Below are 57,671 nucleotides of genomic sequence, written 5' to 3' on the forward strand. Positions count from 1 at the left end.
TCATAGATGTGGATACTTATAATATTTCATCAGGAAGCTATATTATAACAGTTAAAGTAGCCGATGATATGTTCTCAAAACAACTGATAATTAAATAAAATACACAAAGATAAAAGTCCAGAAATTCAATATTTTTTGATTTTCTGGACTATCATATCTACTCGAAACGGAGTAAGGTTTTATTACCAAAATAAAAATCGTTACTTTAAAATGAGATATAAGCTAATACTGTTTACACCCCTAATTAGAGGGAATAACCCTTAATGGAAAATTGGTGAATTAATGATACAGATAGATCTTAATAAAAATAGTTACCGACGAATCTGACAATTCATTAATTTTAGATGATAACCAAACTAAATTGACAATTGAAAAATACCCTTGGTAAAATAAGCAAAAGGGTCTTTCAAAAGCTCTCCTTAGTACTCAGTGTTCTGCTGTTGTCCAGCTTTGTGCTCATTGTTGGCAATCTGGACTCAAGAAAAGGAGTTATTCCCAAAATCACGTTTTCAGAGCAAGAGGTAGGTACTATTATTAGTCCTCAAATGGGAGTTCGCCATATGAACCAACCCAGTGTGTTTAACGGTTATGTAATTCTTGCCGGAAATGCAGAACACGAGGTATGGGATATATCAAACCCTTACGCTCCTGTTAAGCTTGCCGAGATGATAAGTTCTCACAAAAACGGAGAAGCAGAGTCACATCAGGTAACTTATGGCAAGGATATTAATGGTAAGTATTATTTAGCTACGATTTCTGGTAGGGGTTTTGATATTTGGGATGTATCTCAAACAACAAATCCTTTATATGTAAAAGCGGTAGAGATAGAAGGCGTTAATTATGGTGACGTAGATAACGCTATCTGGGGGCTGAGCTGGCAAGGCAACTATTTGTATATAGGTGCCACCAACCAAGGATTGTTGATTTTTGACGTTAGCAATGTGACCAACCCAGTCCTTGTAAGCAGTTTATCACGTTCTGAACTTGGAGGGGTATATGCAGGTCCTTTATTTGCTGTTGGAAATCTTTTGACAATCACAACACCAAAAGAGTACGCTGGTATAGCCACAGTGGATATCAGCAATCCTGAAAATCCAATTTTATTGGATTCAAAAACCTTTAATGAGAAAAGCTATATAGGGGGCTTTTACGGAAAACATGCGTATTTAATAAATCCATTCCGAAAAATAGATGTAACCAGTAATCCCAATGAAATTCAATTGGTTTCTTCTTTATCGAATCCCATTGCGGAATACATGAGTTTTGCTGAAAATCATTTATTTCTTGGAGGATTACGTGGTGGTACCCAAGGTCTTTACAAGTATGATATTTCAAACGAAAATCAACTGCAACTAAAAACAAGAATTCAAGGTCGGAATTCTGGTTTTGACGACCAATTTTCAGTACCAATTGGAAATATGGTCGTAATGGCTGACGATCAATTCTATAATAACTCTTACGTGAGTGCAGTAATGGCGGTACATGATACTCAGCCAGATAATAATGGACCTTCAGTGTTGTATTTTAACCCTGGGAGTGATTTACAGAATGCCTCGGTCTCAACGAATATTGGGATATCTTTTGATGATTGGATAGAATTGACCTCAGTTGATGCTAATAGTTTTCAAGTTATAGATGATTCTGGGAATCAAGTTCAAGGCCGTTGGGGGCTTACCTACACAACTTTGAATTTTTCTCCGGCTCAGCCACTAAAAGAGGCCACTGAATATCGGGTATTTTTGCCACAAGGAGGAGTAAAAGACTTATCTGGGAATGGTTTAAAAAATGCTTTTGAATTCAGTTTTACTACAGAAGGTGAACAGACGTTACCAGATGAGAATATCGAGCTTTATGAAACCCCTCCAACCGAATTAGGAAATCCAACAGTTTTTAGGATTTTAAATCCTAAACCGGAACTAAGATATCAATGGGATTTGGGAGATGGGGCGCAAAATGTTGGTGCTGAAATAAGTCACACATATCAAGATCCAGGTAGATACCCAGTATTGGTAACCGCTTATCGGAACCCAGACGAAGATGGTGTTTTTGATGTTGTAAACGCCGACTTATCTGGTGGGGTTATTTTGTCCTCAATCCATTCTGGGGCAAATAGAAATACATATGCCGATTTTCCCTCCGAACAAGGTGATAATGTCTCTATTACTTGGTCGTTGAACCAAGCTACTTCTAGAAATGTGAAAATTGATTTTCGTTATGCTTCACTCGGTAATTCTAGGGCCTTAAATCTATATATGAATGGCTTATTCATTCAAAGATTGGATTTTCCTAATACAAATAGTTGGGAAATATGGAATGCAGTAAGCACCACAACCTTGAATTTGCCCGCTGGAACAAATACAATTGAATTAAGGGCAAATGCAGGAACTTCTGGCCCAAACATAGATTATTTGTTCATATCCGATGGCTCAGAAAATACTGGTGACGAATATTCAGTTGTGGACACTTTTGCGTTTACACAAATAGTGTTTGAACCAGTTCCTGTGCTTAAACCACAACAAAGCAGCGCGCTTCATTTGTTGGAAAATAAACTATGGGTTGCCAACGCTGACGCAAATAGTGTAACAGTAATTGACTTAGAAAGTTTGGAAAGAATGGCTGAAGTCTCAGTTGGAATGAGACCGATAGCAATAGCCTCTGACAATCAGAATAGGTTATGGGTTTTAAATAAGGATTCTTGGAACATTACCCTCTTAGATGAGACTTCGGGAGAACTTATGAACGAAGTTACACTGCCATACGCCTCTCGCCCAACTGCTATTTTACTTTCCCCTGAAAAGGATTATGCTTATGTTGTTCTTTCATCCCTAGCACAAGTTTTAAAAATTAACACCCAGACCTTATCAACAGAAAAAACTCTTTCAATTCCGAAAGACGATAACGGAATTTTGCCAGAGTTAGGTAGTATGGCCATGACTGCGGAAGGCGATAAAATATATGTGCTAAGGTTTATTTCATCTGATATCTATGGGCAAGTTTTTGCAATAAACACGGCTGATTTGAGTATGGTGAAGCAAATTCCCTTAGAATATTCCGAAGGTTTGGATAGCTCTGGTTTTTCTAGAGGTTTGCCTAACTATTTAGCAAGTATAGCAATTAGTCCAGATGGGAAATTGGCTTGCATTCCATCCAAGAAAGACAATGTTTTAAGAGGCACTTCGCGAGACGGGAATCCTTTGACCCATGATTTAACGGTTCGGGCAATAAATTCATTCATTAATCTTGAAAATGACGAGGAATTAGGCAATAAAAGAATCGATATGGATAATATTGATAGGGGCCACACAGCAGTATTCAATGAATTGGGAGATTTGGTCTATGTAAGTCAACCTGGCAATAATCAGATCTGGGTAATTGAAACTTCAACGGGAAATAAAATAAACGAAATTGATACGAATAAAACACCACAGGCAATGCTTATAGATGACGAAAATGAGTATTTGCTTGTTCACAATTTCTTATCAAGAAGTATTTCTGTTTTTCAATTAGATACAAATGGTGTGAACTGGAATTTTTTAATTGAAATACCATTGTTGAATTCTGAACCATTGGCCCCAGAAGTTTTAAAAGGAAAACAGCTTTTTTACGATGCCACTTCCACGAAATTGAATATGGAAGGCTATATGAGTTGTGTTTCCTGTCATATGGATGGTGGCCATGATGGCAGAGTTTGGGATTTCACAAATCTGGGTGAAGGTCTAAGAAATACAATTGACCTGAGAGGTAAGGCTGGTACTCGAGAAGGTGCATTGCATTGGTCTGCTAATTTTGATGAAGTACACGATTTTGAAAATCAAATAAGAATTCTTGGAAGCGGCACTGGTTTAATGGATGATTCGGATTTTTCTTCAGGCACTATAGAGGAGCCCTTGGGAGATTCAAAAGCAGGTTATTCTGAAGAATTGGATGCCTTGAACGCCTACGTTAGTTCGCTAGGTATTCATCTTCCAAGCCCTTATAGAAATCAAGATGGTTCCATGACATCCGATGGTCAGTTGGGTAAGCAACTATTTAATGATTTGAGATGTTTTCAGTGTCACGGTGACAATCACTTTACCGATAGTCCAGTAGGAATCACCCATGACATCGGAACAATAGGTGGATCAAGCGGAAATAGTGATGGAAAAGAATTGTTAGGAATCGATACACCAGGTTTGCGGGGAATTTGGAATACAGCGCCTTATTTACATGATGGTTCAGCTCCAACCTTGAAAAGCATATTCACCGAAAAAAATCAATTGGAAGCTCATGCATCAACTTCTAATTTATCGACCGATGAGCTAAACCAATTAATTTCATATCTGAACCAATTAGATGATAGTTCCGATGTTGCCCAAAATAATACCATTGAGGTTTCATTGAATACTACAGAAACCAACAATGAAATCTATGTTGGCAATGCTGTAGAATTATCCGTAACCTCAAATATTGAGAACATAAACGCTGTCCATTACTATTTGAATGGTGACCTAATAAATACTAGTTCTGATTACCCCTTTACCATTACGTGGATTCCAGAGAACTCTGGCAATATCCCTTTAAAGGCAAAAGTCTTTTATGGTGATACTGGTCGAGCAGTCGTAACTAATGTGAAGCGATTAATGGTGCAAGAGTCAACAAGGGTCACTTCTGTTTTGACAAACCCAGAAAGTGTTGACCTGAATTTAGGTGAAACTGTAAAACTGAATGTCACGGTTAACCCAGAAAACGCCACAAATAGACAAGTAATTTGGTCGAGTTCAGATGAAAGTATAGCTCAGGTAGACCAAAGCGGTACGGTCATAGCTGTGAAAGAGGGGAATGCAAACATAACCGCTACATCAGTAGATGGAGGTCATACAGCGCTTACCGAAGTAACCGTGATTAATTCCTTTATTTCTGTAACTGGAATAAATCTGGAATCATCCGAAGTAGAATTATTTGAAGGTGAGACATTTCTATTATCGGCAGTTGTTAGTCCATCCAATGCAACAGATGCCAGCCTTACTTGGAATTCAGAAAATAACGAAGTTGTAACTGTTGATTCCAGCGGACAGCTAAATGCCATTTCTGAAGGTACAACAGTCGTTACAGTAACAACTAATGACGGAGGTTATTCTGCGAGCGCAAATATTTCGGTAAGAAAAATAGAAGTATCAGTATCAGGTATTGAGGTTCAACCTGAGACCATAGAATTGATTGTTGGGGAATCATTTGATATTACAGTTGAAGTAATACCAAGTGATGCTTCAAACAAATCTGTTTTGTGGTTTTCCGAAGATAATTCAATAGCATCGGTAGACCAGAATGGTAGTGTTATGGCCAAGTCTGAAGGTGAAACACAAATTACCATTGAATCGGTCGATGGAGGATATACTGCTTTCGTTGTCGTAAACGTAACTGAGAATACCACCCAGTCGATTGCTTTGGAAGGAATTGAGTTAAACCCCAAAAGAGTTGCTCTAGAAGTAGGTCAAAAAGCAAAGTTATTTCCATTATTTTTTCCTTCAAATGCCACGAACCAAAAACTGTTTTGGGAAACAAGTAATCCTCTAATTGCAATGATAAGTGCCGACGGTGAAATAACTGGTGTATCAAATGGTAACACAAAGATTAGGGCAACGTCGGAAGATGGAGGTTTTACTTCGGAGGCTAATATTGTGGTAATTACACCTGCTGGTACAAAGGAAGATTTAACTAGTCTTACAATTGTGCCAAATCCGGCTAGTGAAGTTCTTGAAATAAGTCTTAAGGATTTTGACAACGGAACAATCGCAATTAGAAGAATATCTTTTTTTCAAATTAACGGTAAAGAAGTCTTACGCCTTGATGGAAGATTTTTAGATATGAACAACACAAAATTAGAATTGGATATTTCAAGTTTAGCCCAGGGAAATTATGTAATATCAATTTTTACGCAACGACATGGTGTTATTTCTAAACGCCTAATTGTTAATTGAAAAATTTTAAAGTCCTTTAAAGGTTGTTGTTTGACAAATAGCCGAAATCACGTATTATAAGAATTATTAAAAGGTTTAAAATCTAATATACTAGAAGTACACATCGCATCGATATTTTAAAACATCTGCATAAAAAAATCCCGGGTATAACCCGGGATTTTTCCGTTAAATGATTGATGTGTTCCGATAAAATCGGAGTCGTTTTTTGATTGGTTAATAGGTTTTAATAGCTCGATATGTCTCCAGAACCTGAACTTTTAGTATCTATTTTTGTTGGATTACCCTTGTAGGTAATATCACCAGACCCAGAAACTCTTGCAACCAATTCCTTATTTGCAGTCACTTTAATATCTGCTGAACCTGAAACCTTGGCATTGACATAATCTGCTTCTAAATCGAAAGCTTTGATATCGCCAGAACCTGCAACCGATACTTCAAAGTTGTTGGCGCTTCCTTCTAAATCGATATCGCCCGACCCTGAAAGATTTGACTTCAGATTGTTCGCTTCTACTGTTAGTGAAACATCTCCAGAACCCGCAACAGATGCCTTGAAATTATCTGCTTTAAGTGTTGTTTTAGAGACGACGTCTCCTGATCCTGACAGACTTACTGCTTCAATTTGTTCAACTGGCACTGTTATTAGTATACCGGAGTTCCAATTAGATGGCTTTAGATTAACCCCTTTGGTTGTTTTGATAACTAATCTGCCATCTTTGACTTCAGTTTTTATGAATTCCAATAAATTGGATTCCCCTTTTAAGGTTAATTCGCCTTCATTTCCTGCAACAAGCTCTACATCGAACCAGCCTGCAGAACTTACGGCATTGTATTCCCCAACCGACCTTTCAATGGTAACCACATTGCCATTTCCTTTAACTCTTTTTCCCCATTGGGCACTAGCCGCAATGGTAATTAGTGCTAGACTTAGTGTCAATACTTTTTTCATGATCTGTTCTTTAATTTGATTATTTAGTTTTTATAAAAAGATATTCCTCCGTATTCGCTATTGATGTTGATAACGTTACCTGAATTTTGACTTCCTCTGTATCCTTTATAGTATTTGTCACTTGATTTTTCTCGACTAATACTAATTTCGAAATCGTCTTTTCCGCTCACACCGGCATACTCTGTGCTTATTTCAAAATCAAAGTTATATCCAGAATCATAACCAATTTTAATGCCTGTGTAGTCTGAATTGATATCAATATTACCTTCTAGCATTCGTGCAATTTTCACAGAGCCATAATCAGAGCGTATATTGAGATTGCCATTAACATCTCCTAATTTTACCCCTATATAGTCACCAACGCCGGTTACATTACCAACCTTACCGACTTCCATTGACCCATAATCAGAGGAGTAGTCTAAATTACCCATTTCTTCTACTACTGCATTGGTGTAATCCGCTTTGATTACCAAATTACCAGCCTTTTCAATTGTAAAACCAGAATAATCAGCTACAATTTCAGCACTATTTATGTATTCAAATGAACTTCTAGAGGTATAATCAAATCGCAGTTCATTATTTCTGCCGTGTAGTTCACCAATCTCCATCTTTCCGTAATCGCAATTGATTTTTGCATGTCCGTCGATGCGATCTAAGTAAATATTCCCATAATCGTTATTAAGATGAACACTGTTTTTAACGGGAAGTTTAATCGTGTAATTGACCTTTACATTAACACTATTTCGCTTGCCCCAGTTCCAGCCCCAATTTTTGTTTCTTTCACCAAATCGGGTAATTGCTGAGACCAAACTTGCAGAATTTTCAAAATCAACATCGATTTCATTTAGTCTATCTTGAACCTTATCCTCGCTGTTACCGTTGGTTTTAATATGGACTTCGATCATTACTTTGTCCTGGTCCCATGAAGTAATGTTAAGATTGCCATAGCTGTTTTTAACTTTGAATAAAGCATCTGAATTAACATTGAATTCCTTTTTAATGGTTTTCTCTTTGGTGTACTTTCCACCCCATCCACCTGTTTCGAGCGGATTGGCTATTGCTACGATAGGCAGCAATAGAAGTATATATAGATATTTAAATAGTAAAGTTCGCATCATCTTGTGGTTTTAAATTTTTAATAGTTTGGATATTGGCCAGTACTTCTTTCAACAAATCAATTCTAGTTTGAAAATTGATTATCATGGCATTAAGTAATAATTCTTTATCGCCACCTTGTACCAAATTGGTCTCCAGTTTTTGATAATCAGCATCTAAAAGCTCCAATTGTGTAAGTGTGTCGTCTACTAACTTGGCAGTTTCTGGACTTCGTTCACTGCGTAATTCTTGAACTTGTTCTTCAATCAAACTCGCAAAGTAGAACTCGGTTTGTGAAACCTCAGGAGCAATTTCAACGACTTGTTCCTTAATACTATCACTTCTGTTTAGTTGACTCAATCCTAAACCAAGCAGCAATACAATGGATGCTGCTATTGAAAGTGGTTTCCACCAATTTTTCTTTTTGGTCAATGAAACAATTCCTTTTTGATTGTTCAATTTCTCAAGAAATCGATCTTGATGACCCATTGTTGGCTCTGCAGTATCAAACTCACCCTTGAACTGTAGAAATAATTTATCTAATTCATCTTTCTTCATAACAATCAGGCATTAATGGTGATTTTTTTTCTCAGGCTATCTTTTGCCCTTGAAATCATAGTTCTGCAATTGGCATAACTAATGTTCATAATTTCACTTATCTCTTCATAATCATACCCTTCGACCAAATGTAAGGTCAAAGAAACTCTGTAATTGTCCTTTAAGTTGTTCATGGCCTCCATCACTTTTTGAGCCTTCAGTTCCGTTTGACCATGGTCTACAGGAGCAACTTCATCATTATCTTCGACCTTATACAATACTCCATCCAACTCAACAGCGTGACTTTTCTGCTGTTTCCTGTAATGGTAAATACTGTTATTTATCACAATTTTCTTTAGCCATGCCCCGAAGGTTACATCGCCTTTAAACGTATGCAGCTTCGTAAACGCGTTCAAAAACGATTCCTGCATTACATCTTCGGCTTCGGCAGTGTGCTTTACAATTCTCAAAGCTGTATTGTACATGGCTTTGTAATACTGATTGTAAATTTTCATTTGCGCACTCTGATTGCCTTCACGACACCCTTGCAATAATTGGTCAGTATGTTCATTTTGGTGGCTCAAAAAATGAATGGTTTGACTTAGAGATGTATCTAAATTCTATTTGTTACAGTTTTCTCTAAAAAAATAATCATTTGCTGGCATAACAATTGCTTTATGGGGATAAGAAAAGGTTTGTTTTGTTGCCGTATGCCTCTTTTATTGGCCTTTTTGCAGTTCGAGAAAAAATTTAAATGGATTTTTTTTCATGTACTGGTGACATAATGACCGAATTTGATCATATGAAAGATTTGAAAATAGGAGATTTTGACAGTTTGTCGTTACAGGGAATAGAGCAGGATGCAGAATTGATTCCGTTGTTGACTCCAGAGGATGAAGAGGAAATGAATCGTGAGATACTGCCTGAAACTTTGCCCATATTACCACTAAGAAATACGGTATTGTTTCCAGGGGTCGTGATTCCCATTACTGCCGGTAGGGATAAATCAATCAATCTGATAAAAGACGCGAATAACGGATCTAAGGTAATAGGTGTTGTATCACAAAAAGATGAAAGTATTGAAAACCCTGAGGTAAAGGATATCAATACTTTAGGTACGGTTGCAAGAATATTGAGGGTTTTACAAATGCCCGATGGCAATACTACGGTTATCATTCAGGGAAAAAAGAGATTTGAAATTGCAGAGGTTATCACCAAAGAACCTTACATGACAGCCACTATTCGAGAAGCTAAAGAAGAAAGACCCTTAAACGATGACTCCGAATTTTTAGCAATTATTGAATCCATAAAAGATTTGGCCTTCAGAATTATTCGTGATAATCCGAGCATCCCCAGTGAAGCTTCTTTTGCGATTAAAAATATTCAGAGCAATAGTTTCTTGATAAATTTTGTTTCCTCGAATCTGAATTTAGAGGTAGCTGAAAAACAAAAATTATTGGAGATTCCCAATCTGCAAGAAAGGGCATTGGCAACTTTAAAGTACATGAACGTTGAATTACAGCGATTGGAATTGAAAAATGACATTCAATCCAAGGTTCGCAGTGATATGGATCAACAACAACGTGAGTACTTTCTACATCAACAAATGAAGACCATTCAAGAAGAATTGGGCGGTCTTTCTTATGAGGAAGAGGTAGATGAGATGGCTGAAAAGGCCAAAAAGAAAAAGTGGAGTACAAAGGTTAAGGAACATTTCGAAAAAGAATTGGCTAAAATGCAACGTATGAACCCTCAAGTTGCAGAATACTCAATTCAAAGAAATTATTTGGATTTATTCTTGGATTTACCTTGGAACCACTTTTCAAAAGATAAATTTGACTTAAAACGAGCGCAAAAGATTTTAGATCGAGATCATTATGGGCTAGAGGATGTCAAGAGAAGAATAATAGAGTATCTAGCGGTTTTGAAGCTTAGAAACGACATGAAATCCCCCATTTTATGTCTATATGGACCTCCAGGTGTAGGAAAAACTTCCTTGGGGAAATCAGTTGCTGAAGCTTTAGGCCGTGAATACGTACGTATGAGCCTAGGTGGTCTTCGAGACGAAGCTGAAATTCGTGGGCATCGAAAAACTTACATTGGAGCGATGCCTGGTAGAATTGTTCAAAGTATCAAGAAAGCTGGCACATCAAACCCAGTTTTTATCTTGGACGAAATTGATAAATTGAGCAATAGTCACCAAGGTGATCCATCTTCTGCGATGTTAGAAGTTCTTGATCCAGAGCAGAATGGTGAATTTTATGATAATTTCCTAGAAATGGGTTATGACTTGTCGAAGGTAATGTTCATTGCAACTGCAAATAACCTTGGCAGTATACAACCGGCATTACGGGATCGTATGGAAATCATTAATGTTACTGGTTATACAATTGAGGAAAAAGTTGAGATTGCCAAAAAACATCTGTTACCCAAACAGCTGAAAGAGCATGGATTGACAGCTAAAGATTTGAAAATCGGAAAGACGCAATTAGAAAAGATAGTTGAAGGGTATACCCGTGAGTCCGGAGTCCGTACGTTGGAGAAACAATTGGCAAAAATGGTCCGTTATGCCGCTAAAAATATTGCTACTGAAGAGGAATATGATATAAAAGTTTCGAACGAAGTTATAGAAGAGGTCTTGGGACCACCTCGCCTTGAGCGAGATAAATACGAAAACAACGAAGTCGCAGGCGTCGTTACTGGTTTGGCATGGACCAGCGTTGGTGGAGATATATTATTCATTGAATCCATTCTTTCAAAAGGTAAGGGTACCCTTAACATTACAGGTAACCTAGGTAAGGTAATGAAAGAATCCGCTACCATTGCCATGGAATATATCAAATCAAATGCGGAAGAGTTTGGAATCAACCCTGAAGTTTTCGAGAAATATAACGTTCATATTCATGTGCCAGAAGGAGCTACACCGAAGGATGGGCCAAGTGCAGGAATAACAATGTTGACCTCGTTGGTTTCATTATTTACGCAACGCAAGGTTAAAAAGAGCTTGGCAATGACCGGTGAAATAACCTTGAGAGGGAAGGTGCTACCTGTAGGTGGAATAAAGGAGAAAATTTTGGCTGCAAAACGCGCTAGGATTAAAGAAATTATTTTGTCTGAAGACAATCGAAAAGACATAAAAGAAATTAAGGAAGACTATCTGAAAGGTCTTACTTTTCATTTTGTAACTGAAATGAGTGAAGTTGTAGAATTGGCCGTTACAAAACAAAAAGTGAAAAACGCGAAAAAACTATAATCGATAAAAAACGAGGTTAGAATCAAGAAACCGAAATAATTGTAGGGATGTATTGATTTATTTTTGTCACAATGAAAAAGGTTACCATAGCTCTTGACGGTTTTTCTTCAACAGGTAAAAGTACTGTTGCCAAACGTTTAGCACGTGAATTGGGTTATGTTTATGTGGATACCGGTGCAATGTACCGAGCGGTAACTTTATATGCTTTAAGGAAAGGCTATATTGGTGAAACGGAAAAAAATGTGAAAGCGTTGATTGATGATTTACCTCAATTAAAGCTTTCGTTTCAGGTTAATTTTGACAGTAACCAATCAGAGATTCACTTGAATGGTGAAAATGTAGAAGGAGAAATAAGGAATCTGAGAGTTTCAAATAAGGTAAGCAAGATAGCCGCAATTCAAGAAGTTCGACAAAAATTGGTTGAACAACAGCAAAAAATGGGACTTGAAAAAGGAATTGTCATGGATGGTCGTGATATTGGAACCGTTGTTTTTCCAGAAGCTGAACTTAAGGTTTTTATGACTGCCTCTCCAGAACATCGGGCTCAAAGGCGATACAAGGAACTATTGGAAAGAGGTGAAGATATAACTTACGAGGCGGTTCTTAAGAACGTGCAAGAGCGCGATTACATTGACTCTAACCGCGAAATTTCACCTTTGCGAAAAGCTGAGGATGCTATTGAGTTTGATAATAGTAACCTCAGTTTAGAGGAGCAATTTCAGGCAATCTACAAGTTAGCCTTAGAAAAAATTGAAGCATAAAAAAACGCCTTGAAAAGGCGTTTAAATTGAGTAGTGTTTTCCTTATAAGTTTGGAATTACCAAGACTTGGTCAGGATGAATAATATCCGGATTCTTTAATTGATCTGTGTTGGCTTCAAAAATTTTATTGTACTTCATTGCGTCACCGTAGTAGTGTTTTGCAATTAAGCTCAATGACTCTCCGCTTTTTACTGTATGACGATGGTATACTGATTCATCTGCTACAGATATGTTCGCTTTTATATCAGAAGGGCTTTCACCGCCTACTTCTTTGATTCTATCCCAAATGGCATTTTTTACGTAAGGAGTAGCAGCTTCACCTTTTACTTTCAAGACCCCTCCTTCTTCAGAAACATCTCCTCCTTGAATTCCTAATTCTTGGCCTAGGTCTAATACTGATTGATATTTTGCTTTTACGCTCATAGTGTTCTTTAAATTTATAGGTTACACAATTGTTAGACACAAGTATAGCTATAAAAGTCACAATTAGGATTAAAAATTCATTAATTGTTAAAGCAACTTACTTTTGTTTCCTTATTAGTTTGTGAATCAGGCAATTTAACGTACTTTTGCACTCCTTTTTTAGCGCATTCAAGAGAATAAAGGGAAAACTAAAAAAGTAAAATCACTTCTACATTAAGCGCTTAACTCTTGTAAAGATGTAGGATACAAATATTAATCAGCGCATGGCTGAAGATAAAAAAGTTGCCGATACAGCTGAAGACACTGTAAAAGCACAAACAGAAGCTAACGAAACAAATGCAGAAGTTAGTGAAGCCGTAGAAACGGTTAAAGAAGAAACCCCTAAAGTAGACCCAAAAGAATTCCTTGCAAATTTTGATTGGGACAAGTACGAAGAAGGTATTGAAAAAGTTGAGGACAGTAAATTAAACGAGTTTGAAAAGCTAGTCGCTGAGAATTTCGTTGATACTGCCGATGAAGAGGTTGTAACGGGTAAGGTTGTGCACATGACCGACCGTGAAGCAATCATTGATATTAATGCCAAATCAGAAGGGGTAATTTCATTAAATGAATTTCGGTACAATCCTGATTTAAAGGTAGGAGACCAGGTAGAAGTGTTAATTGACATTAGAGAGGATAAGACCGGTCAATTAGTGCTTTCCCATAGAAAGGCTAGAACAATAATGGCTTGGGATCGTGTAAACGAAGCCCACGATAAAGAAGAAATCGTTACTGGTTTTGTTAAGTGCAGAACTAAAGGTGGTATGATTGTAGATGTTTTTGGTATCGAAGCTTTTTTACCTGGTTCGCAAATTGATGTAAAACCAATTCGTGATTACGACCAATACGTTGGAAAAAACATGGAGTTCAAGGTTGTTAAAATCAACCATGAATTTAAAAATGTTGTTGTTTCGCATAAAGCCCTTATTGAAGCTGATATTGAAGAGCAGAAGAAGGAAATTATCGGTCAATTGGAAAAAGGACAGGTATTGGAAGGTGTAGTCAAAAACGTTACCTCTTACGGGGTATTTATTGACCTTGGTGGCGTAGACGGATTGATTCACATTACCGACCTTTCTTGGAGCCGTATCAATCATCCGAACGAAGTTGTTGAGCTTGACCAGAAACTTAATGTTGTAATCCTTGATTTTGACGATAACAAATCAAGAATTCAACTTGGTCTTAAACAATTGGAGAAACATCCATGGGATGCTTTAGGTGATGAAATCAATGTAGGCGACAAGGTGAAAGGTAAAGTTGTTGTAATCGCTGATTACGGTGCCTTTATTGAAGTTGCAGAAGGTGTGGAAGGTTTGATTCACGTTTCTGAAATGTCTTGGTCAACACACTTGCGTTCGGCTCAAGATTTTGTAAAAGTAGGGGATGAGGTTGAAGCCCAGGTCTTGACACTTGATCGAGAAGATAGAAAAATGTCTTTAGGAATGAAGCAATTGGCTCCAGACCCATGGACAGATATTACATCCAAGTACCCTGTTGGTTCAAGACATAAGGGAATTGTTAGAAACTTCACCAACTTCGGTGTGTTTGTAGAATTGGAAGAAGGTATAGATGGTCTTATTTACATTTCAGACCTATCTTGGACCAAGAAAATCAAGCATCCATCTGAATTTGTAAATGTTGGTGACACCTTGGAAGTTGAGGTATTGGAACTTGATGTTGACGGAAGAAAGCTAAGTCTTGGACATAAGCAGACTACTGAGAATCCATGGGATAAATACGAAACAGAATTTGCTGAAGGTAGTACCCACAAAGCAGCGGTAACTGATATCGTTGATAAAGGTGCAACAATAGTTCTTAATGATGATATTACGGCATTCGTTCCTTCAAGACATATGGAGAAGGAAGACGGTAATAAAATTAAGAAAGGAGAAGAAATTGAATTTAAGATAATTGAATTCAATAAAGACTTCAAGCGTGTTGTTGCTAGTCATACTGCAATTTTTAGAGAGCAGGAAGAGCGAAACATCCGAGCTGCCAAAAAACGTCAAACTGCACAAGCTGAAGAGGCTGCCACTACTCTTGGTGATGCCAACGCTCAGTTGCAGGCTTTGAAAGATAAGATGGAAGCCGACGCTAAGAAGAAGTAATACTTCTTAAACTTTTTTACAAACCCTTGTCCTGGTTACTTTAGGACAAGGGTTTTTTGTTTTCCCTTCATTTTGAAGAATTGCTTACTTTTGTCGTCCAAACGATTTTTAGGTTTTAATGGGCCAAAAAATTCTACTTACTGCAAAGGAAATCAATATCATACTTCATCGTTTGGCCTGCCAATTGCTTGAAAACCATTTAGACTTTTCAAATACCGTTCTAGTTGGAGTACAACCAAGGGGTATCTATTTGGCCAAACGGCTAACCAAAATTCTTACAGAGAGTTATAAGATTAAGGACATAAAATTAGGTTCACTCGATATTACCTTTTACAGGGATGATTTTAGACGCTCAGAAAAGATATTGCAGGCTAACAAAACGAAAATAGATTTTTTGGTTGAGGATAAAAATGTGGTTTTTATCGATGATGTTCTGTACACCGGGCGCAGCATAAGGGCTGCATTAACTGCTATACAGTCTTTTGGTAGACCTGATAATATTGAACTTTTAACTTTAATAGACAGAAGGTTTAGTAGGCATTTACCGATTCAACCAAATTATCGAGGTCGTCAGGTAGATGCCATAAACGAAGAAAAGGTTAAGGTAATGTGGGAAGAAAATGATGGTGAAGATGCTGTTTATTTGGTAAGTAAATGAGTATGTCGGAATTAAGCACAAAACACTTACTGGGAATTAAATACCTTAACAAGAAGGATATAGACCTAATTTTTGAAACAGCAGATCATTTCAAAGAGGTCATAAACAGGCCTATTAAAAAGGTACCCACACTTCGTGATATTACAATAGCCAATATTTTTTTCGAAAATAGTACACGGACTAAACTATCATTTGAGTTAGCTGAAAAGCGACTTTCTGCTGACGTTATAAATTTTTCTGCATCGCAATCATCTGTCAAGAAGGGTGAAACTTTGATTGACACGGTGAACAATATTCTTTCAATGAAAGTTGATATGGTTGTCATGCGACATCCAAATCCCGGAGCTGGAATATTTCTTTCAAAACATGTGAACGCTGCGATTATAAATGCAGGAGACGGAGCGCACGAACATCCAACCCAGGCCTTACTTGATTCCTATTCAATTCGAGAGAAACTAGGAAGGGTTAAAGGAAAAAATGTTGTAATTGTTGGTGACATTTTACATTCTCGTGTCGCCCTTTCAAACATCTTTGCATTGAAACTTCAAGGTGCTAATGTCAAGGTTTGTGGACCCAAAAGTTTACTTCCAAAGCACATTGAATCTTTGGGGGTAGAGGTAGAACTTGATTTGGTTAAGGCTTTAGAATGGTGCGATGTGGCTAATATGTTACGTGTGCAAAACGAAAGAATGGAAGTTAGTTATTTTCCAACTGCCCGTGAATATTCCCAACAATATGGGTTAACCAAAGCAATTTTAGATGGTCTTAGTAAAGAAATTGTGATTATGCATCCTGGCCCTATAAATCGTGGGGTGGAAATTACAAGCGATGTGGCAGATTCAAAACAATCGATTATTTTAGAGCAAGTAGAAAATGGTGTTGCCATTAGAATGGCAGTCATCTATTTATTGGCCTCTAAAATTAAGTGATATGATTTTCGATAAAGAAGGAAATACTACAATAGTATTTCAAGAAAAAACTTCGCTACAGACTTTTTTAACCAATCTTAACGGTGCCTATCCAAAGTTAAAAAATGAGAACATCATCGTTAACCTATTCTCTTTTTCAAACCTAACATCAAATGATGTTCTGGAGTTCTTAGATATATCGAACACCCACCAAATAAATAAAAAGTCTTTTGTTTTAGTAACAGATAAAGTTTCTTATGAAGATGTGCCAGATGAAATAAATTTGGTGCCTACAATTCAAGAAGCTAAGGACCTGATAGAAATGGAAGAAATCGAAAGAGACCTCGATTTATGAGGTTGACTATTCTTGGCTGCTATTCAGCTACACCTCGTTCACTGACCAATCCAACTTCACAGGTTCTTGAAATCAAAAACCACATATTTTTAATTGATTGCGGAGAAGGAACACAAGTACAATTGCGAAAAAGCAAAGTGAAATTCTCTCGAATCAAACATATTTTTATATCGCACCTACATGGTGATCATTTTTTTGGCTTACCTGGACTTATATCTACATTTCGATTACTGGGAAGGGAAAAAGAGTTACATGTATATGGCCCAAAAGGAATTAAAGAAGCAATTACCCTACTTCTAAAACTTGGCGATTCATGGACGAACTATCCACTTCATTTTCACGAGTTGAATTCAAAAGAGACCGAGCTTGTCTTTGAAGATGAAAGTGTTACTGTGAGTACTATACCATTGGATCACCGGGTTTATACAAATGGTTTTCTTTTTCGTGAGAAATTGGCGCAACGAAATTTGGACATTAATGCTGTTAAGCAATATAAAATTGACAAAAGCCAATTCAATAATATCAAGGCTGGTAAAGACATTGTTCTTGAAGATGGGGAAATCGTTAAGAACGAACTGCTAACATTCGATCCCCCTAAACCTAAGAGCTATGCTTTTTGTAGTGATACTGCGTATAAGGAATCAATAATACCACTAATTAAAAATGCAGACTTGTTATATCATGAATCTACTTTTTTAGAAAGTGAAAAGCATTTGGCCCCAAAAACCAAGCATTCAACGGCACTAGAAGCCGCCTCAATAGCCAAAAAGGCAAACGTGGGTCAACTGATACTGGGGCATTATTCAACTCGCTACAAAAGCATTGAACTATTTAAAGAAGAAGCTAAAGCGGTTTTTGAAAATGTAGATTTGGCAGATGATGGAGCTATATTCGATTTTTAATTCATCATTAATCAAAAAATTTAGGGGCCAAAGATTCTTCGATGAACCGTTTTAGTTGACTTTTCTTTTAAAGAAAAAAGCCAAAATCACCGAAATCAATATTTTGATTGGTGATTTTAACCTTTAAGCCTAAAAAAGAAACTTGTTTCTAGTTTCTTTTGAAAATCTAACTCTTTCTCCTAGAAATTGGGGACCTTCTAATTATCACACGAAAAAGTGGTCTCAGTAGAATTCCAAGAATTTAGTCTATTGTAATTGGACTCAACAAAGGTGTTATCAGAGGCAATTACAATGTTTGATAAATTTGGAAAAAAGACAGGTCCTTGCTCGTAAATTATACTTCCAGCTCCGAATTGATTATTACATACGTAAATATTCCTTGGGTTCTGTTGAAATTGAAGGTCCGCACCATTATTCAAAACATTGTTTTTGAACGTCAGTTCATCACTTCTAGTAAGAATAACCTGTGTGTCGTATGACGATCCATTGAAAGTACATTTTTCAATTAGACCACCCCATGCAATGCCATAATTTCCTCTTGAATCAGCACCTGCGGGAAAGTAAGTATGTCCCATGGCAATTATTCCTGATGGACCAAGTCGGGATGAACTGGGTAAATTGGGATTTGATGCTTCAGCAGGTTCAAACACTATACTCCGCAGAATATAACCACCACCAGTTCCTTTGACTCCTCTTCTGCCCCAATTTGAAACAGTTCCGTTTTCGATAATCAATGGTGAATAGGTTTGACCAATATCGCTTCCGGTATCTTCAAAAAGAGTATCTAATATTTCAATTACATCACCATCTTCAGACCAAACCTCCCCAAAATCGAAATTTGAGACGGTGAAAGTAGATTGAGAGCTTGGTATGCCACTTACGTAAAAACCAAAACATCTTGTGGCACCGATAGCATCACCTATAACATTGTTGTTAAGAGCATTCAAACCTGTACAGTCACAATTAGTCATGCTACTGTTTTGAGTAAAGTTATTATCAAAAAAGATGGCAAACGCCTGTGGGGCATTGGTTGCGCTGTATAGATTTTGTATGTCAACATTATCAAAAGCTATAGGGCTATGTATCTGAAAACCGTCTTGAGCTATTTCGTTACCTTCAATTAAGAGGTTATTCATAGTTGTTAATCCACCATTTGGCTTATCAATTATGAAGAGTACTAAGTTGCTGCGTGCAATTGAAATTGTACTCCCGTTCCACTCAACTGTTTGGTTGCTTCCGGAAATTATATTTATTGTTGAAGATATTTTTAACGTTAAACCAGAATTGGCTACTAAGTTTTGACCTGAATTGAATGCATTTTGTAGGGCTGAGGTATCATCTGCGTTTCCATCACCAACAACTCCAAAATTTGAAAGATTCACACCATCTCCATTGTTTTCATTGGAGGAATTATCATTATCACTAGGGTCTGGGTCGTTATTCTGGGGATCTTCGCTGTTGTCGTTATTTTGTGAATCTTCGTTATCTTCAGATTCACTTTCTTCATCAGACTGTTCTTCGGTATTCTCCGCTGTCTCTTCTTCAATATTTTCAATTATTTCTTCTTGTATTGCAAATTCAAATAGTTCAGAGTCCTTTGAACAGGCAGAAACAATTAATAATACTAAAAGACCAATTATGAAAGAAAGGGTGGGGTTGATACTCTTCATAATATTTAACAAATGTAAATGGTTTTTTGACTAATTTTTAAAAATTCCTAAATTTATTTCATCGATGAAACGACTTTTTTTATCGACGAAATGCATCATCCTTAGTATTACGTATGCTTTGCCGTTTTGGATTTTTAAAAGTTGAAAAATCGATAAACGACATTTTTTTTTAACATTTGAAAGTTTTCAAAAGCAAATTTTCCTTTTCCTCCACTTTTGTAGAACTTTGATAAATGCAAAAAGATTTAGGGTCGTATCGCAAATCGTATGATAAAAGCGAGTTAGATGAAAAAACCATTTCAAATAATCCACTTGAGGTTTTTCAGAAGTGGTTTTATGAGGTCGAAGCTGCCGATGGAGTAGATGAACCAAATGCCATGACCATCTCAACTTTGGGATTGGATGGATTTCCAAAAAATAGGGTTGTACTGCTGAAAAAGTTTACCCATGAAGGCTTTATATTCTATACGAATTATGATAGTGAAAAGGGTGTGGCGATTAGTGAAAACCCCAACCTTTGTATTTCATTCTTCTGGCCGAATTTGGAACGACAGGTTATAATTAAGGGAAAGGCGGAAAAATTGGCTACCAATCTCTCTGATGGCTATTTCGAATCACGCCCTCGTGGAAGTCAATTGGGTGCTTTGGTCTCTAATCAAAGCCAACCAATAGAATCGCGTGAATTTATGGAAGAAAAACTTCGTGCACTTGAGATTGAATATGATGGGAAAGAAATAAATCGTCCAGCGAACTGGGGCGGATATTTGGTAAGACCCATTTCCATAGAATTTTGGCAGGGTAGACCGAATCGACTTCATGATCGAATTCTATTTACATTGACCGAAGACTACGATTGGCATAAACAGCGCTTACAACCCTAAGAAATGAAAACAGTTATTTTCATCCGTCATGGTAAATCATCATGGGATTATGATGTTTCTGATAAGGATAGACCATTAAAGGAAAGAGGTATTTCTGATGCATATTTAATTGGAGCTAAACTTTCAAGTTTTGATTTGGCCATTGACAAAGCTTTCTCTAGTCCAGCGAACCGCGCTTTACACACCGCTATAATTGTTTTGCGAGAGTTATCGTTTGATTTCAAAAATTTAGACGTTTCCGATGAACTTTATGATTTTTCAGGTGAAAATGTGCTTCAATTCCTAAAAGGATTGAATAGTTCATTGGATACTGTATTGGTATTTGGACATAATTATGCATTTACCACACTTGCAAATACCTTAGGTGATAGCTATATTGAAAATCTACCAACAGCTGGAATGGTACAAATCAATTTTAAAACCAATGATTGGTCCAAACTAGGAGAAGGTCAAAGTAAAAACATAGTTTTTCCAAAACACTTGAGATAATTATATGGCTAAACCTAATAATGAGTACGTAAATCGTGAAATAAGCTGGTTACATTTTAACGAAAGGGTATTGCAAGAAAGTGCCGACCCAGATGTTCCACTTATCGAGCGCTTACGTTTCTTAGGTATTTTCAGTAATAACCTTGATGAATTTTTTAAAGTACGTTTCGCTACAGTTAAGCGAATTGCCGATGCCGGGAAAACGGGTAGAAGTGTACTTGGTGGTGAAAGTGCAAAGGTTTTACAAGAACAAATTACCAAAAAGGCTATTCAGCTTCAAGCAAAAAGTGGGCGAATTCTCGAAAAAATTGAGCGCGAACTTGCCACGGAGCATATATATATTGTCAATGAAAAAGAGCTTAAGAAGGAACATGAGGAGTATGTTGTAGAATATTTTCAACAAAAAATAAATCCAGAACTCATTGTTGTTATTTTAAATACGCTCACTGAGTTCCCAACATTAAAAGAAACCGCTGCCTACTTGGCCGTACGTATGGTACTTCAAAATCCAGATGAGGTGCCTATTGAACAATTGGGTATTCAATATGCTTTAATAGAAATTCCAAGACATTTACCTCGATTTTTAGTACTTCCAGAGTTAAAGGGAGAAAATTACATCATCATGGTTGATGACGTAATCAGATTCTGTCTAAAACAAATATTTACAATGTTTGTAAGTACAGAGATTACAGCGCACATGATTAAAATTACCAGGGATGCCGAATTGGACATTGATAATGACCTAAGCAAAAGTTTTATCGAAAAAATTTCAAGTAGTGTTGAACACAGAAAAATCAGCGATCCTGTACGTTTTGTTTATGATAAGCGTATCAAAATTGATACACTACGTTTTCTAAAAGATAAAATGAAGATTGAAGAAATGGATAGTGTGATACCTGGTGGACGCTATCACAATCGCCGTGACTATATGTCATTTCCTAGTTTGGGAAGAAAAGACCTTCAGTATCAAAAAATTGATGCTTTGCCAGTTAAAGGGGTAAGATTGGAAGGAAGTCTATTAGAGCAAATTGCGGCCAAGGACTTTATGATTTATACCCCCTTTCAAACCTATTCTTATGTAATTAAGTTTTTGCGTGAGGCAGCAATTGACCCCAAAGTTAAAAGTATAAAACTAACAATATACCGTCTTGCTAAAAATTCACAGGTTGCGGCTGCTTTAATTAATGCCGCACGTAATGGTAAGGAGGTAACAGTGCAAATAGAATTACAGGCTAGATTTGACGAGCAGGCAAATATTAAGTATGCTAATATTTTTCAAGAGGAGGGTATTAAACTGATATTTGGAATCACTGGTCTTAAAGTCCACACAAAAATATGTTTCATTGATCGTGAAGAAGGCAAATCCTTAAAACGTTACGGTTTTATAAGTACAGGAAATTTTAATGAATCTACAGCTAAGATTTATACTGATTACACCTTATTTACGGCCCATGACGGAATTTTGAGAGAGGTCAACAAAGTATTTGATTTCTTTGATGTTCCTTACAAAATTAACAAGTATAAGCATCTAGTAGTTTCTCCACATTATACCAAAAATGTTTTCTCAAAGCTTATTGACAATGAGATTGCGAATGCATTAGTTGGGAAAGAAGCCTATATCAAGATAAAGATGAACAGTTTCACTTCGTATAAAATGGTTGATAAACTATACGAAGCAAGTCGGGCAGGAGTAAAGGTTCAGCTAATAATAAGAGGTGTATGCTGCTTAATTCCTGGAATAAAAGGAATGAGCGAAAATATTGAAGCCATAAGTATTGTAGATAAGTTTTTGGAACATCCGAGGGTCTTTATTTTCTCGAATGGTGGAAATCCCAAAATTTACATTTCATCAGCAGATTGGATGACCCGAAATTTGGATTATCGTGTAGAGGTCGGCTGTCCTATTTATGACGAGGATGTTCAGCAGGAACTTATGGAAACCTTCGACATTTGTTGGAGTGATAATGTAAAAGCCAGGGTGTTTTCAGAAAAACAAGACAACGCCTATCGCGATAATGACAAACCAAGAGTAAGGTCTCAATTCGCCTTATACGATTATTACAAAAAGAAACTCAAGAAAAAAGGCTAACCATGCATGGTTTCTTTTTTTCCCAAGTGTTTCATTAGTTCAGCTTCATGTAAAAGTAGATCTTGCCACTTTTGGTCTACTTCTTCACGAGTACCATATTTTCTGGCAAATTTTAAGAACATCGTGTAATGGTTGGCTTCGCTAACCATAAGTTTTCTATAAAATTCGGCCAAATCAGGATCTGATATTTCTTCAGACAGCAATCGAAATCGTTCACAGCTCCTTGCTTCAATCATTGCTGCATATAAGAGTTTATGCACTAGATGGGTTTCTCTACTTCCTCCCTTAGGGAAAAACTTTTTTAATTCGATTACATACTCATCTTTTCGTTCCCTACCCAGGCTCCAACCTCGTTCTAATATTTTTTCATGAACCATGTTGAAATGTCCCATTTCCTCTCGTGAAAGTGAAATCATTTCTTTTACCAAATCCGATTTTTCAGGAAATCCAATTATCAAAGAGATGGCCATACTAGCTGCCTTTTGTTCGCAGTAGGCATGATCGGTCAATATCTCTTCAATATTTTTTTCTACGATGTTTACCCACCTAGGGTCTGTGGGTAATTTTAATCCTAACATGGATGATTTTTAGGGGTAAAGATAGTTCCGTTTGTATAATAAATTCAATATGTTGAGTTTATCTTTGTTGTCGTATTCTAAATTAAATTACTATCCCATGTTCGATAACTTGGAGGTTGACTTGGAAGGCCTTTTGAAAAAGAACCTAGTAAAATCAGAATTTGATTGGATAGCCAAGGCTATTAATGAAACAATTGATTCAGCTTCATCACGAAAACTTTATTTGAATTACAGTCTTTGTAACAGTAAAATAGAGGATGAAGAACTTTCTGAGTTTAAATCAATCCCATCTCATTTGGGACAATACTTGAGTTTAAAAAAAGCATCTGGCCGAGAACTTTCTAGAATTTGGCTTTTAAGGGAGGTTTTAGAAAATGATGAAAGCTTTGTTGATGCCGTGAAAAAGTTAATTGAGATTTCAGATACAGCTGAGTTGGAAACTTTTTTAAAGTATTTGACACTGCTTCCGAACCCTCAAAACTATCAGTTTGCAGCGGTGGAAGCACTACGCACGAATATTGCCACGGTCTTTGATGCAATTTCACAGTACAATCCTTATCCGGTAAAATTTTTTACCGACCAGCAATGGAATCAGATGTTCCTGAAAGCTGCATTTATGCAACAAGACTTAGGGGCCATTGCCAATATTGATGAACGAGCCAATGCAGATTTAGCACGAATTATCTCCGATTATGCCCATGAACGTTGGGCCGCCTCCCGTACCATAGACCCATTATTCTGGCGACCTGTTTCAAATTTTCTTACAGGTACATTGGTTAATGACATCAAACGGCTTTTCTCTAGTGAAAACCCTCGGGAAAATAAAGCCGCCGCTTTGGTTTGTTTTAATTCTAAGCTTACAGTAGCAGAAGATTTACTAAAAGAATACCCTAAGCTTCGAGAAGAAATAAAAGAGGGTTCGCTTACATGGCAAACCCTTTAGTCAAATACTGTATTGCACTAATAATCCCTTAACGTATTGATCCAGGCCGCAATCTTTAACGCTTCATCTCTGGGGACTTGGGGCATCGGTGCCATCGGTGTTGCGTATTCAGGCCAGTTTTTAGGTTCTGGATTGTAAATCAGTTCCACAATTCGCTCATCGCTGTACTTGCGTTTTGCAATGTCTTTATACGAGGGTCCAACAACCTTTTTCTCGCTCTGATGACAGGCGAAACAAGTGTTTTTTTGAAGTAATGGTTCAACCTCTTCAAAAGTTATTTTTTTACTACCAGCAGTTGTCAAGGGTTTTTTCTTGGAAGTTTTTTTTCGCGCTGTGGATACCACTTTCTTTTTAGGTTTTCTTTTGGTCGACAAAACGCTCGCTGGCAATTTTTCACCATCGGGAATCTCATTTAATGTGTAATAAATAGTTGGGTGCAAGAGTGAATTTCCATCCTCATTATAGATTCCACTAAAAGAGAGTTCATGTACATAATATTGTCGAAGTTCATCATAAACTAGACGCAGCGAATATCCATTTTCACTGACTTTAACCCCTTTTGGTTTTAATTCTTTTACATTGGTCTGAGGACTTCCATAAACTGCATGATATTTGTAAACGTAACTCTTACCATAATACGAATCCAAAAATTCTGCTTTATCTATTGCTATAGGTTGTGTAAAGCTGATTTCAAACCCATCGGGCATCGCTTTAACATTTTCTATTTCAAAAGGAAGTTCACCTGTCCAGGTCACATATTCCAAACCATCATTGGTAGTTCCAGCAGAACCCCAACCACGATTTGTTTCGCCTACAAAAAGATTACCTTGATTGTCAAAATCCATTCGCATAACTCCAGATTGGAAACCGCTTAAAAAATCGATTGCAAAGCCTTGATACTTTCCTTTCACCTTTTCTAGACCTACACGCATGATTTTACTTTGACCTTGGTCACCTACCAATAATTGACCAGAAAAGGGACCGAATTTGCCATTGGTGTCATCTTCGATGATTTCTGAATTTGAAATGCCCATTAAACCATGTGGTAGTATAACGGCAGGCAATTGAAGTTCATCAAAATATTCTTGGGCCTCATATTCAAAATCAGGATCTTCTTCATTTTCAATATTTTCCGGTTTAATATAACTGCCATTGACCTTCTTTTGGCGTTTGTCGATTTTTGCATAAAACTGCTCTTCAGTCAATTTTATTGGTGAATCAGGGTGATTTGTCCATGCCAAACCAGCAGGGTGACCGGTGAAGGCACCTTTAGGTAAATGCCAAACCCCACCTGAACCCTTCCAATCGCCTTGGTTGTCTGAATAGAATAATTCACCTTCATACATACCATAACCAGCTGGGGAACGCATTCCAGTAGCCCAAGGTTCCATTTGGCCATCTTCAGTAATCTTCATCGTCCATCCACGCCATGGGACTTCACTTATACCGCGCCACCATTCAGCATTCGAGAATGAAACATTAGCAGTAACAAAGAAATCCCCATTTTTATCAATAACTGGGCCAAATGAATATTCGTGGTAATGACTGGTCAGAGGCCAGGCATAGATAGTTTCATAAATATCGGCTACTTCATCACCATTGGTATCTACCAATTTTGTCAATTCTCCACGCTGGGCAATGTAAATAGCATTGTTCTTTCTTGCTATTCCTAATGGTTCATGAAGTCCTGATGCAAACTTTTTAAAATTGGGATTTCTATTACCTGACATTGTTGGGTTTTCTATTAGCCAAATATTCCCTCTACGTGTACAGACCATTAGTTTACCCGTTGGTAGGGCAAGTACACCTCCACCTTCAAGATGAATACCTTCAGGTACGGGTACAGTGGTAATTCTGTAATAGTTTTCCTCAACAGGTCTTCCTTGGGCAAAAACCATAGTACCCATTATCAGACAAATTAGTACGGCGAATAGTCTTATTTGATATTTCATCATTATTGGATTTCTTACCATATTGTTTTGAATTTTAATGGAGTACCGTCTATTGGAGCTAATAATTCTTGCTTGCCATTATTTGTGCGTACTATCACATTTTGATTTGTAACCATGTTCAGGTAATATGCATCATTTACCCTATAACTACCGTCTGGTAGTATTTCTAAATCACCTTCGGCCAATTTGTAATAGTGATTGACCAAACTTTGGTTTGAAAATTGAATTTCAGAAATTAAGCTCGATTCATCTTGGTCGGTAGTTATTGTTTGCGACACTTTGGTGCCTTTATATTCATAGTTGAAAACTGGCATTTTATTAGCGGGGTCAATTGAATAACCTTTTGGCTTATAACCTTCAGTTTTGTCATTATCCGGAAAAGGAAGATCCATTGATGTTAATTCAGCCAACGGTTGATTTAGAAACGTCCAGATGGTAACTCCATCTGGCCTAAACGAACCGTTGCCCCGATTATGCCACATAGGCGTTGCATTGATAAAATTTCCACGCCATGCACCGACCATATTTCCCGATTCTAAATCATAGATATAATGGACACCATGTGGAGTTCCTACACCAATTGTGTGCGAAAGTTTTTCATCATTTCCTTTAAAAAAGACAAAACCCCTCAATAATTCAGGTTCATTTTCGACCGTAACGTAAATCTGAGATACAAGGTTTCCTATTGGGGGATAAGAGTCGTAGGCGTTAAATGTTTTTGGTTTGGTATTCGGAGAACTTATGGTTAGACCCAATCTTGGTCCATGCCATGGAGCGGCTTTCATATTTTCAATTCGTATGCTATGCTCACCCGACGAAATTTCAGTTGAGGTTTCCATGGCTCCCCAGCTATCTTTAGAATAGATTTGATCGACGACTTTCCCGTCAATCGATAAACTTACTCCACCTGTTAGCCCTAATAAGAAGTCATAGCGATCAGTTTTTGGCACTTTTAGTTTCCCTTCAAAAACCACCCAATAATTATCGTTTAACCCAAATTTTGTGACATCTATTTCACTGACTTTTTGGGGTTTTGAAAGCTGGGTAGTATCCAATCCCTTTTCAAGCTCAACCGGCCCTTGGTAAATCTGTGCGGTTAAATCATATACTTCAATTTTCGATGGGGCCAATTGTTTGATTTTGATGTTTCTAAAAGCGACTGGTCCATGATCTCCTTGAATCATTAAAGGTCCCATGGCTACTTCTTCATTTGAAATAGGACCTCCGGTGGGTCTTGGTATTTCAACATTTTGATGGATAACAATTCCATTTAAGCTAACCGAAACGAATTTGGCATTTGCAATTTTATTTCCATTTTCATCAAATTTTGGAGCTTCAAAATCTATACTCAAGGTTTGCCATAAACCCGGTGCTTTGGCTGCGTTTGTAGCAGGTGCAACCCCTAAAAACATTTTTTCTGGGTCTTCTTCCCAATTGCGATATATACCGCCTATATCACTGAATTTTGGATTTTTGACACCCCAGCTATCAAAAAGTTGTACTTCATATCTACCCTGTAAATAAATTCCAGAGTTGGAGCCTTTAGGTAGCATGACCTCCAATTCAATTTTAATATCACCATGCTTCCAGTTAGTTAGCAGATTATCTTTATTTGTGTCGTTGGGGTTGTTCAATAAAATACCGGTTCCATCAGAGAAGGTAACAGCGTTTCTGGTCTTTGGTTCAGTAGGTTTCCTTTTTCTTTTTCGCTTTTTATTGGTATTTGTGGTCTCCAAATCCTTCTTATGAATATCGATTGTTCTTTCCATAAATACCTCACCAACAATACTCCAGTTTCCTGATTGTGGTGCAAATTCTTCCATAGTAATTAGTGAAGGTCCGTTTTGGGCGTTCAAACCTAAAACCGAAAGACATAAAAGAAACGAACAATATGTTAGCTTAAAAGTTCTCGTGATCATTGAAATAAATTAAGGAACCTTGAAAGTAAACGATTGCCTTAAAAAATAAAAATGTTGGCACCTATATGACATTCAACTAAAGCCAAACGACCTAATAATGGTTATTTTTGTAGTTCTAAAAAATTAGTATGAAAGATAAGCTCAGCTACATTGACCCCCATATTCATATGACTTCAAGAACAACAGATGACTATGAGGCCATGGCGGCTGCGGGTGTTGTTGCCGTAATCGAACCTTCATTTTGGTTAGGTCAGCCCCGAACACAGGTAGGTTCATTTCAAGATTACTTTAGTAGTTTGGTTGGTTGGGAAGCTTTTAGGGCCAGTCAATTTGGAATCAAACATTATTGTACTATCGGTTTAAACTCCAAAGAAGCAAATAATGAACCACTTGCCGAACAAGTTATGGATTTACTTCCCCTTTATCTTCATAAGGAAAACGTTGTGGGCGTTGGTGAAATCGGCTACGACGACCAGACAGCAGCTGAAGACAAATACTTTCGAGCGCAATTGGAATTAGCAAAAGAATTCGATATGACCGTTCAAGTACATACACCACATCGCGATAAGAAGGCTGGTACAATAAAAAGTATGGAAGTATGCCTTGAGCACGGTTTAGATCCGGGCAACGTAGTGATAGACCATAACAATGAAGAGACGGTTAAAGAAGTTTTGGATAGAGGTTTCATTGCAGCCTTTACTATTTACCCAAAAACAAAAATGGGAAATGAACGAATGGTAGCGGTGGTCAAAAAGTTTGGTAGTACTAATATCATTGTCGATAGCTCAGCTGATTGGGGAGTAAGTGATCCACTTGCGGTTCCAAAAACAGCAGGTTTAATGCTAAGAAGCGGTGTTGCTAAGGAAGACGTTCACAAAACTTGCTATCAAAATGCATACGATTTCTTTAGTCGTTCTGGTAAAATGAAAGAAGAGCATTGGCTTAATCCGGAAGCGATTGACCAACGAAAACTTTTCAATGACAACAGTGTGCTTAGAGGACAGCAACCTAAAGTTGAGGAAGACAAAATTGTTTAATGAATCCCATTCTTAGAGGCTATCTTCGACTTTGCCGACCACCCAATTTGCCAACCGCGGCGGCCGATATCTTGGCAGGTCTTGCGATTATCGGTGCCTTTAGTAGTCCAAGTTGGCCGGTTGAAGCTTTGTTTTTGGTAGTTTCATCGATATTCCTGTATGCTGGTGGTGTTGTTTTCAATGATTTTTTTGATTACGAAATAGATTTGGTCGAGAGACCGGAAAGACCACTTCCATCAGGAACTATTCCCTTGAAAAACGCAGCTATTTTTGGCGCTTTATTAATGCTAACAGGTTTATTATTAGCGACATTAGTTTCCATTTTCTCAGGTGTCGTTGCGCTTGTTTTGATATTAACAATATTACTTTATGACAGTTGGGGTAAAAATCATTCCTTTTTTGGCCCTTTGAATATGGGTTTGTGTCGCGGGCTCAATTTATTGCTCGGTATGTCTTTGGTGCAAACATTTGACTATTGGCAATATGCCCTTATACCAGTACTATTCATCTTTGCCGTAACCCTCATTAGTAGGGGTGAAGTACATGGCAATAACAAAAAGAACATCATATTTGCAGGGGTATTATATGGTTTGGTGCTTATTTCCGTTATGCTACTAAACAATTTGTACGGAGTGGAACAATTTGGATACCTCTTATTTTTAGGACTTTTTGCCATTATGGTCTTAATTCCTTTGATTAGGGCTTATCGTGAAAATATTCCTAAAAATATTATGAAGGCAGTTAAAGCTGGTGTTTTGTCCATAATTTTGTTGGATGCAGCTATTGCTTCTGCCTTTGCAGGATTACAAATTGGGCTATTAATCGTACTTCTATTGCCATTATCAATTTTGCTCGCGAAGGCTTTTGCCGTAACCTAATTCAGGGATGAAGAATTTACCTTCAATACAACAGTCTTTTAAAGTTCAGTACAATTATAAGTTGGACTTTACCCAAAATTTGTTTTCAGCTGAAAATACCCTTTTAGCGAATCTTTTAAAAGCGTATTCGGCATCAGGTAATAAAGTCTTAGCGGTCATTGACGAAGGGGTTGCTAGAGCTCATCCGACTCTGGTCAATGACATTAAAAATTATGCAAATAGTTATAAGGACATAATTCAGGTTCAAGATGTTTTGATTGTTGATGGTGGGGAGCAGGCTAAAGTGAAACCAACAAATTTAGAACGAGTTTTAGGGGCCATTAACGATAGTCATATTTGCCGTCATTCTTTTGTTTTGGCAATTGGGGGAGGAGCCGTTATTGATATGGTCGGCTATGCAGCAACAACCGCTCACCGTGGGGTGAAGTTGATTCGGGTTCCTACCACGGTTCTTGCTCAAAATGATGCGGCAGTTGGGGTAAAGAACGGAATCAATTACTTTGAAAAGAAGAACTTCTTGGGCAGTTTTTCACCACCTTTTGCAATTGTCAATGATTTAGAATTCCTTAAAACGCTTGAACAACGCGATTGGATTGCCGGAATTGCCGAAGCGGTTAAAGTAGCAGCCATAAAAGATGTGGATTTTTTCAACTTTCTCGAATCGAATGCCACAAAGATGGCGGAGCGAAATATGGAAGCTACCGCAAAAATGATTCACCGATGTGCTGAATTACATATGCAACATATTGCCCAAGGCGGAGACCCTTTTGAAAGTGGTTCGTCAAGGCCACTTGATTTTGGACATTGGGCGGCACATAAATTGGAACAGATGACCAATTACCAATTGCGACATGGAGAGGCAGTTGCGATGGGAATTGCATTGGATGTTACCTATGCCAATGAAATTGGATTAATTGATACGAACACCTTAAACCGAGTAATCAAATTACTTGAAGAAATTGGATTCGAATTAGCATTGCCGGTTCATTCTGAAGCTGAAATCGAAGAACTACTGCACGGTATCGAAGAATTTCGAGAACATTTAGGAGGTCAATTGACCATAACTTTGATTAATGGAATAGGCATGAAGTATGATGTTCATGAAATTGACCTTAATCATATGAAAAAAGCAATTAATCTTAGAAAAGCATCAAAAGTCGTTACTTTGTAAGATGCGGTTGAACGATAATTTTCATCTTTCCTATTGCAGTAACATCCATCCTGGAGAAAATTGGCAAAAGACATTTGATAGCTTAAAAGAGAATCTACCTAAAATCAAGGCCAAAATCAGTCCTGATCAAGAATTCGGACTTGGGCTGAGACTTTCTAACAAAGCCAGTGTCGAATTAAGCCAAAACAACAATCTGAAAGAATTTAGCGAATGGTTAGTTCAGAACAACTGTTATGTCTTCACCATGAATGGATTCCCATATGGAAATTTTCATGATGAGAAAGTTAAGGATAAGGTACACGAGCCAGATTGGACAACACAAGAAAGATTATCCTACACATTGCGATTGTTTGAACAGCTCGCAATACTCCTTCCAGAAGGTTTAGAGGGTGGGATTTCTACTTCTCCGATATCTTACAGGCACTGGTTTGAGGGAGATTTAGAAAAGCAAATCGCCATGGAAAAAGGCGCCGCTAATATGGTTGAGGTTGCCTTTAATTTGCACGAAATAGAATCAGAAACTGGTAAGTTCCTACATCTTGATGTAGAACCAGAACCTGATGGTCTACTAGAAAATACGACCGAGGTATTGGAGTTTTTTGAGAATTTTCTGGTTCCTGCGGCAGTTTCTCGATTCAATTCCATAGGTAAATCACCCGAAGAGGCAACTGATTTATTGAAAAGACATATTACGCTGTGTTATGATGTATGCCACTTTGCTTTAGCTTTTGAAGCTCCGGATAATACTTTCCAACGGCTTGCGGAAGCCGGCATACAGATTGGCAAAATTCAGATAAGCGCTGCCCTCAAGATTTTGGAATCCAAAGAAAGCACAAGTGAAATTTGGGATGCTTTAGCAGCTTTTAATGAGCCTACTTATCTTCATCAAGTTACTGAATTGATTGATGGGAAAGTTGTTACGTATTCAGACTTGCCAGAAGTATTGAAAAAACAAGCACCATTTACAGAATTACGGGCCCATTTCCACGTTCCGATTTTTTTACAAGAGTTTGGTTTATTAAAATCCACCCAAGACCAAATAGTTGATACATTTAGTTATCTAGAAGATAATCCCGGGCTAACTAAGCATTTAGAAGTTGAAACCTATACTTGGGATGTGCTTCCTAAAAATTTAAAAATACCCATTGTCGATTCCATAGTACGTGAATTGAACTGGGTCAAATCCCAATTGTAGTGAAAAAGACCGTTGTTATTAATGTAGTCGGATTGACCCAAAATCTGATTGGGGAACATACTCCATTTCTGACTTCATTTTTGAAAACCGGTTCGCGCTCATTTATAAGACCGGCACTTCCCGCTGTTACTTGTTCTGCACAAACTACGTATTTAACCGGAGTTAAACCTAGCGAACATGGTATAGTTGGTAACGGTTGGTATTTTGAAGACGAGTGTGAAGTAAAATTTTGGCGACAATCAAATAAATTAATCGAAGCTCCAAAGATTTGGGACAGCCTTAAAGCTGAGAATAAGGATTTTACCGTAGCCAATCTCTTTTGGTGGTATAACATGTATTCTACAGCTGATTATAGCGTCACTCCAAGGCCAAATTATTTGGCAGATGGTAGAAAAATTCCAGATTGTTATTCCCATCCGGCATCACTGCGTGATGTTTTACAAGACAAATTGGGCACCTTTCCCTTATTTAGTTTTTGGGGTCCAAAGACTTCAATCAAATCGAGTCGTTGGATTGCAGATGCTACTATTTTGACCGATGAGCTATATGACCCAACCTTATCATTGGTTTATTTACCTCATTTGGACTACAACATACAACGTTATGGTAATGATTTCTCGATAATTAAGAAAGACTTATTGGAAATAGACCAAGAAATAGAAAAATTGGTAAATCATTTTGATAAGCAAAATGCCAGTATTGTTATTCTTTCAGAGTATGGAATTACAAACGTTAATAATCCGATTCATTTGAATCGTCTACTTCGTGATAATGGATTTCTTTCAATACGAACAGAAAAGGGGTTAGAACTCTTAGATGCTGGTGCAAGTAAGGCATTTGCTGTCGCTGACCATCAAATTGCCCATGTTTATCTAAATGATGACAGTATTAGGGCAGAAGTCCGCCAACTATTGGAAGGCACAAATGGTATTGAAACAATATTGGAAGGGGATACACTCAAAGAATGGGGTCTTGACCATGAGCGAAGTGGAGATTTTGTGGTCGTTGCCGATAAAGATTCATGGTTCACCTATTATTTCTGGCAAGATGATGCTAAAGCTCCGGATTATGCCAGAATGGTTGATATTCATAAAAAGCCTGGCTATGATCCAGTTGAAATGTTCACCGACCCAAAAGATAAATTGGTTGTTCCAAAAATCATATGGAAGCTTTTAAAAAAGAAAATGGGTTTTCGGACGGTTATGGACGTAATACCACTTAAGGCAGAATTAGTCAAAGGATCTCATGGTCGTATTCCAGAATCCAAATCCGATTGGCCAATTTTTATCACTGACCGGAAAGATGTATTAAAGAATGAATCAATAAAAGCAACAGATGTTTTCTCTATTTTAGAGCATCTTTTAAAACCTTAACCAATGAAATCTTTTTTAAAAATTTTAGCCATCATTTTCGCCTTACTATTTATAGCTGCTGCTGTTGTTCAGTATAATGACCCAGATGCAATAAAATGGTATGTGATTTATGGAATGGCTGCGTTAGCCTCAATATTGTTTGTCTTAGGTCGATTGAAATTTTTATGGGCACTTTTTTTGTTCGGATTTTTTATCGGTTTTGCTATTTACTCATGGCCAGTAAAATTTGAAGGTGTTACCATCGGAGAAGGGGACATTGTCAATATCGAAAGAGGAAGGGAGGCACTTGGCCTTCTAATCGCCGCCTTGGCAATGGGACTTTTTGCGTATGGAAGCTGGCAGATGCCAAAAAAGGTCTAAAAATCCAAATCAAATTCTTGACGCAAGAGGTCAATTGCTGGGTTTTTTTCCCGTAGCTTTTCATATTTCTCTTCGGGGGTAAAAGCGAATTTTTTTGCAACCTCTTCGTTTACTTGAATTTCTAGCTCGATTGAGTGATTTTGAAGTTTGCCTTTGAGGTAGGCCATTAATGGTCCTTGCTCCCGCTCAATTTCCTTTTTCATGGTACCGTTTGGCAGCTCAATGAAAATTGTACTTTCTTCTTTTAATTTAGGTTCATCTGCAAGTAGATTACTTGCCATTATTTTCTTGCCAGAAGCATCTAGCTTGGCAGCGTAGTCCTTCCAGTGTAATAATAGCTCATCATGAGTAAATGAATTTGAAGGTAGATTGGCTTCTACAGCAGGTGTTTTATTTGATTGGTGTTCCTTTTTGGCTTTTAAACTTGACAGTGAAAGTCCTGATACCCGAGAAGGCATGTTCTTAAGTTCAACTTTCTCAATTTCAGGAATTGTTTGTGTAGATTCAGGAATCGAATTTTGAGCGGCACCTTTTTTCTCGGCTGCTTCATGCACTTTTTCCTCTATGGAATAAGTCTTTGTTTCCGGTACTTTTACATAATCTTGGTTTCTAAAGTAACTCGCTGGAATTATGAAATCATCCTTTTTTTTTTCGTTGTCAAAATTCAACGAGGCTACCTTCATCAACGTTAATTCAACTAACAATCGTTGGTTTTTACTATTCTTATAGCTCAAGTCACAGCTATTGGCCATATCCAATGCTTGTATTAAGAAGTCTTTACTTGCACTATTCGATTGTTCGGCATATTTCGCCTTTGTTTCATCACCCACCTCAAGTAAAGCAACGGTTTCTGGATGCTGGCAAACCAACAAATCCCTGAAATGTGAAGCTAAACCAACGATAAAATGGTGGCCATCAAAACCTAAGGCCAGTGTTTTGTTGAGCAATAGCAGCAATTCAGGAATCTTACCGCCTAGTATTAAATCAGTTGCCTCGAAATAGGTATCGTAGTCAAGCACATTGAGGTTTTCTGCAACAGCTTTTCGAGTCAATTCCTTACCTGAAAAACTGACGACCCTATCAAATATTGATAATGCATCTCGCATGGCACCATCTGCCTTTTGAGCGATAATATGAAGGGCATCTTCTTCAGCATTGACACCTTGTTCGTTGGCAATGTACTTCAGGTATTCTACGGCGTCCTTAACAGTTATCCTTTTGAAATCAAAAATTTGACATCTTGAAAGGATGGTTGGAATAATCTTATGTTTTTCAGTCGTAGCTAAAATGAAAATAGCGTGTTTTGGGGGTTCTTCCAATGTTTTTAAAAAGGCATTGAATGCCGATTGGGAGAGCATGTGAACTTCATCAATAATGTACACTTTATAGTTGCCAACCTGGGGTGGTATGCGCACTTGGTCGGTTAAGCTTCGAATATCATCTACTGAGTTATTTGAAGCCGCATCCAATTCGAAAATGTTGAAGGCAAAATCCTCATTTTCTGCCTCAGTACCATCTTGGTTTATTTTTTTAGCTAAGATTCGTGCACAGGTGGTTTTACCAACACCCCTAGGACCACAAAAAAGTAATGCTTGTGCCAAGTGATTGCTGGCAATGGCGTTTTCAAGGGTATCTGTAATGGCCTTTTGGCCAACAACATCCTTGAAGATTTGTGGACGGTATTTACGAGCTGATACTACAAAGGGTTCCAAAACTTGACTGATTTTGAGCCAATAACAAATATAAAAATAGCTAAGAGCATTGACTAGACTTGCAATCGACCTCAATGAATAGTTATTAACAATTGAAGTAACTTTGCATTGCAGGGCACTCTATCGTCTCAATTGTTATTGAGGAGGAAAGTCCGGACACCGAAGTGCAGTATAGCGGGTAACACCCGTCCATCGAAAGATGAGGACAAGTGCAGCAGAAAGCAAGTACAGTTCGGCTGTAGTGAAATCAGGTAAACTCTATGCGGTGAAACGCCATGTAAACCAATGTTTGAGGGTTGCACGCCCAAATTGGAGGGTAGGCGGTTAGAGGTTTTGGGTAACCAAGACCCTAGATAAATGGTAGGGCTCGACAGAATCCGGCTTATGACCTGCAGTCACATCAATTGCCCTGGGTAAATGCCCAGGGCAATTTACCAAGGCTATTCAAAAAAACTGAAAACGGAACTTCCATATTTTCTTTGTTCAACGAATCTTGGTTCCGTTGACAAATCAATTTGTGGGGAATGTTCCACAACGAGAACCCCGTCATCCATTAAAAGATCTTTTTCAAAAACAGTATTCGCGATTTTTTGCAATTCAGAGATTTCTAAATCATAAGGAGGGTCGGCAAAAATCACATCATACCGTTCCCTTGTTTTTGATAAAAATGAAAACACATCATTTTTAAATGCATTTATAGAAAAACCCAATTCGCCAGCGGTTTTTGAGATAAACTTTATACAACCTAAGTGGGCGTCAATAGCTGTTATATCCTGAGCCCCTCGAGAGGCAAACTCAAAGCTTATATTTCCTGTGCCAGCAAACAGATCTAAAACTTTGATTTCTTCAAAAAAGAAGCTGTTGTTGAGGATGTTGAACAAGGCCTCTTTGGCCATGTCGGTAGTTGGGCGAACGGGCAATTTTTTAGGAGCCAGCAATCGTTTGCCTTTGTATTTACCTGATATAATACGCACTAGAAGGAATTTAGAATCGCAAAATCCAAAGCACCCTTTGGTATTTTAGAAAAATCAACTGTTGGGTTGATTGGCTGAATTACTTCAACATCATGTACGTATGCTCTAGCAATCTCTAGGTATCTCTCCTCTTCCTTGGAATTGCCGAATAATCTTAGTTTAACTTCATCCAGAGAAATACCCAATTGTTCCAAGCTAAAAAGAATGTGATAAAGAAAATCCTCTTTAGTACTAATGGTATGTTGGTTGTAAAGGAGGAACCTGTTATCATTCATTATTAGAACCTCCATTTCTTGATTCACTAGATGTACAAAACAATGGGGACCTGGTTCCCGGTTTTGTTTCAGAAAGGTTTTTAATAGAACAGTGGAATTATGTAGCTCGCGAAATTCACTGAAAACCTCTGAGATTAGTTCATTTATTTTACTAAAAGGGGTATAGACGTTTACAAGATCCAGACTACCCAAATCATCATAGGTTACACTATCATTGGAGGTAATGGTTGCATTAAACTTTAGGTAGTCCTGTAAGTTGTCCTTGCTAAAAAGCGCCTTAGGCACCAAACTCGAGTTATTCGTTCTATGAATTATCAGAATATCTTCGAACGAGCTCCCAATTAAATTGTGTTTCTCTAAAAGTGATTTTAAGTCTTTTGAAAGTAAATAGGGTGTTTGTTCGGCATCGTAAGAATGGCCACCATGGTCAATAATTTCATTATTGACCGAATCTAAGACACAAAAAGAAAGTCCATTCAAGCCAACTTGAATGGACAGTTTCTTAAAGGATTCCATAGAATCCAAAATTTAAATTATTTATCGTTTCTGTCGTAAAGTGGAGGCCAGTTTCCGTTGGTGCTTACATCGGTAAGAGAACCAACTTTAACGAACTCGCCATTGACTTCTTCAACACTGTTTCTTGCGTTTTCCTGTGCTTTCAAAGATGCTGGCTGATCATACAGTACAACGTCCTTTTTAATCTTAGCTTCAAAAACAGGTGCCTTATAACCACTCTTGTCAATGATATCAGCCTTCATTTCAAACTTTTCCCCATTCTGGGCAAAAGGAACATCCATCATTGTCTTGTATCGGTCGTCAGCTTTAAATAATGAATCCTTGACCTTAACCGTCCCAAGGGTATCGATTACAACAGTATCTACTTGTAAGTCGATTTGGTACGCCTTGTCAAAACGCATAAAAGAAGAATCTCTTTGTGTCGTGATGGTATAGTCACCAGTATCAACAAACTTGATAAGGCTATTGAAGTTTGCCGCATATTTACCATTAACCGATTTGTATGCTTCTTGAGCATCTCGTATATCTTTCAATTTGTTGATTACGGCCTGAAAACGTTCTTGGCGTACTTTTTTGAATTCAATCGGGCCGTTTACCGAGCCATAAATTTTGTAAGCGAAGAAAATACTTAAGGCTGCAAAGACTAACATAATCAATGGCCTAAGCTTAGAAGGTAGAAATTTGTCAATTACATAAACCAATCCGACGGTTAATAAAATGACTAGAATAACTGCTAGTATCATAGGTGTTTTCGTATTACTTTAAGTTAATTAGTGGTTACAGACAAATCTACAATTTTTTTTTAATGACGAAAGTTTTTGTGTGCTTTTCTAACCCTATATTTGGGACTTTCCATTTGTATTGACGGCCCGCGAATTTCATAAGATTTTGAGGGAAAAATTTCCCCACGAACCAACTGCTGTGCAAAGTATTGCCTTAGAAAAATTGGCGGATTTTGTTATTGACAATAATAAGGATGCCCTTTTTCTTCTGAAAGGATTTGCAGGTACAGGTAAAACGACATTAGTCGGTACTATAACAAAAAACCTTTGGCATGCAAAAAAGAAATACGTTATGCTGGCACCCACAGGTAGGGCTGCAAAAGTTATGGCTAGTTACAGTGGTAAAGAAGCTTTTACCATACATCGAAAGATATATTTCCCTAAAAAACAGTCGAATGGCGCCATGAAGTTCGTCTTGGCACCAAACAAGCACAGAGATACGCTATTTATTGTTGATGAAGCATCAATGGTTCCCGATAGTCCGGCCGATAGTAAACTATTTGAAAATGGTTCCTTACTTGATGACCTCATGTATTTTGTGTATTCAGGTCATAGATGCAAACTTTTATTGATAGGTGACACGGCACAATTACCACCGGTTAAATTAGAATTAAGCCCGGCTTTAAATGACGATACCCTTGAACTCAACTACAATAAAACGGTGACCAAAATAGAATTGGATGAAGTCACAAGACAGACCGCAGATTCTTCAATTCTTTGGAACGCAACTTTGATACGGGAACAATTACAGCAATCCTTTTTTGAAGAATTTAAGTTCGACCTTAATGCCGGTACTGATCTCGTTCGCCTAATTGAGGGTAACGAAATACAGGAAGCAATTGATAGTTCATATCAAAATGAAGGGCGTGAAGAGACAGCGATTATTGTGCGCTCAAATAAAAGGGCAAATCTTTACAATCAGAATATTCGGGAACGCATCCTTTTTCTTGAGAACGAGATTTCCGTTGGGGATTACATGATGGTAGTCAAAAACAACTATTTCTGGCTACGACCAAATTCAGAAGCAGGGTTTATTGCCAACGGTGATATTGTTGAGATTTTAGAACTCTTTTCGATAAAAGAATTGTACGGATTCAAGTTTGCCGAGGTAAAGGTTAGAATGGTTGATTATCCGAATCAGAGACCCTTTGAGACGGTACTATTATTGGATACCATTATGGCAGAAAGCCCTTCTTTGTCCTATGAAGATGGCAATAGGTTATATCAAGAGGTTGCTCAGGATTATGCGCACGAAAAATCAAATTACAAGCGATTTCTCGGAGTGAAGAACAATCGGTTTTTTAATGCCTTGCAGGTCAAATTTTCCTATGCCATTACCTGCCATAAATCACAGGGTGGGCAATGGGAAAACGTTTTTGTGGAGCAGCCGTATTTGCCCGATGGCCCGAATAAGGAATACCTTCGTTGGTTGTATACAGCAGTAACCAGGGCCAAGAACAAACTCTATCTCATCGGTTTTAAGGATGATTTTTTTCTTGAAACATAAACTGTTATTTTAGTCAAAATCAAAGGAGTATGACTCAAGAAACGATCATAAGTATTTTTCTGGGTATTGGCTTGGCGGCCTCAGCAGGTTTTCGTGTATTTCTGCCCTTATTCGCCCTTAGTTTGGCAAGTTATTTGGGTTTTTGGGAACTAAATGAAAACTGGGCTTGGATTGGTAGTTTGGCTGCGGTTTTGACCCTTGGCATTGCTACTGTGGTTGAGATTTTTGCCTATTTTATTCCGTGGATTGATAATTTATTGGACAGCATTGCCATACCCTTGGCAGGTATAGCTGGCACGGCGGTAATGGTTTCTACCATGGCCGATTTAGACCCTGTAATTACATGGTCTCTGGCTATTATTGCTGGTGGTGGTACGGCAGCCGCCATTAAGGGTGCCAATGCAGCCGGACGATTGACCAGTACTGCCACTACTGGTGGTTTGGCAAATCCAGTGGTATCTACCGTTGAAACCGGTACGGCAGCGGTTGTGGCAACTGCAGCATTGGCAAAGCCAATTATTGCCGCAATTCTTGTGGTCATTATTTTGGCCATTATTTTCAAAATTTATAGAAAGATTAGACCAAAAAAATCAGCGACTTGAGGATAATTTCAATGATACCAGCCCGCTATCAGGCATCTAGGTTTCCAGCCAAGTTGATGCAAGACCTGCATGGCAAACCCGTAATTGTGAGAACCTTTGAGGCGGTACAAAATACCGGTCTTTTTGATGAGGTGTATGTGGTCACTGATAGTGAAATCATTCAAGAAACAATTGAAAATATTGGCGGAACCGTCATTAGGAGTAAAGAAGAGCATGAAAGCGGGAGTGACCGAATCGCTGAAGCTGTTTCAGAAGTAGAAGCGGACATTATCATTAATGTACAAGGCGATGAGCCTTTTATAGAGCAGGAAAGTTTAGAAAAGGTCATTCGAGTATTTCATGAAGACATAACCAACGAGATTGATTTGGCTTCTTTGATGACCCCAATTACCGATTGGGAAGAAATTTCCAACCCAAATACGGTTAAGGTAATCGTAGACAATCGTAATTTTGCGCTCTATTTTTCAAGATCTGCCATTCCTTATCCAAGAGATGAGAAGGTAGAAGCAAAATATTACAAGCATAAGGGTATTTATGCCTTTAGAAAAAGGGCGTTACTTGATTTTAAGCAACTGCCGATGTTGCCTTTAGAGGCCAAAGAGAAAATTGAAGCAATTCGATTTCTGGAGTATGGGCGTAAAATAAAAATGGTCGAGACACATGTGACAGGGGTAGAAATTGATACGCCAGAAGATTTAGAACGTGCATTGAAAGAATGGAAGCAGACTTTAAAGGCATAAAAGTGATTGGTTTTGATGCGGATGATACGCTTTGGGTCAACGAAACCTATTTTCGAGAGACCGAAGAGCGCTTTGCCGAGTTATTGGAGAGCTACGAAACCAAAAACAAAATTGACCAAGAGTTATTCAAGATGGAAATGAAGAACTTGGAACTTTACGGTTATGGTATTAAAGGTTTTGTGCTCTCTATGGTTGAATCTGCGTTGGACCTTTCAAATAATAAAGTATCCCAATCTACAATAGAAGAGATATTGCAATTGGGCAAAAATATGATAGACCATCCCGTTGAAGTGTTGGATGGCGTTGAAGAAGTATTGGAAAAATTGCAAGCAAAGTACCGGCTTATCGTGATGACAAAAGGCGATTTATTAGACCAAGAACGAAAGCTCGAAAGGTCTGGACTCTCCAAGTATTTTCATCATGTAGAGGTACTAAGCGATAAGAAAGAAACGAATTACAAGGCCTTGTTGGAACATCTTGAAATTGACACAAATGAATTTTTAATGGTAGGGAATTCTTTGAAGTCAGATGTTCTACCTATATTAGGTATAGGGGCGAAGGCCGTTCACATTCCCTTTCATACCACATGGGCCCATGAAGAGGTCAATGAAAATGAAATAAATGTCAACGGTCATTTGAAGTTGAATAGGATTACCGAAATTCTGAAGTATTTGAATTAAATGGAGGTGAACGAGATAAATAAGGGAAGCATTAAAAGTAAATCTACGCAACAGTATAAGAACTTTCCCATGGTGCCAAGGGTAATCTATGGTCGGGGAAGTTTCGGACAGTTGGCCGATATTTTGCTACCCAAAAGAAGGAATTCAGAAGCCCCTTTCATTTTCCTGGTGGATGATTTTTTTGAAGGGAAAGAACTGGAAAGCAGAATACCATGGTTGTTCAACGACCTGACAATTTTCATTTCTGCTGCTGAAGAACCGAAGACGGAACAAGTAGATGCTTTGGTCGCTAAAATAAAGAACGACTTTGATGAATTACCATCAGGTATTATAGGTATTGGGGGTGGTACCGTTTTGGACCTCTCCAAGGCTGTAGCTATTATGCTCAATAACAAAGGCGGTTCTGAAGAATATCAAGGCTGGGATTTGGTTCAAAAACCAGCATTGTTCCATGTTGGCATCCCTACAATCAGTGGTACGGGCGCCGAAGTTTCTAGAACGGCCGTGCTATCAGGGCCCGAGCGAAAACTAGGAATCAATTCAGATTACACCACTTTTGACCAAGTAGTACTCGACCCTGATTTGGTCGTGACCGTACCAAAAGACCAGTGGTTCTTCACAGGCATGGATTGTTTTATACACTGTGTGGAGTCGTTGAACGGCACCTATCTAAATGCATTTAGCCAGAGTTATGGTGAAAAGGCGTTTGACCTATGCGAGGAGGTTTTTCTCGGTGATTTGTCTCCAAAAGAAGCTGAAGACAAGTTGATGATGGCCTCATGGCATGGGGGCATGAGCATTGCTTATTCCCAAGTTGGAGTAGCGCACGCTTTGAGTTATGGCCTGTCTTATGTTTTGGGCACAAAACACGGCATCGGTAATTGTTTGGTTTTTCAACATTTGGAAGAATTCTACCCAGAAGGGGTGACGCTCTTCAAAAAAATGAAGGAGAAGCACCAAATTGAGTTTCCTAAAAATGTTTGTGCCAATTTACCGAATTCCGACTTGGAGACCATGGCACAAATTGCACTTTCAATGGAACCCCTTTGGGAGAATGCGCTAGGCAAAGACTGGCATCAATGTATCGACCAAGAAAAAGTGGTCGCCATCTACAAAAAAATCTAGTGTTACGTCCAATCGCTAAATTCATTTACTACCGCCTCATGCGGTGGAAAATGGTCGGCCAATTTCCAGACGTTGACAAATGCGTGGTCATCGTTATACCACATACGCATTGGTATGACTTTAATATGGGCATATTGGTACGTGAACTGATTGGTAAAGAAATCAACTACATTGGTAAAAAGAGCCTGTTTAAATGGCCCTATGGCTGGTTTTTTAGAATGACCGGTGGCACACCGGTAGACCGCTCAAAAAACCAAAATATGGTCGATGCCGTGGTCGATATTTTCAATTCACGAAAAATATTTCGATTTGCTTTGGCACCAGAAGGTACCAGAAAAAAGGTAGAATCGCTAAGAACCGGTTTTTACTACATCGCCAAAAAGGCCCAAGTGCCTATTGTCAAAGTGGCTTTTGATTTCGGCAATAAGCAGGTAAAGATTTCAGAACCCTTTTACACTACGGATGACTTTGAAGCGGATATGGCCAAAATCAAGGAATTCTACAAAGGTGTTAAAGGCAAGATACCTGAATATAGTTTTGATTGACTAGATTTTATTCAGCTCTGGTAAGGGTTTTGGTTTTGGCTTTTTCTGTATAGCCCCAGGAAAAACCATATCAGTACTTGAATACGAGCTTCCAAAGGTTATCGAAGCGGCATAGACCTGTTTAAGGGCATCCAAAACCTGTTCGTCACTCAATTGCTTTAAGGGGTGTGCGAAGACTGACCAAATGATCTCCTCGCTTAAGGCGTATTTCACATCCAATGCAGTATGAAAATTGGCAACCATGGCATTTAAGATTTCCCCTTCTTGAACATCTTTAAGTTCGGCAATAGGCGAAATAATACGCATTCGGTTTGCATTTTCATCATAGATACATATTAGCATGGCATCATTGATTTTAAATTGTATGGATTTCTGCCGAACAAAGGTAGTATCCGCTGTTTCTTCGATTAGTTTCGTCAATTTAGCCGGCGTCATCTCTTGAGCGGTCAGTTCTGCTACACTAAATAGAAGTAAGAGGATAAGGAGTCTCATATGCTACGATTTAGTAAATGGTCGTTTTTAACTGCCGAACATAACATTAGAACGGAATCTACTATAGAAGCCGGCACATAGGTTCGGGTATTCTTATTGCAATTCACCCTTGATTTTTTACCATTTATACAGTTTTTAACATAATTTGTTATAAAAACCCTAAATTGTTAAAGTTTTCTCCCCTGAAAAATGAAAAGTCTGAAAAAGTTGAAAAGACTCGGTGAATAAAGAATAAATCCTTCAGGGATTATTAGATAACAAAGAAGTAGCCCCACAATCTTCAATGTTCTAACCGCTTGTGTTGTACAAATCAACACCAGCAAGTATGAAAAACAAATTACACCGCAGAGGTTTTCTTAAAAACTCCTTGGCTGCCTCTGGTAGCCTTATGCTTTCAGTTCCCTTAAGTGCTGCTGCATTCCCAAACACCACGGCCGCATCAAAATGCGATATACGGTTGAATCCTTTTGGGAAGCAATTGGAAATTTCAGGAAAAATTTTTGATGCAAGCGGAAAAAAAGTATTGCCAAATACCACTTTACAGTTTTGGCATTTTGTTGACGATGCAAAAAAGAAAAGCCATCGCGGTATGCTTACCACGGACGATAAAGGACGCTACCAAATTAAATTGGACTATCCATCAAATACAGGGGATAGGGCTTTAAACTTCGGCTTCGATTTATCCAATGGAGCGAAGAATTATCAAACCAATTTGAAAATCTCAGAATTTGATGCCTTTATCACAGGGGAGCATTGGGAAGCGAACAATCAATTAGAGGATAATTTATTATTCCCCAAACATTCAAAAAGTGACCATAGAACCATGGTCGAATTCAATATTTCTTTAAACAACCAAAAATAATTTTATACTATGGCTGTAGATCCATTATTAGGTCAGTTAATGACTGTAGGCTTTAATTTTGCTCCAAGGGGTTGGGCCCGTTGCGAGGGTCAACTTTTAGCTATTGCTCAATATTCGGCATTATTCTCTCTATTGGGAACTACCTACGGGGGCGATGGAAGAACATCCTTTGGACTACCGGACCTTCGAGGCCGGTCAATAATCGGTGTAGGTAGTGGCCCAGGATTGGGTACTATCCAATGGGGGGAAAAAAATGGCGTTGAAGATGTAACGCTGACCATACAAAACTTACCTCCACACAATCATGCTATTGCGATACCGGTAAGTGACGAAACCGGTGAGGAATCCGATCCCACTAGTAATGTTATTGCGAGTCGCACAGATGGCTTTAAGTCCACCCCGAATACTACTTTAAATGGCAACGCGGCCGCAACAACTGCAAATACTGGAGGCGGTGTGGCTATTAACATTCGTAACCCTTATTTGGGCATGTATACCTGCATCGCTCTTCAGGGTATTTTTCCATCTAGATCATAACGTTATGTCAGCAAATCCATATTTAGGACAGATTACCACATTCGGGTTCAATTTTGCCCCAAGAGGCTGGGCAACTTGTCAAGGACAATTACTCCCGATTAGTCAAAACAACGCGCTTTTTTCATTATTGGGAACAACATATGGCGGCGATGGGAGAACGACTTTTGGACTTCCTGATTTGAGGGGTAGAACAGTTATTGGGCAAGGTAACGGTCCCGGTTTGAGTAATATTAGATGGGGTGCTAGAGCTGGGGCGGGATCCCGGAATTTGACTTCGGCTAATATGCCGAGTCATAATCATAGCTATAACCAAAAACTTAACGCCTCTGATGAGGCAGGGGACCTAGATAACCCGGCATTAAATTTTTTGGCCGAACATGGCGGTGCTTACAATGAAGACCAGGCTGGCGAGCGTACTTTGGCCACTTCAAACGTTGGCTCGGGAACAGCCTTTTCAGTCCGTAATCCCTATTTGGGTATGTATCCCTGTATTGCTACGGTAGGGGTGTATCCCTCAAGAAGTTGATTTATGAAAGTAGCCTTTCTTTTACCAACTTCAGATATGTATCCAGCCTTGGCCAAGGATTTTTTGAACGGGTTCAAAATGGCCTTTGTGCAGCGTGAAGATAAATTTGAGTTTGTCTTTGAAGGCATAGGTAAAGCAGCAGATGATTATGTCGTAAAAACGGCTGAGAAATTATTACTCCAAGAAGAAGTCGACCTCACCGTGGCCTTTTGTAGTTTTTTTCAACTTAAGCCACTGGTTGATAAGTTTGAGCAATATCAGAGCCCACTAATTTTTGTAGACTTAGGGGGGGCGCTCCCAAAAACCGAACATTTTGGGCAGTTTGTGCTGCACCATTCACTTCATCTTTGCGAGTCTGCTTTTTATGCAGGCCAATATGCAGCAAAAAATATTGGTAAAAAGGGCGCATTACTCGCTTCTTTTTATGATGGAGGCTACCAAATGGCTGCTTCTTACGTCAAGGGTTTTGTGGATAGTGGTGGCGAGATGGTCTACAATTTTGTAGCCCCAATGGACTACCACGATGTTGATTTGAACATCATTTTTCAAGAACTGGAAGAGAGTGGGGCAGATGTAGCCTTTACCTTATTTAGTTATAAAGAGGCCGGCCACTTTTTTGAAGCGATGGCGAAGCAGAAGAAGGAAACCCTTCCATATATGATGGCATTGCCTTTGGCAACAGATGGCAGCATGAAGTACACTGATTTTGGTCTTTCGCAAGTACATTCTGTGGCCTCTTGGTCATTTGACGACCCCAATGAAGCAATGACTTCCTTCGTCAATTCCTATAAAGATAACTATCAAAAAGCACCGACTGTTTTCGCATTGCTCGGTTTTGAAACAGCCCTTTTGGCGCTTAGTGCAAAACGCGATAACAGAATTTCATTCGAAAAACTTAAAGGCATTGAAATAAAAACCAGCCCAAGAGGTGTACTACAAATAAATCAAAACAATCAGACCTCGGTCAAAAAACATTTACTCCGAAAATTTGAATACAACTGCACGGAGTATCACAATCTAATTGAAAAAATAGTGCCATCGGAACATACGGGTGCCCTTTATGATTTTATGGAGGGAGTACCCTATACCGGATGGCGAAATCCATATATCTGTACCTAATAAAATAACTCCACCAAAATGAAAAACATTACCCTTACATTTCTGTTTTTTACACTAATGACCCTAGCGGGTTACGGCCAAAAAGTGGCCATTGTAAGTTTAAACCACACCTCGCCCGATGGTATGGCAATTGTAGCGCTTGAAGATTTGCCTTCTGGCGAAACATTCTATTATACCGATAAGGAGTACGATGCTGCTAATGATGCATTTGAACCACAAGAAGTTGTGGTTGAGATCGTATTGACCTCGGCAATGGCCAGGGGGCAGGTCATTACCATTTCAGAAATCTCTTCAGATGTGCTGAGTTTTACTTGCACCAGTGGTTGCACGGGTTCAGCTACGGTAATTGATTCAGTGAACACGAATTTTTCATTGGCTACCGATGGAGAGGGGCATTACTTATACGCTGATGATGATACCGACCCCACCAATGGCATTACCGAAATCTATTGTGTGGTTTTTACGGGTAGTGGTGAGAACCCGGTGGTAAATGGTGGTCCAATACCCGCTAATGAAGATCCGACGTCGGATTTTCCAGATGCAATTGTGGTCGATGGCTTCCCGGCCTCCGATCCTGGGTTCACAGAATTTAATCCAGCTTTACGAAGTGGTTCGGTTTCAAAAAGCGATCTGGAGGACCCCGCTAATTGGACACACGGTCAAGCAAATGCTACACCATCACAGACACCCTTTACAGATATTGCAGTTGGGGGTGATACCACCCCACCAACAATTACCTGTCCAACCGTTTCGCCCGCTGCATTGGATATAAATTGTGAAAATGCATTGCCTGATTATAGAAGTTTCCCTACGGTGGCCGATGATATGGACCCAAATCCCGTAGTAACGCAAGACCCTGCCCCAGGTACGATTCATTCAACGGATATTGACGTCACCTTAACAGCAACTGATGCCTCGGGTAATTCAGCTTCCTGCACTTTTACCTTAGAAGTAATAGATGCAATAGCTCCCTCAGCGGTCTGTCGAAACATCAGGGTGCAACTAGATGCTTCTGGCAATGCTACCATTACAGCAGCTGATATTGATGGTGGTTCTACTGATAATTGTGGTGTCACTGCCTTAGTGGCAAGCAAGACTGCTTTTACAACAGCTGATGTAGGTGATAATGACGTTACACTTACGGTATCTGATGCGGATAACAATATGTCTACTTGTACCGCTATAGTTACGGTTGAGGACAATGTGGCACCAAACGCTGTATGTATTCCTTCCAACTCGATAACCTTGAGATTGGGCCTTGATGGAACAGCAAGTTTATTTGCCAATGCTATTGATAATGGTTCAAATGATGCTTCGGGGATAGCCAATTTGGAAGTTAGTCCTGACCTTTTCACCTGTGCTGATTTTGGGGAGCGTACGGTAACTCTAACGGTAACCGATAATAATGGCAATGTGTCTTTCTGTAGCACTATTATTCAAATTGATGATGTTTTGCCCCCAGAAATCACATGCCCATCTGATGTGATGAGAACGAGTAGCAGTTCACTGGTTTTGACTTTGGCCGATCTTGGTACACCGTCTACGCTGGATAATTGTAATGTGGCCAGTGTCGTGGGTACACGTTCTGATAATAATAGCACAGATTTGGTAGCCGCACCCTTTCCACAAGGGGTTACTAACATCAACTATGTGGTTACCGATATTCATGGCTTAACAAACACTTGCTCCCAGACCGTAACCATTATGCCACCGCCCTTGGTCAATGTCCCAAATGTGGTTGGTTTACAACAAGCCACGGCTGAATCGAATCTTTTACTTGCTGGTTTGACGATAGGCACAGTGACCACAGCCAATGATAATACGGTGCCTGCTGGTAATGTTATCAGTCAAAACCCAACTTCTGGAACTTCAGTGGCAGAAAACAGTCCAGTTGATTTGGTAGTTTCCTTAGGGCCATCTTGTATAGTTTCAATCGATACCCAGCCTCAAGACCCAACAGTATGCGAATTTGACTCATTAAGTTTGTCAGTAGTCGCTTCAGGGACTGGGACTCTATCGTATCAATGGCAATTTGCTGCGCCTGGATCATCTAGTTTTAGTGATGTTCTAACCAATTCGCCAACAGTTCAAGTTGGGGCAACTGTAAGTTTAGGTGCCAATGGTAACCAATACAGAGTAATTGTTACCAGTGACAATGGTACACCGAGCGATTCAAGTGATGATTGTTCAGTAACCAGTGATGCAGTGACACTAACGGTAAACCCATTGCCAACCGTAACCTTTACGGCCCCGGACGACCTTTGTATTGATGCAGGAGTCCAAACCGGTCGAGGAGGGGGTACACCCGCCCAAGGTCCGTCAGCAGGAGATTCTGGAGTCTATAGCGGCCCAGGGGTAACCGACGACGGCAATGGTATGACCTATTCTTTTGACCCTGCGGTAGCCGGTGTTGGGGTACATGAAATTACCTATGAATATACCGATGGCAATGGCTGTACAGGTTTAGCCACAGATGAGGTTGAAGTTTTTGCTTTACCCGTACTTACGTTTACCGCCCTTGCAGATTTGCCAGTTAACGCAGGCGTACAAACCAATCTTGGCGGGGGTAATCCCGTAGGTGGGGTCTATAGCGGTATAGGAGTAACAGACAATGGTGACAGTACCTATGATTTCGACCCTTCAGTCCCTGGTGTGGGCACCCATACTATTACCTATACCTATACTAATCTCAATGGTTGTACAAATTCAGCCAGTGATGATGTTGTGGTGCTACCAGCACAACCGCTATGTAGTGTGACTATCGAGGTTCAACCGGTTGATGCTTCTTTATGTTTGTCCCCGTTACCTATTGGGGCCAGTATTTCGGTAACTGCGGTTACCAATGGCGCAAGTTTGAGTTACCAATGGGAGCAATTGCTTAGTGGTAGTTCAACTTGGACTGAGATTGGACCAGATAGTAATGAGTTGTTGTTTCAAGCGCCACCACTTTCATGGGATGACTCACAATACCGGGTGATTGTCACCTCTGACAATGGTACCCCTGCTGACGATACAGACGATTGTTCGGAAACCAGTGATTCGGCAACCTTATCGGTAAATGAACTTCCAACCGTAACCTTTACAGCCCCTGGGCCATTTCAACAGGCCTCTGGTATAGAAACAGGCTTGGGAGGTGGACTGCCCGTTGGTGGTGTTTACTCAGGTAGTGGAGTTTCTGACGATGGTAATGGCGAAACCTTTTCATTCGATACGGCGTTTCTAGATTCTGAACAGGTTGAAGTTACCTATACCTTCACAGATGCAAATGGTTGTACCAATTTTGCTAGGGATAATATTGTTAGTGGTATTCCAGAAATTTCAATCGATGATGTAGTCCTAGCTGAAGGTACGGGTGGCACAACGACATTCGTATTTACAGCTACGCTAAGTCGAGCGAGTGCAAATACGATTACTGTTGATTATGAAACTTTAGATGGTACTGCAGTTGCCACAGAAGATTACACAGAAGTGGAAGCTACCTTGACGTTTAATCCCGGAGAAACTTCCAAATCATTTGGTATCGACGTAAACCCAGATTCAGCATTTGAGTCGGACGAGACCTTTTTCATACAACTGGTTGACCCCGTCAATGCTGCCATTGCCGATAATGAGGGTATTGGTACGATACTGAATGATGATGCCCCCGCTGCGATTTACATCAACTCCGGCGGCGGCGAGACGGTATTCGATGGCAAGACCTTTGTTGCCGATACGAATTTCAATGGGGGAGTGACCGCGGCCAATACAAGCCTTGCGATAGCTGAACTGTTCCAGAGCGAGCGTAATGGTCCCAGTGAGGAATTTGGTTATGACATTCCCTTACCAAATGGGGAGTACCAGGTCACACTTTACTTTGCCGAGACCTTCTGGGGATTGGGCACACGGCCCGGTATTGGCGCGAGGGTATTCGATATAATGCTCGAGGGGAACACAGTGCTCGATGATTATGATATCATTGCCGATGCCGGTGGTGCTGCGATTCCGATAGCCAAGACCTTTACAGTAGTAGTCAACGATGGCCAACTGGACCTTGACCTTGACAGTCTTGGCGATGACGGTTCGGACAGGCCCAAGCTATCAGGTATAGGCATTGTAGGCGGTTCCGGGGCCCCTGTGAACACCAAACCGGTAATTACCCTCAACGGTCCCGTAGTGGTGACCTTGATCCAAGGGGAGACCTATATCGAGGAGGGAGCTACGGCGAACGACCTTGAAGATGGCCCTATACCGGTACTGATCGGTGGTGAGACGGTAGATACCTCCACCCCGAATACGTATATCGTTACCTATAATACGGTCGATAGCGGTGGCCTTGCGGCAGATGAGGTGACCCGTGCAGTGACGGTATTACCATTGGGCAATCCGGATTTTGCACTGCGCATCAATGTCGGCGGCCCTGATACGGTGCTCAACGGCGATGACTTTATGGCCGACGCCTTCTTTGATGGCGGCCTAGCAAGCACCAATGGCAGTCTTGCCGTACCAAGCCTGCACCAAAGTGTACGCACATCACCAACTCAGGAGTTTGGTTATGACATCCCACTTGCGGATGGCGACTACACGGTAACACTTTATTTCACGGAGACCTTCTGGGGATTGGGCACACGGCCCGGAGCAGGTTCACGGGTGTTCGATGTGATGATGGAGGGCATTACCGTACTTGACGATTATGATATCATTGCCGACATCGGTGGAGCGGGCATTCCCGTGACAAAGAGCTTCGCGGTTACGGTCACAGGCGGGCAGTTGGACATCGACCTTGATGCCCTAGGGCCTGACGGTGCCAACCAACCTACCTTATCGGGTATTGAAATAGAGGGTACGGGTGGCCCAGTGAACAACAAGCCAGTGATAAGCCTTAACGGCCTGGCGAACATCACCCTGACCGAAGGGGACGCCTATACCGAAGAAGGCGCAACGGCGAACGACCCAGAGGATGGCCCAGTAGCGGTAAGCATCGGGGGCGATACTGTTGATACAGGCACACCGGGCACCTATGTGGTGACCTACGACGCCGTCGATAGCCAAGGACTTGCAGCCGACCAGGTGGTCCGAACGGTCACGGTACAGGCTGATGGCCCAACGGACTTTGCCCTTCGCATCAACGCGGGAGGCCCTGAGACCGTATTGGGCGGCGATACCTTTATAGCTGACGCCTTCTTTACCGGCGGCGGCACAGGAAGCAACGCTGGTCTCGCGGTCCCTGAACTGCACCAGACCGAACGTACCTCACCGACACAGGAGTTCGGATACGAATTACCATTGGTGAACGGACAGTACGAGGTGACGCTTTACTTTACCGAGATATTCTGGGGTATCGGAACCCGACCAGGGGTAGGAGCCCGAGTGTTCGACGTACAGTTGGAGGGCAGCACGGTATTGGATGACTTTGACATTGTAGCGGACAGTGGTGCCGGGGTAGCGGTGAGCAAGACCTTTACGATAACGGTATTGGACGGACAGTTCGACCTTTACCTGGAAAGCCTAGGTTCGGATGGTGCAAACCAACCGACGCTATCGGGCATAGAGATCGAATCGATTGGAACGATGGCCTCGCCATTACAGTTCAATACGAACAGCATGTCGTTATCACCGAACCCAGCGAACATCACCTCTGTGGTCTCTTTCGAGGAACCTGAGGAGATAGAGCAGATACAGGTATTCGATTTAACGGGTAGATTGATTCAGAGCTTCGATGCGAAGAAGATAAGAAACGGTGATACCTTTGAGATGGACGTGTACCCGATACCAGTGGGCACCTACATCGTTAGGGCTGAAAGTCCTTCGGGCTTCCAGTACAACAAACAGATGGTCATCAAACGCTAATGACCACACCAAACTGACCAAAATAAAAAGCCGCTCCCAAGAGCGGCTTTTTAATTGTTCAAAGTTGGCGCAAATAGTCTAAAAATCGTATTACTTAGTGTGTCAACCTTTTCCTTAAAAAAATGAAGAATCACAAAAAATTACAATCAAAAATTACATATATGTTTAACGATATCTTCAAATAGTAACGAATTCGCATCTTTTCGTTAAACAAGATTGTGAAAGACCGTTAAATAAATTAACTTATATCACTTTTTATTTTTCTAACTAACACCTCACCAAATGAAAAGAAATTACCTTTCTCAGTACAAGGTTGTACGCTTATTTTTCAAATGCAGTACGGCCTTATTTTTTTGCCTCTTTTTCCAGTTTTCTTTCGCTCAGAATTACCAATTGGTATTTGAGGATGAGTTCGATGGAACAGCGGTTGATTTAACCAATTGGACCTTCCAAATTGGCGATGGAACCAGCGAAGGAATTCCCGGTTGGGGAAACAATGAACTACAGTATTACCGAGAAGAGAATACTACGGTTGCCAATGGTTTTATGACCATAACCGCAAAAGAAGAGAGCTTTGGCGGTTACAATTACACTTCATCAAGGCTGATAACCAAGAACAAACAGGATTTTACCTATGGTAGAATGGAAATGCGGGCAAAAATGCCGATTGGTAAAGGCATGTGGCCAGCATTTTGGATGTTGTTTACTGACCCAACGATTTATGGTAGTTGGGCTGCCGGAGGTGAAATCGATATTATGGAATATCTCGGGGACAAACCTGAGGAAATCATCGGTACCATCCATTATGGTCAACCTTTCCCCGGTAATTTATTTACTACCGAAGAATTTATATTGACCGATGGCACCAATTTTAATGACGACTTTCATGAATTTGCCATAGAATGGGAACCCGGTGAGATTCGTTGGTACGTCGATGATATTTTATATGCAACCCAAAACGATTGGTTTTCCAATGGTGGTCCATACCCAGCACCTTTTGACCAACCTTTTCACTTTCTTTTGAATTTGGCCGTTGGGGGTAACCTACCCGGTAATCCTGACGCGACCACGGTATTTCCGCAAGAGTATGTAATCGACTATGTACGGGTTTATGAAGATTTAGACTTACCGACCGTGGTTTTGAACAGTCCATCTGACGGCGACACTTTTAGTGCTGGCGATGCTATTACACTTACGGCAACACCTGCTGCAACGCAAGGTGTAGATAAGGTTGAATTTTACCAAGGGGATCTAAAATTGGGTGAGGCCACTTCATCCCCTTATGAAATTACCATTTCCGATATAGCTGAAGGTAGTTATAGAATCCGTGCTTTGGTCATAGATTTGGCTGGTAAGATCAATTACTCGCCTTTTGCCGAAATACAGGTGGGTGCCGAAGATCAAGGTCCCTACGCCTTGGTGCCAGTGGGCATCCCCGGTATGGTTGAGGCCGAAAATTTTGATGTCGGAGGCCAAGGTGTTGCTTATAACGATTCCGACCCAACCTTAAACGAGGGTACGAAAGTCGTGGCCAATAGATATCGGAATGACGAAGGCCCTGACATTGAGCCAACTTCAGATACAGGTGGAGGTTCCAATATCGGTTTTGTTGCCGATGGGGAATGGTTGGAGTATACCGTTAATGTAGCACAGGCTGGTAGTTATGATATCATTGCAAGAGTTGCTTCAGGTGGAAGTTCCGGTTCGTTTAATCTCGAATTTGATGGCGTGGATAAGACAGGTGCAATTGGTGTTCCTGCCACAGGAGGTTTTCAGTCTTGGGCGGATGTTATTAAAGAAAGTGTAGTTCTTGAGGCAGGAATTCAGGTTTTACGCATCAACTTTTTAGTTGGTGGTTTTAATATCAATAAAATCACCTTTCAACCAGCCGACCCAAGTTCTGGCGAAAAAGTCGTCTTTGACGATATGGAACATGGTGATCCATTCAACAATGCGTGGTTCGCTTTTGGTGGTTCAGTCGGTGGCGGTGGGGTTGACCCCAATGCGAGCGATCTACCTCCTCTTAATGGTGGGGCTTTTTCACTACAGACCGGTTGGGGATCTGGCGGAACGCCTGGTTTTTATGGTGGTTTCGGCCGTACTAACCTGGTTAACATCTCGCAGACCACATTTTTCAATATGTGGATAAACCCAGACGCTGATCAAGATTATACCCTCGAAATCAATCTACAGGAACTCGATGAGGGCAATTCGGCCAGAGACGAATTTCAATACAATTTAACGGTAAGTCCAACTGGTCCAGGTGCAATTGCCGGAGGTGGTTGGCAGCTGATTTCTATACCCTTGACCGACTTTTTTGATGACAATTCAAATATTGTCGATGGCAATTCGGTATTGGATGACCTCATAGAAAATGTGGTGATTGCGGTGATAGGAAATACAGGTTCCGATGCCACCTTTAGAACGGATTATTGGTCGTTCACCAATGGACCACTTGGTCCTGAGATTATGGTTGATCCAATTTCACATGATTATGGTGATGCTGCCTTGAATACCACAAGTTCCCGTGTTTTTAGTGTGACCAACGAAGGCTGCACGGCGTTGAACATTACTGGTTTTAGTTTGACCGGTACCGATACCTCTGAATTTTCATTACCTAACGGAAATGACCCTTTTGTAGTGAGCCCTGGTCAATCGCAAAATATTTTGGTCAGATTTAACCCAACATCTTTAGGAGCCAAAACAGCTACCTTGACAATCAATAGTGATGATGCCGATGAAGGGTTAATTGAAATTCCATTGACCGGCACCGGCATTGAAGGTACAGGTACCAACAAGGTGGTATTTGACGATATGGAACATGGTGATCCAGATGCAGATTCGGGTTATTTTACGTTTAATGGGGAATCCACACCATCTGTAAGTGCGACCACCACAGATTTACCTCCAGAAGACGGTGGCGGTTTTGCCATTGACGTCAGCCTTGATGGAGGATCTGCAGGAGGCTTTTTAGGTGGCTTCGGAAGAACCTTCCCAATTGACTTGACAGATATGACCCATTTCAATTTCTGGATAAATCCGGATGCAGGTCAAGACTATACCATTGAGATACAGTTGCAGGAAGATGATAATGGCGATGATGATGTGCCATTCGGTTCTGCTGATGATGATGAATTCCAGTACAACCTGACCGTAAACGCATCGGGTCAGGCTGTAAGTGGAGGTGGATGGCAGTTGATTTCAATTCCGCTATCCAGCTTTTTTGATGACGGAACCTTTTTTGGTGGAAATGGAATTTTAGATCCCATTTCTACGGCTAATGGAGGCAATGGACAATTGGTAAATGTAATCTTCGGATTCTTGACAAATTCTGGAGCACCCATTAGCTTTAGAACAGACCTTTGGTGCTTTTCACAAGAACCTATTGATGAGACAGGACCGATGGTTGCTGCACCTGATCCAACCGAAGACCCGGCCAATGTCATTTCCTTGTTCAGTAATGTCTACGATGACGTACCAGTTGATACCTTTCGAACGGACTGGTCAAACGGAAATCTAGAAGACGTTCAAATAGAGGGTAATGATACCAAGAAGTACACCAACTTAAGTTTTGTAGGTATTGAGACGGTCGCGAACCAAATTGACATTACTGGAATGACACATTTCCATACGGATATTTGGACTCCTGATGCGACACAGTTTAGGATAAAGTTGGTTGATTTTGGAATGGATGGTGCTTTTGATGGCGGAGACGATGTTGAGCATGAGATAACCATTGAGAATCCAGCCCAAGGGGAGTGGGTAAGTTTGGATTTACCGCTTACTGATTTTACTGGGTTAACAACAAAAATGAACATTGCGCAACTGATATACTCAGGCCAACCTGCCGGTCAGTTTACGGTGTTTGTGGATAACATTTATTTCTACAATGCAGACGCTGCACCAGGTGACAAAGTGGTTTTTGATGATATGGAACATGGTGACCCATTCAATAACGGATGGTTTGCTTTCAATGGTGATGGGGGAGGTGGCCTAGACGCCAATTCCAGCGATTTACCTCCTGAAAATGGTGGTTCATTTTCATTGCAAACTGGTTGGGGTATCGGCACAGGAGGATTCGTAGGAGGTTTTGGTAGATCAAACACCGTCGATATTTCTGGAATGACCAACTTTGACATGTGGATCAACCCAGATGCAGCGCAAGACTACGTCCTTGAAATAAATCTACAAGAAGATGAAAATGGTGATGGTGCTCCGGATGAAGAATTTCAATACAACTTACCTATCAATCCAACTTCAACAATAAGTGCAGGTGGAGGATGGCAACAGGTTTCAATACCGTTGGCTGACTTCTTTGACGACAATAGTTTTCTTAATGGTGGTAATGGGGTAATGGATAATACCATTGTCAAT

Annotated in this window: 45 protein-coding genes and 1 other RNA gene (2 of these 46 cut by a window edge); 32 read left to right on the forward strand and 14 right to left on the reverse strand. The window is 39.6% G+C overall.

All coding sequences use genetic code 11. The features are described 5' to 3' along the window. Positions 1 to 98: the final stretch of an Ig-like domain-containing protein gene (locus HCU67_RS08105; RefSeq protein WP_168552143.1), read on the forward strand. It extends 5,959 nt beyond the left edge of the window; 98 of the gene's 6,057 nt are visible here — the last part of the coding sequence; its start codon lies off the left edge, out of view; its stop codon occupies positions 96 to 98. 270 nt (positions 99 to 368) lie between these two features. After that, the gene (locus HCU67_RS08110) at positions 369 to 5,957 is read left to right on the forward strand and encodes an Ig-like domain-containing protein (protein WP_168552144.1); all 5,589 of its coding nucleotides are present in this window, start codon (positions 369 to 371) and stop codon (positions 5,955 to 5,957) included. 223 nt (positions 5,958 to 6,180) lie between these two features. Here the strand turns inward: HCU67_RS08110 and HCU67_RS08115 are convergent, their stop codons facing one another. Genes HCU67_RS08115 through HCU67_RS08130 form a run of 4 tightly spaced genes read right to left on the reverse strand, consistent with a single transcriptional unit; the run spans position 6,181 to position 9,119 of the window. Continuing rightward, on the reverse strand, positions 6,181 to 6,903 hold the full coding sequence (locus HCU67_RS08115) for a head GIN domain-containing protein (RefSeq protein ID WP_168552145.1): 723 nt from the start codon (positions 6,901 to 6,903) through the stop codon (positions 6,181 to 6,183). Positions 6,904 to 6,926: 23 nt separating this feature from the next. Continuing rightward, on the reverse strand, positions 6,927 to 8,018 hold the full coding sequence (locus tag HCU67_RS08120; protein ID WP_168552146.1) for a DUF4097 family beta strand repeat-containing protein: 1,092 nt from the start codon (positions 8,016 to 8,018) through the stop codon (positions 6,927 to 6,929). Next, positions 7,999 to 8,556, reverse strand: a complete 558-nt coding sequence (locus HCU67_RS08125) for a hypothetical protein (protein ID WP_168552147.1) — start codon at positions 8,554 to 8,556, stop codon at positions 7,999 to 8,001. Before HCU67_RS08125 ends, HCU67_RS08120 begins: the two co-directional genes overlap by 20 nt. A gap of 5 nt (positions 8,557 to 8,561) precedes the next feature. After that, positions 8,562 to 9,119, reverse strand: coding sequence for an RNA polymerase sigma factor (locus HCU67_RS08130; protein ID WP_168552148.1), 558 nt, complete (start codon positions 9,117 to 9,119; stop codon positions 8,562 to 8,564). A gap of 218 nt (positions 9,120 to 9,337) precedes the next feature. Between HCU67_RS08130 and lon the strand changes: the two genes are divergently transcribed. Together lon and cmk are read left to right on the forward strand one after the other, a co-directional pair. Beyond that, positions 9,338 to 11,788: an endopeptidase La gene (gene lon, locus HCU67_RS08135; RefSeq protein WP_168553458.1), complete on the forward strand. Its 2,451-nt coding sequence runs from the start codon at positions 9,338 to 9,340 to the stop codon at positions 11,786 to 11,788. Positions 11,789 to 11,859: 71 nt separating this feature from the next. Then, positions 11,860 to 12,549 (forward strand): (d)CMP kinase, encoded by a 690-nt coding sequence (gene cmk, locus HCU67_RS08140; protein ID WP_168552149.1) that lies wholly within the window; start codon positions 11,860 to 11,862, stop codon positions 12,547 to 12,549. A 42-nt stretch (positions 12,550 to 12,591) separates the two neighbouring features. On the opposite strand, the gene HCU67_RS08145 is transcribed toward cmk, so the two are convergent. Further along, entirely contained in the window at positions 12,592 to 12,972 is a 381-nt protein-coding gene (locus HCU67_RS08145) for a LysM peptidoglycan-binding domain-containing protein (protein WP_168552150.1), read from the reverse strand. 263 nt (positions 12,973 to 13,235) lie between these two features. Here HCU67_RS08145 and rpsA point away from each other — a divergent pair, with 263 nt between their 5' ends. From rpsA to HCU67_RS08170, 5 genes are all read left to right on the forward strand, one after another. Continuing rightward, on the forward strand, positions 13,236 to 15,119 hold the full coding sequence (gene rpsA, locus HCU67_RS08150) for a 30S ribosomal protein S1 (protein WP_168552151.1): 1,884 nt from the start codon (positions 13,236 to 13,238) through the stop codon (positions 15,117 to 15,119). A 118-nt stretch (positions 15,120 to 15,237) separates the two neighbouring features. Beyond that, positions 15,238 to 15,777: a bifunctional pyr operon transcriptional regulator/uracil phosphoribosyltransferase PyrR gene (pyrR, locus tag HCU67_RS08155; RefSeq protein ID WP_168552152.1), complete on the forward strand. Its 540-nt coding sequence runs from the start codon at positions 15,238 to 15,240 to the stop codon at positions 15,775 to 15,777. 2 nt (positions 15,778 to 15,779) lie between these two features. Beyond that, positions 15,780 to 16,706, forward strand: a complete 927-nt coding sequence (locus HCU67_RS08160) for an aspartate carbamoyltransferase catalytic subunit (protein ID WP_168552153.1) — start codon at positions 15,780 to 15,782, stop codon at positions 16,704 to 16,706. Between the two features lies 1 nt (position 16,707). Continuing rightward, complete coding sequence (locus HCU67_RS08165; protein WP_168552154.1) at positions 16,708 to 17,040, forward strand: ribonuclease Z; 333 nt, start codon at positions 16,708 to 16,710, stop codon at positions 17,038 to 17,040. Beyond that, positions 17,037 to 17,942, forward strand: a complete 906-nt coding sequence (locus HCU67_RS08170; protein ID WP_168552155.1) for a ribonuclease Z — start codon at positions 17,037 to 17,039, stop codon at positions 17,940 to 17,942. The genes HCU67_RS08165 and HCU67_RS08170 overlap by 4 nt, the downstream gene beginning before the upstream one ends. 197 nt (positions 17,943 to 18,139) lie before the next feature. On the opposite strand, the gene HCU67_RS08175 is transcribed toward HCU67_RS08170, so the two are convergent. Further along, positions 18,140 to 19,612 (reverse strand): hypothetical protein, encoded by a 1,473-nt coding sequence (locus tag HCU67_RS08175; protein WP_168552156.1) that lies wholly within the window; start codon positions 19,610 to 19,612, stop codon positions 18,140 to 18,142. 233 nt (positions 19,613 to 19,845) lie between these two features. On the opposite strand from HCU67_RS08175, the gene pdxH reads away from it, so the two are divergent. Genes pdxH through ppk1 form a run of 3 tightly spaced genes read left to right on the forward strand, consistent with a single transcriptional unit; the run spans position 19,846 to position 23,071 of the window. After that, positions 19,846 to 20,493, forward strand: coding sequence for a pyridoxamine 5'-phosphate oxidase (gene pdxH / locus HCU67_RS08180; RefSeq protein ID WP_168552157.1), 648 nt, complete (start codon positions 19,846 to 19,848; stop codon positions 20,491 to 20,493). A 3-nt stretch (positions 20,494 to 20,496) separates the two neighbouring features. Continuing rightward, positions 20,497 to 20,982 carry a SixA phosphatase family protein gene (locus HCU67_RS08185; protein WP_168552158.1) on the forward strand — a complete coding sequence of 162 codons (486 nt, stop codon included), beginning with the start codon at positions 20,497 to 20,499 and terminating at the stop codon, positions 20,980 to 20,982. A 4-nt stretch (positions 20,983 to 20,986) separates the two neighbouring features. Continuing rightward, positions 20,987 to 23,071, forward strand: coding sequence for a polyphosphate kinase 1 (gene ppk1, locus HCU67_RS08190; RefSeq protein WP_168552159.1), 2,085 nt, complete (start codon positions 20,987 to 20,989; stop codon positions 23,069 to 23,071). On the opposite strand, the gene HCU67_RS08195 is transcribed toward ppk1, so the two are convergent. Then, a complete protein-coding gene (locus HCU67_RS08195) occupies positions 23,068 to 23,649 on the reverse strand; it encodes a MiaE family protein (RefSeq protein ID WP_168552160.1) in 582 nt (193 codons plus the stop codon). The genes ppk1 and HCU67_RS08195 overlap by 4 nt on opposite strands. Positions 23,650 to 23,746: 97 nt before the next feature. Between HCU67_RS08195 and HCU67_RS08200 the strand changes: the two genes are divergently transcribed. Further along, the gene (locus tag HCU67_RS08200; protein WP_168552161.1) at positions 23,747 to 24,592 is read left to right on the forward strand and encodes an EboA domain-containing protein; all 846 of its coding nucleotides are present in this window, start codon (positions 23,747 to 23,749) and stop codon (positions 24,590 to 24,592) included. A gap of 17 nt (positions 24,593 to 24,609) precedes the next feature. Here HCU67_RS08200 and HCU67_RS08205 read toward each other — a convergent pair whose 3' ends face one another. Then, on the reverse strand, positions 24,610 to 26,544 hold the full coding sequence (locus tag HCU67_RS08205; RefSeq protein ID WP_168552162.1) for a c-type cytochrome: 1,935 nt from the start codon (positions 26,542 to 26,544) through the stop codon (positions 24,610 to 24,612). 14 nt (positions 26,545 to 26,558) lie between these two features. Further along, on the reverse strand, positions 26,559 to 28,400 hold the full coding sequence (locus tag HCU67_RS08210; protein ID WP_210423676.1) for a 3-keto-alpha-glucoside-1,2-lyase-like domain-containing protein: 1,842 nt from the start codon (positions 28,398 to 28,400) through the stop codon (positions 26,559 to 26,561). Positions 28,401 to 28,591: 191 nt separating this feature from the next. Here HCU67_RS08210 and HCU67_RS08215 point away from each other — a divergent pair, with 191 nt between their 5' ends. The 6 genes from HCU67_RS08215 to HCU67_RS08240 are packed head-to-tail and all read left to right on the forward strand — an operon-like array spanning position 28,592 to position 34,477. Continuing rightward, a complete protein-coding gene (locus tag HCU67_RS08215) occupies positions 28,592 to 29,500 on the forward strand; it encodes a TatD family hydrolase (RefSeq protein WP_168552164.1) in 909 nt (302 codons plus the stop codon). Then, on the forward strand, positions 29,500 to 30,378 hold the full coding sequence (eboC, locus tag HCU67_RS08220) for a UbiA-like protein EboC (protein WP_168552165.1): 879 nt from the start codon (positions 29,500 to 29,502) through the stop codon (positions 30,376 to 30,378). The genes HCU67_RS08215 and eboC overlap by 1 nt, the downstream gene beginning before the upstream one ends. A 7-nt stretch (positions 30,379 to 30,385) precedes the next feature. Continuing rightward, positions 30,386 to 31,549 carry a 3-dehydroquinate synthase gene (locus HCU67_RS08225; protein WP_168552166.1) on the forward strand — a complete coding sequence of 388 codons (1,164 nt, stop codon included), beginning with the start codon at positions 30,386 to 30,388 and terminating at the stop codon, positions 31,547 to 31,549. A gap of 1 nt (position 31,550) precedes the next feature. After that, positions 31,551 to 32,744: a metabolite traffic protein EboE gene (gene eboE, locus HCU67_RS08230; protein WP_168552167.1), complete on the forward strand. Its 1,194-nt coding sequence runs from the start codon at positions 31,551 to 31,553 to the stop codon at positions 32,742 to 32,744. Then, entirely contained in the window at positions 32,744 to 34,117 is a 1,374-nt protein-coding gene (locus tag HCU67_RS08235; protein ID WP_168552168.1) for an alkaline phosphatase family protein, read from the forward strand. The genes eboE and HCU67_RS08235 overlap by 1 nt, the downstream gene beginning before the upstream one ends. 3 nt (positions 34,118 to 34,120) lie before the next feature. Continuing rightward, positions 34,121 to 34,477, forward strand: coding sequence for a transmembrane 220 family protein (locus HCU67_RS08240; RefSeq protein WP_168552169.1), 357 nt, complete (start codon positions 34,121 to 34,123; stop codon positions 34,475 to 34,477). On the opposite strand, the gene HCU67_RS08245 is transcribed toward HCU67_RS08240, so the two are convergent. Further along, entirely contained in the window at positions 34,474 to 36,189 is a 1,716-nt protein-coding gene (locus HCU67_RS08245; protein WP_168552170.1) for a DNA polymerase III subunit gamma/tau, read from the reverse strand. The genes HCU67_RS08240 and HCU67_RS08245 overlap by 4 nt on opposite strands. A gap of 107 nt (positions 36,190 to 36,296) precedes the next feature. Between HCU67_RS08245 and rnpB the strand changes: the two genes are divergently transcribed. Then, positions 36,297 to 36,589, forward strand: an RNA gene (gene rnpB / locus HCU67_RS08250) — RNase P RNA component class A. Between the two features lie 40 nt (positions 36,590 to 36,629). Here rnpB and rsmD read toward each other — a convergent pair. From rsmD to HCU67_RS08265, 3 genes are read right to left on the reverse strand one after another with little or no spacing between them, the layout of a single operon-like run. Next, complete coding sequence (gene rsmD, locus HCU67_RS08255; RefSeq protein ID WP_168552171.1) at positions 36,630 to 37,163, reverse strand: 16S rRNA (guanine(966)-N(2))-methyltransferase RsmD; 534 nt, start codon at positions 37,161 to 37,163, stop codon at positions 36,630 to 36,632. Next, positions 37,163 to 37,954, reverse strand: coding sequence for a DUF3822 family protein (locus tag HCU67_RS08260; RefSeq protein WP_168552172.1), 792 nt, complete (start codon positions 37,952 to 37,954; stop codon positions 37,163 to 37,165). The genes rsmD and HCU67_RS08260 overlap by 1 nt, the downstream gene beginning before the upstream one ends. Before the next feature lie 17 nt (positions 37,955 to 37,971). After that, positions 37,972 to 38,604, reverse strand: coding sequence for a hypothetical protein (locus HCU67_RS08265; protein ID WP_168553459.1), 633 nt, complete (start codon positions 38,602 to 38,604; stop codon positions 37,972 to 37,974). 211 nt (positions 38,605 to 38,815) lie between these two features. On the opposite strand from HCU67_RS08265, the gene HCU67_RS08270 reads away from it, so the two are divergent. The 6 genes from HCU67_RS08270 to HCU67_RS08295 are packed head-to-tail and all read left to right on the forward strand — an operon-like array spanning position 38,816 to position 43,935. Further along, positions 38,816 to 40,243 carry an ATP-dependent DNA helicase gene (locus HCU67_RS08270; protein ID WP_168552173.1) on the forward strand — a complete coding sequence of 476 codons (1,428 nt, stop codon included), beginning with the start codon at positions 38,816 to 38,818 and terminating at the stop codon, positions 40,241 to 40,243. A 29-nt stretch (positions 40,244 to 40,272) separates the two neighbouring features. Then, complete coding sequence (locus HCU67_RS08275; RefSeq protein WP_168552174.1) at positions 40,273 to 40,845, forward strand: DUF4126 domain-containing protein; 573 nt, start codon at positions 40,273 to 40,275, stop codon at positions 40,843 to 40,845. 11 nt (positions 40,846 to 40,856) lie between these two features. Then, the gene (gene kdsB / locus HCU67_RS08280) at positions 40,857 to 41,585 is read left to right on the forward strand and encodes a 3-deoxy-manno-octulosonate cytidylyltransferase (protein WP_210423677.1); all 729 of its coding nucleotides are present in this window, start codon (positions 40,857 to 40,859) and stop codon (positions 41,583 to 41,585) included. Then, on the forward strand, positions 41,561 to 42,265 hold the full coding sequence (locus tag HCU67_RS08285; RefSeq protein WP_168552176.1) for an HAD family hydrolase: 705 nt from the start codon (positions 41,561 to 41,563) through the stop codon (positions 42,263 to 42,265). The genes kdsB and HCU67_RS08285 overlap by 25 nt, the downstream gene beginning before the upstream one ends. Beyond that, a complete protein-coding gene (locus HCU67_RS08290; RefSeq protein WP_246865743.1) occupies positions 42,266 to 43,390 on the forward strand; it encodes an iron-containing alcohol dehydrogenase family protein in 1,125 nt (374 codons plus the stop codon). Between the two features lie 38 nt (positions 43,391 to 43,428). Beyond that, on the forward strand, positions 43,429 to 43,935 hold the full coding sequence (locus HCU67_RS08295; protein WP_246865744.1) for a 1-acyl-sn-glycerol-3-phosphate acyltransferase: 507 nt from the start codon (positions 43,429 to 43,431) through the stop codon (positions 43,933 to 43,935). Here the strand turns inward: HCU67_RS08295 and HCU67_RS08300 are convergent, their stop codons facing one another. After that, a complete protein-coding gene (locus HCU67_RS08300) occupies positions 43,936 to 44,427 on the reverse strand; it encodes a hypothetical protein (protein WP_168552178.1) in 492 nt (163 codons plus the stop codon). It lies immediately after the preceding gene. A gap of 325 nt (positions 44,428 to 44,752) precedes the next feature. Here HCU67_RS08300 and HCU67_RS08305 point away from each other — a divergent pair, with 325 nt between their 5' ends. The 6 genes from HCU67_RS08305 to HCU67_RS08330 form a co-directional block, all read left to right on the forward strand. Then, positions 44,753 to 45,289 carry a peptidase associated/transthyretin-like domain-containing protein gene (locus HCU67_RS08305; protein WP_168552179.1) on the forward strand — a complete coding sequence of 179 codons (537 nt, stop codon included), beginning with the start codon at positions 44,753 to 44,755 and terminating at the stop codon, positions 45,287 to 45,289. Between the two features lie 9 nt (positions 45,290 to 45,298). Beyond that, the gene (locus HCU67_RS08310) at positions 45,299 to 45,826 is read left to right on the forward strand and encodes a phage tail protein (protein WP_168552180.1); all 528 of its coding nucleotides are present in this window, start codon (positions 45,299 to 45,301) and stop codon (positions 45,824 to 45,826) included. Between the two features lie 4 nt (positions 45,827 to 45,830). After that, positions 45,831 to 46,352: a phage tail protein gene (locus tag HCU67_RS08315; protein WP_168552181.1), complete on the forward strand. Its 522-nt coding sequence runs from the start codon at positions 45,831 to 45,833 to the stop codon at positions 46,350 to 46,352. A gap of 3 nt (positions 46,353 to 46,355) precedes the next feature. Continuing rightward, complete coding sequence (locus tag HCU67_RS08320) at positions 46,356 to 47,471, forward strand: ABC transporter substrate-binding protein (RefSeq protein ID WP_168552182.1); 1,116 nt, start codon at positions 46,356 to 46,358, stop codon at positions 47,469 to 47,471. 18 nt (positions 47,472 to 47,489) lie between these two features. Further along, a complete protein-coding gene (locus tag HCU67_RS08325) occupies positions 47,490 to 53,297 on the forward strand; it encodes a malectin domain-containing carbohydrate-binding protein (RefSeq protein WP_168552183.1) in 5,808 nt (1,935 codons plus the stop codon). 282 nt (positions 53,298 to 53,579) lie between these two features. Further along, positions 53,580 to 57,671: the 5' portion of a malectin domain-containing carbohydrate-binding protein gene (locus HCU67_RS08330; RefSeq protein WP_168552184.1), read on the forward strand. 3,309 nt of this gene lie beyond the right edge of the window; the window shows 4,092 of its 7,401 coding nt (coding positions 1-4,092); its start codon is at positions 53,580 to 53,582; its stop codon lies beyond the right edge, outside the window.

Origin of the sequence: Croceivirga thetidis (genome assembly GCF_012272815.1) — a bacterium.
GTDB lineage: Bacteria > Bacteroidota > Bacteroidia > Flavobacteriales > Flavobacteriaceae > Croceivirga > Croceivirga thetidis.

Bases quoted from the DNA above. Each gene is read 5' to 3' on its own strand.
- HCU67_RS08125 (WP_168552147.1), bottom strand. From the start codon at position 8,556: ATGAAGAAAGATGAATTAGATAAATTATTTCTACAGTTCAAGGGTGAG.
- HCU67_RS08275 (WP_168552174.1), top strand. From the start codon at position 40,273: ATGACTCAAGAAACGATCATAAGTATTTTTCTGGGTATTGGCTTGGCG.
- HCU67_RS08120 (WP_168552146.1), bottom strand. From the start codon at position 8,018: ATGCGAACTTTACTATTTAAATATCTATATATACTTCTATTGCTGCCT.
- HCU67_RS08205 (WP_168552162.1), bottom strand. From the start codon at position 26,544: ATGAAATATCAAATAAGACTATTCGCCGTACTAATTTGTCTGATAATG.
- pyrR (WP_168552152.1), top strand. From the start codon at position 15,238: ATGGGCCAAAAAATTCTACTTACTGCAAAGGAAATCAATATCATACTT.
- HCU67_RS08185 (WP_168552158.1), top strand. From the start codon at position 20,497: ATGAAAACAGTTATTTTCATCCGTCATGGTAAATCATCATGGGATTAT.
- HCU67_RS08295 (WP_246865744.1), top strand. From the start codon at position 43,429: ATGCGGTGGAAAATGGTCGGCCAATTTCCAGACGTTGACAAATGCGTG.
- HCU67_RS08260 (WP_168552172.1), bottom strand. From the start codon at position 37,954: ATGGAATCCTTTAAGAAACTGTCCATTCAAGTTGGCTTGAATGGACTT.
- ppk1 (WP_168552159.1), top strand. From the start codon at position 20,987: ATGGCTAAACCTAATAATGAGTACGTAAATCGTGAAATAAGCTGGTTA.
- HCU67_RS08215 (WP_168552164.1), top strand. From the start codon at position 28,592: ATGAAAGATAAGCTCAGCTACATTGACCCCCATATTCATATGACTTCA.
- HCU67_RS08200 (WP_168552161.1), top strand. From the start codon at position 23,747: ATGTTCGATAACTTGGAGGTTGACTTGGAAGGCCTTTTGAAAAAGAAC.
- rpsA (WP_168552151.1), top strand. From the start codon at position 13,236: ATGGCTGAAGATAAAAAAGTTGCCGATACAGCTGAAGACACTGTAAAA.
- HCU67_RS08160 (WP_168552153.1), top strand. From the start codon at position 15,780: ATGTCGGAATTAAGCACAAAACACTTACTGGGAATTAAATACCTTAAC.
- HCU67_RS08115 (WP_168552145.1), bottom strand. From the start codon at position 6,903: ATGAAAAAAGTATTGACACTAAGTCTAGCACTAATTACCATTGCGGCT.
- HCU67_RS08240 (WP_168552169.1), top strand. From the start codon at position 34,121: ATGAAATCTTTTTTAAAAATTTTAGCCATCATTTTCGCCTTACTATTT.
- HCU67_RS08145 (WP_168552150.1), bottom strand. From the start codon at position 12,972: ATGAGCGTAAAAGCAAAATATCAATCAGTATTAGACCTAGGCCAAGAA.
- kdsB (WP_210423677.1), top strand. From the start codon at position 40,857: ATGATACCAGCCCGCTATCAGGCATCTAGGTTTCCAGCCAAGTTGATG.
- HCU67_RS08265 (WP_168553459.1), bottom strand. From the start codon at position 38,604: ATGTTAGTCTTTGCAGCCTTAAGTATTTTCTTCGCTTACAAAATTTAT.
- HCU67_RS08195 (WP_168552160.1), bottom strand. From the start codon at position 23,649: ATGTTAGGATTAAAATTACCCACAGACCCTAGGTGGGTAAACATCGTA.
- cmk (WP_168552149.1), top strand. From the start codon at position 11,860: ATGAAAAAGGTTACCATAGCTCTTGACGGTTTTTCTTCAACAGGTAAA.
- HCU67_RS08170 (WP_168552155.1), top strand. From the start codon at position 17,037: ATGAGGTTGACTATTCTTGGCTGCTATTCAGCTACACCTCGTTCACTG.
- lon (WP_168553458.1), top strand. From the start codon at position 9,338: ATGAAAGATTTGAAAATAGGAGATTTTGACAGTTTGTCGTTACAGGGA.
- eboE (WP_168552167.1), top strand. From the start codon at position 31,551: ATGCGGTTGAACGATAATTTTCATCTTTCCTATTGCAGTAACATCCAT.
- HCU67_RS08225 (WP_168552166.1), top strand. From the start codon at position 30,386: ATGAAGAATTTACCTTCAATACAACAGTCTTTTAAAGTTCAGTACAAT.
- pdxH (WP_168552157.1), top strand. From the start codon at position 19,846: ATGCAAAAAGATTTAGGGTCGTATCGCAAATCGTATGATAAAAGCGAG.
- HCU67_RS08305 (WP_168552179.1), top strand. From the start codon at position 44,753: ATGAAAAACAAATTACACCGCAGAGGTTTTCTTAAAAACTCCTTGGCT.
- HCU67_RS08285 (WP_168552176.1), top strand. From the start codon at position 41,561: ATGGAAGCAGACTTTAAAGGCATAAAAGTGATTGGTTTTGATGCGGAT.
- HCU67_RS08290 (WP_246865743.1), top strand. From the start codon at position 42,266: ATGGAGGTGAACGAGATAAATAAGGGAAGCATTAAAAGTAAATCTACG.
- HCU67_RS08325 (WP_168552183.1), top strand. From the start codon at position 47,490: ATGAAAAACATTACCCTTACATTTCTGTTTTTTACACTAATGACCCTA.
- HCU67_RS08175 (WP_168552156.1), bottom strand. From the start codon at position 19,612: ATGAAGAGTATCAACCCCACCCTTTCTTTCATAATTGGTCTTTTAGTA.
- HCU67_RS08320 (WP_168552182.1), top strand. From the start codon at position 46,356: ATGAAAGTAGCCTTTCTTTTACCAACTTCAGATATGTATCCAGCCTTG.
- HCU67_RS08310 (WP_168552180.1), top strand. From the start codon at position 45,299: ATGGCTGTAGATCCATTATTAGGTCAGTTAATGACTGTAGGCTTTAAT.
- HCU67_RS08315 (WP_168552181.1), top strand. From the start codon at position 45,831: ATGTCAGCAAATCCATATTTAGGACAGATTACCACATTCGGGTTCAAT.
- HCU67_RS08165 (WP_168552154.1), top strand. From the start codon at position 16,708: ATGATTTTCGATAAAGAAGGAAATACTACAATAGTATTTCAAGAAAAA.
- eboC (WP_168552165.1), top strand. From the start codon at position 29,500: ATGAATCCCATTCTTAGAGGCTATCTTCGACTTTGCCGACCACCCAAT.
- HCU67_RS08300 (WP_168552178.1), bottom strand. From the start codon at position 44,427: ATGAGACTCCTTATCCTCTTACTTCTATTTAGTGTAGCAGAACTGACC.